The following is a 50,658-nucleotide window of genomic DNA, read 5'->3' as shown; positions in this document are numbered from 1 at the left end:
CGAACGATAGAAATCGCCAAGAAGTTCAAGCTGATAAGGACTAAAGGTCATGTCACTCTTTTTCATCTTTTATTCATTTTAGTTGATACTTATAGTAGTCAACCAAATCCAGGGTAAGACATTCCTTATAGGAAAAAGCAAGTATATAAGGAGCTGAAGAGAACATTAGCACTATCTTACGACTCATTACACCGCAGACAACAAACAAAAAGAAGAGTCATATCTACAAAAGAAGAGACTCCCTCTTTGGTATGCCAAAGAGAGAGTCTCCTCAATATATATACAGCTAAAGCAGTTTATTTATATTCCTGCCAGCTCTTAATCTGAATATCACTCAGTTTCAGTTCACAGAATGCTTCGATGAAAGCACTTGCCAGACGGGCATTGGTGATCAACGGAATGTTATGGTCGATAGCACCACGACGGATACGGTAACCATTCGTCAACTCACGTTTGCTGTGGTTCTTCGGAATGTTGACGATCAAGTCGAACTTATGGTCAGCGATCATCTTCATCACGTTGTTTTCAGCACCCGGTTTTTCATCCGGCCAGTAAACCGGAGTCGTTTCTACACCGTGAGCGTTCAGGAATGCAGCCGTTCCGGCAGTAGCATAAATCTGATATCCCTTGGCAAACAACATACGGCTCGCATCCAGCAAATCTACTTTAGACTTCATAGCACCGGAAGAGAACATCACCGCCTTTTCCGGAATCTTGAATCCTGTAGCGATCATTGCGTTCAGCAATGCTTCAGAGAAATCGTCGCCGATACAACCTACTTCACCGGTAGAAGACATATCCACGCCCAAAACAGGGTCAGCCTTGTGAAGACGGGAGAAAGAGAACTGAGAAGCTTTCACACCGATCCAATCGATGTCGAACGCAGTCTTGTCCGGCTGGCTGTACGGAGCATCCAGCATGATGCGGGTAGCTGTTTCGATAAAGTTGCGTTTCAGCACCTTAGATACGAACGGGAAGCTACGGGAAGCACGCAGGTTACATTCAATTACCTTCACCTCGTTGTTGCGGGCAAGGAACTGGATGTTGAACGGACCGGAGATATTCAGTTCTTTAGCAATCTGACGGCTGATCTTCTTGATGCGGCGGGCAGTTGCAAAGTAAATCTTCTGTGCTGGGAATACCAGTGTAGCGTCACCGGAGTGTACACCGGCAAATTCTACGTGCTCGGAAATAGCGTATTCAACCACTTCACCGTTCTGAGCTACCGCGTCGAACTCAATTTCCTTTGTATTTTCGAGGAACTGAGAAACAACTACCGGATATTCTTTAGATACTTCGGCAGCCATCTTCAGGAAGTTTTCCAGTTCTTCGTCATCGTAGCAAACGTTCATAGCCGCACCCGAGAGTACGTAAGAAGGACGAACCAATACCGGATAACCTACTTTTTCTACAAATCCCTTCACTTCTTCAAGGCTGGTCAGTTCCATCCAAGCCGGCTGGTCGATGCCAAGCTGGTCGAGCATTGCCGAGAACTTGTTACGGTTTTCGGCACGGTCGATGGAAACCGGAGAAGTACCCAGTACAGGAACTGACTGGCGATACAACTTCATAGCCAGATTGTTCGGAATCTGTCCGCCTACGGATACGATCACACCGCGCGGTTGTTCAAGGTCGATCACGTCAAGTACACGTTCGAAAGAGAGTTCGTCGAAGTACAGACGGTCGCACATATCGTAGTCAGTAGAAACCGTTTCGGGGTTGTAGTTGATCATGATAGACTTGTAACCCAGTTTGCGGGCAGTCTGAACGGCGTTCACCGAGCACCAGTCAAATTCAACCGAGCTACCGATACGGTAAGCGCCCGAACCCAGTACGACTACTGATTTCTCATTCTTATAATAGTTTACATCATAACCTTCTACTGCATAAGTCATATACAGGTAGTTAGTCAGTTCCGGATGTTCGGAAGCAACCGTATTGATACGTTTTACTGCCGGAAGGATGCCCAGGGCTTTACGGTGAGCGCGTACTGCCAGATTTTCCTTTTCCATGTTGCCGGTCGGGTTCAGTACGAAGCGGGCAATCTGGAAGTCAGAGAAACCAAGGATTTTAGCTTCGCGCATCACGTCAGCCGGAATATCTTCCACCTTATTATATGTAGACAGTTTTGCCTTGTAGTCAACAATGTTCTTCAGCTTGCCGAGGAACCAAGGATCGATCTTAGTCAGTTCGTGGATGCGGTCGATGGAATATCCTTCTTCCATAGCTTGTGCAATGGAGAAGATACGCAAGTCTGTCGGACGTGAAAGTTCTTTGTCAAGGTCGTCGAAGTGTACATCATCATTACCGACAAAACCGTGCATGCCTTGTCCGATCATACGAAGACCTTTCTGGATGATTTCTTCGAAAGAGCGGCCGATAGACATGATTTCACCTACCGACTTCATGCTTGAACCGATTTCGCGGGATACACCGGCGAATTTCGTCAAGTCCCAACGAGGGATTTTACAAATATAGTAGTCCAGTTGCGGAGCAAGGTATGCAGAGTTCGGAGTGCCCATTTCACCGATCTGGTCAAGTGAGTAACCCAATGCGATCTTGGCGGCAACGAATGCCAGCGGATAACCGGTAGCCTTGGATGCCAGCGCGGAAGAACGGCTCAGACGAGCATTTACTTCGATCACACGGTAGTCGTCCGTATCTGAGTTGAACGCATACTGGATGTTACATTCACCTACGATGCCGAGGTGACGGATACATTTTGTAGACAGTTCCTGCAACAGTTTCAGTTCTTTGTCGTCCAGTGAGCAAGTCGGAGCTACTACGATAGACTCACCGGTGTGGATACCCAGCGGGTCGAAGTTTTCCATGCTGGCTACAGTGAAGCAATGGTCGTTCGCGTCGCGGATCACTTCGAACTCGATTTCTTTCCAGCCTTTCAGAGATTCTTCTACCAGGATCTGCTTGGAGAAGGCGAAAGAGCTTTCGGCCAGTTTCAGGAATTCTTCTTCGTTAGCGCAGATACCGCTACCCAGACCTCCCAACGCGTAAGCCGAACGTACCATCACCGGATAACCGATCTTGCGGGCAGCAGCGATGGCATCCTCCATGCTTTCTACCGCCTGACTTACCGGAGTCTTCATATTGATTTCATCCAGTTTCTTCACGAACAGGTCACGGTCTTCCGTGTACATGATAGCTTCTACCGATGTACCGAGTACTTTCACTCCATATTTATCAAGAATACCTTGTGTGTACAGTTCGGCGCCGCAGTTCAATGCAGTCTGTCCGCCAAATGCCAGCAGGATGCCGTCGGGACGTTCTTTCTTGATAATCTCTTCTACGAAATAAGTAGTTACGGGAAGGAAATACACTTTATCGGCAATTCCTTCAGAAGTCTGAATGGTTGCGATGTTCGGGTTTACCAATACTGAGCTGATACCTTCTTCTTTCAAAGCTTTCAGTGCTTGTGAGCCTGAGTAGTCAAATTCTCCGGCTTGTCCGATTTTGAGTGCTCCAGAACCCAAAACGAGAACTTTCTTGATTTCCTTTTCCATTTCTTTTGTTGTTATAGTAAGTTGTTATTTCTAAGTTTTGCCAATAAAAAAAATGCGTTACCCTCGTAAAAGGATTAACGCATTACCAAAGAACTAAAATATCGTTTTTGGAGAAAAAAGAAGAAGGTTGTTGATTCCGGGTGGAAAACATCCGAATGTAGATAATACTTACTTCTTATTTCTTGTTGATTCATTGTCGATTTCAAAATTTGTGCAAAGTAACGACATATTTCTAAAACTACAAAGAATTTGAAGAAGAATATTCTCTTTTATTTGCTTTGTTGCTGTGAAAGCGGACACAGTCCCCCTGCCATCTGATACCAAAAGCCAGCAATAGTAAGCATTAGTAACGAAGTAGCTCCATTTTGACGCATCTTTCATTTTTTATCCTTATCTTTGTCGCTAAATCTATTATAATAAGGTAACAACAATGGGAAAAGAAAAAATCATACTCACCGGTGACCGCCCTACCGGGAGACTTCATATCGGACACTATGTAGGTTCATTGAAGCGTAGAGTTGACCTGCAGGATGCAGGTGATTATAGTAAGATGTTTATCTTTATTGCCGATTCACAAGCGTTGACGGACAATATAGATAATCCGGAGAAGGTACGTCAAAATGTAATTGAGGTTGCTCTTGACTATCTGGCATGTGGAATAGACCCGTCCAAGGCTACCATCTTCATCCAGTCACAGATTCCGGAACTTTGCGAACTCAGTTTCTACTATATGGACCTCGTAAGCGTATCCCGTTTACAACGTAACCCGACTGTGAAATCAGAAATACAGATGCGTAACTTTGAGGCAAGCATCCCTGTAGGATTCTTCACTTATCCTATCAGTCAGGCTGCGGACATTACTGCCTTCCGGGCAACCACCGTCCCCGTCGGTGAAGACCAGGAACCGATGCTCGAACAGGCTCGTGAAATCGTCCGCCGTTTCAACTATATCTATGGCGAAACGCTGGTAGAACCGGAAATCCTGTTACCGGACAACGCTGCCTGCCTGCGTCTGCCGGGAACGGACGGCAAAGCCAAGATGAGTAAATCACTCGGCAACTGTATCTACCTGTCGGAAGAACCGGAAGAAATTCAGAAGAAAATCATGAGTATGTATACCGATCCGGGACACCTCCGTGTTCAGGACCCGGGCAAGATTGAAGGTAATACCGTATTTACATACCTGGATGCTTTCTGCCGTCCGGAACACTTCGAACGCTATCTGCCGGATTATCCGAATCTGGATGAACTGAAAGCGCATTATCAACGCGGTGGACTGGGTGATGTGAAGGTAAAACGCTTCCTGAACGCTATCATGCAGGAAACACTGGAACCGATCCGCAATCGTCGTAAAGAGTTCAGCAAGGATATTCCTGCCGTTTACGAGATGCTACAAAAAGGATGCGAAGTAGCCAGAGCTGCCGCTGCCGAAACATTGGCGGATGTGAAGAAGGCTATGAAGATCAACTATTTCGATGACAAAGAACTGATTGAAGAGCAGGTGAAACGCTTCGCAGCTTCACAGGAATAAAGATAATAAAGACGAATATAATAAATAAAGGCTGCCGTTCACTTTCGAACAGGCAGCCTTTACTTTATTATATAGTCTGCTCAATCAGTTTCATCTTCATCATTTTTAAAGAGTACGTCTTTCAGTTTCTGATAAAGGAATGAGAGGATCAGCAGGATCAATCCTAAAATGATAAATACAATGATCTTACCGATTGTTGGCATTGCCCATAAGTCTTTCAGAATCAGCTTCAACAGGACGATTCCAAAAGTTGAAAGACTGATGATTCGCAGTACTTTCTGATGCAGACGCATACCCAGTGCCATTTGAATAAATCCTGCGATACTCAGTGAAACGGAGAAGCCGGCATCGAAATCCTCTACTCCTGCTTGCAGGAGGAAAGAACGTGCCATCGTCAGCCAAAGGAAGAGCGCCAGGACATTCAGATAAACGGTGAAAGGAGTTTTCAATCCTATTAATGTATAGTATTGACGGGCAACGTAGTACAGATTAGCTATAACAAACGCTGCCGCAAGCCATCGGAGCAAAGCAGGAGTCAGGCTCGTGTATACCCACTGGTCTCCCCATATATTGATCGCATAGATCAGCACGTTCATTCCCATAGCTGTCAGATAAGGGATTGCGTATTGTTTTATCGGGAAGCGCTTTTTGAAAGCATAGCTGAGAATAAAGATGGCAGCAGAAGTAAACGCCAGCATCATTCCGCTTCTTGTAGCTCCTGCCAAGTGCAAGGCAAACTCTGCCATAAATGTATAATAGAGGATGGCGGCAGCAGCAAGAAGCATGATCGAATTCCAGGGAGTGTATCTCAGATAACGGGCTTCGGTAAAGAGAGAACGGTAACGCCCCATCAGTAAAGCGAATGCTCCGGTGGCCAGACCGACAAACAGGGAAGTAGCAAAAGAACTGTTCAGGAAAATGGTTTCGGAGGAGGAAGAGGTCATCAGTACATTATATATATCCATCAGATATGAAACAAGGGTCAGTCCCATCAATACCTGTGTTGCACGTTCGTATACTCCAATCTTCGATTTTACGTAAAGCCATAACAGCAACACCATTTCCGCTGCCCAAAACAGCGTGATATAATTTCCATCCAGCTGAATAGGTATAGTGATGGAGACAAATGTCAGTACCAGTCCCAACATCGCATAAATGAGGAACTTATAATCTTTCTTGCTCATCCGTAGCCAGATGACTAAAACTAAATTGATGATAGCGATCAATAAACTCAGTAATCCTTCCGATTTAAACGGCAGTCCCATATTACGCAGGAACAGGATTCCTAATAACAGATAAATGAAATTGTTGGTTATGATGACCAGCAGCAATCCCCTGTTCTTTTTCACGGCTTCTACCCGGAGTATCGATAATATCGGCAAGAGGAAGATGAAATAAAACAGCGTCGCAAAGATGAAGAGATGGACGGAAATATGTGTCGATCCTGTAGTAAAGCCTGTCAACAGGAAGATTCCTATTACCACATAAGTAAAAACAAATGCGATCACCGGAAGTTCTCCCCATTTCTGATAGATGGACAGTCCGAACATTCCAAGATTCAAGATACTCATATAAGTGAACAGTACCAGGTAGTTACCATTCCCGGTGCTAACAAGGAAAGGTGCCAGAAATCCCCCGACAAGTGAGATGATAGCCAGTTCGCGCCTGTCATACAGAATGGACAGGATAGACATGAACAGCGTTATAGCTATCAGAATAGTAAAAGCAACCGTCTGAGGAAAAAGGTGATAAAAATGAAAGGCAATGGCGACTGTGAGATAGAAAACGGCAAAGGCGCCACCCGCAAGCAAGGAACTGAATGTGCGGTACTTCTTTTGCAGGCGTTCGGCAACCACCAGCAATGCGGAGCCGGTCAGGAAACCAAGTACGGTACGCAATGTTTCGTTAATCCAGTCTTTATCAATGGCATATTTTACAAAGAAGCCGACTCCGATGACGAATACAAGAATACCAATCTTACCAAAAAGATTTTCACCGATAAACTTTTCATAATTAACCTGCTTCCGTTTGGAAGCAGACAGTATTTCGAAAGGAGCTTCCGGAGAAGTTTCCTGCAAAGTGACCTCAGCAGATTCTTTTTCAAGGGAAGCGTTTAATTTCTGCGGCGTAGTTTCCGCCATAATGGGCTGTATGCCTTCAACAGTTTTTTCTTCGACAGCTTTCTCTTCCTTCAAGGCTGTCACTGTCGAATCGGGCAATTCTTCTGTTGCATAAGGCAGTATATCCGTATTGTCCAAAGTCTCTGCCGTTACATCCTCTTTGGCCCTTACAGGGCCGGAAGCCATTTTCTCCTGAGCTTTGAGCAGGTCGTCCATTCGTTTCTTTATCTCGCCAAGCTCTTTGTCTACCTTGCCGAACCGGCTTTCAAACTTTTGCAGCAGAACAAAAAACAACACTGCAGCAAGCAATGCACATGTGCCATAAAGTTCACCCATAATGTTCTATATTTGAGTTATGTATCACAAATATAGAACATTTTAATTACAAATGGGTAAAACCGACAAGATATAGCATATTATTGAACATCTTCCGAAGCAGATCTTGCTTTCCGGAATTCATCTACCCAATAGGCAGTTCTTATCAAATAGTAATCATCAGCCAATGGTTTATAATCCAAATATTCAAAAGCATCGCACTTCTTTGAGACAGCCGGCTCTATCTGAGTTCCTTCATGCCATTCATTGAAAGACGTAATCGAAATATAAGAAGCACCGCTTTCTATGGCAGCTTTATACATATCATCGTAATATTTTCCATTCTCACGGTCGCGGGTGGTACTTCCATTCCAAGGACGAATCCGGGTATCAATATATCCCGGACCGACACTCGGAATAAACAATTTATTATGTGCCTTTGCCCATTGCTGCATGGATTTCCAGTTGGCCGGAGTAGAAGCATTTGTGAAACCTGTTGCGGCAAAGTAAGTGTAAAAGCCATCCATGCACGCTGTCTCAATGTCGGGCAACTCGCTTTCCTTCAATGTCAGACCAATAAAAAGACCGTCGTACTTGGTATTACGCACACTTATCTCTCCCCCGGCAGCAAACAACTTCGCCCACTCGGCAGGTTTGATCAGATAAGAATCATAGATAAAGAAAAGAGGTTTGCCGTGCGTACGGTAAAAAGCCGGGTGATCACCATAAGTATCCACTATATATTGAATATTCTCCCTTACCGTTTGCGGGCTGCGTCCATTAAAAGGCTCTATATGAAAGCACACCTTTGCCCCTACTTTTGCAGCCTCATCCAGCAGGAGAGACACACTTTGGTTGCCATAATCGCTTTCTCCCCACCAAGTGACAGACAGTACGCCGACATTCGCTTTTATATGCATCCGGATATGTTTCCGGATGATTTCAGGATCATTGCTGCTGTACGTTCCGAGTTCCGGATAAAAATTACAGGCGATGTCATCATTAAGTCCGGATATGGCACCGACATCTCCCGAATGTCCCGGAGCAAGGGCTATCGGGTGCATCCAGTGCTTCATTTCTCCATCCACTGACGGATTTCCATACCAATTATAATAAAAACTGATCGTATGGTCATCCAACGTAATGTTTGCCGCATCCAAATCGTGTTCACCGTTCATTTTCTTTTTGTTGCCGTTACAGCCGGCACACAGAAATAATGCCAATAAAACAAAAACAAGTTCTTTCCTCATGTTCGTTTGTTTAAGAAAGTAGTCCCAAAGCCAGCTATCCGACGGCCTTGGGAACTACCCGGTTCGTAAAACAATTATCTATTCTCTACCCATTGAAAATCTCCGATCAGCCTGGCTGAGAATTTGCCCGTCAGATCTTTGATGTTATTGTTATCCGAAACAGTCTTATTCAATGTCCATCCGCATACCAGATCCGATTCGCTTCCAGTCACGGATTCCGGAGTATCCATCAGATGTTGTATTTCGGCCTGTGTCTTCGCCGATTTCCAGATATGCAGATGACGCATACATCCATTGGTGCTCTTTTCTCCGATACGGTTGGCAGTTGCGCTAAGCCCGGTAAAGGCAACCATAGCCACTTCCTTATCATTCGGAGTATATGGCAAACGGTCATCCCGGCCTCTTTCCGACAACATCAACTGACCGTTGACATAAATCTTAGTCATCACCGGAATTCCGTCTCTGACTTCTCCGTCCACTCCGTTCTCGTTAGTGACAACTGCCACATGAACCCACTGATTTAGTGTGCTGAATGAGAAGCCCGGTTCAAACAAGTCACTATAGCCTATACCATACGTCATACGTAATCTGCCGAAGTGACTGTTTACCGCCCATCCTTTACGCTCGTGATCTTTCGTATCATCATCCGTGAAGGTGGAAAGCAAGAATACAAAGCTATTGAGATATTCGTCCACATCTGTCAGCTTCACCCAGAACTCGACTGTGAATGCTTGTTGCCCCTGCTCGCCGAAAGCTGAATACTCCGGATGAACACCAAAATCAATGTATCCGCCATTCTTTCCGTTGACCAACAGTTCAGCGGCAACCGGTAAAAAGTCTTCGGTACGTCTGGTCGCTCTGAAGTTCTTCTCTATCTGGTTAGCTTCACGGATAATACGGTCGGCTTCACTGTCAGCCAACTTTTTGTTTCCTTCTTTCAGTTTAGCGATCGTTTCCTCCAGATAAACAATTTCATCATCCAGCATGGCTTTACTGGATACCGGATAGTTATCTTTCAGTTCGCCATATGTAGCTCCATCCCGCAGCGCAGTCAGGTTAGTCACCAATGTACTGAAGCGCTCTATGAAGATTTCGGTCTTGTCCGTTTCCGTCGGCCAGCCGCTATTGTCATCATCATCAGAACAAGAAGTAAATGCCAGCATCTGAAGCATCATAAACACTATCACTACCCAATTATATAAATAGTTATTTTTCATATCTATCCTGTATTTTCTGTTTCGTATCATTCTAATTCAATCCACCTATAGTCTCCGACCAGCTTTGCCGTATACTTTCCGGTCAAGTCTTTAATTTCCTGGTCGTCAAGCGCCATCTTCGCGAAAGTCCATCCGCAAACCAAATCGTCCTCTTCGCCCGTCACATTCTCCGGATGCTCCATCAACCGGCGGATTTCATCCTGAGTCTTGGCGGCACGCCAGATATGCAGATGTTTCATACTTCCGTTAGCACCTTTATCACCGATACGGTTGCCTGTAGCACTCATGCCGCCAAATGCCACCATCGGGACATTGCTGTCGTTAGAAGCATACGGTTTGGAAGCATCCTGATGAGAGGTGGTCGAAAGTTTCAGTTCACCGTTCATATACATTTTGGTCATGACAGGTCTGCCTCCATTCATCTCGCCGTCTACTCCGGTTTCATCCGTCACCACAGCCAAGTGTACCCACTCATTAACGGTGGCAAATCCGAAGGCAGGTTCCATCAGGTCATTAAAGCCCATTCCGTATGTCATACGCATGTTGTTGCCACCATAGTTGTAGCTATTCACGCACCAGCCTTTGCGTTCGTGATTGTTCGTATCATCATCCGTAAAGGTAGAGATCAGATAGAAGAAGCCTTCTACATCCTTCAGCTTTACCCAAAACTCAACAGTAAATGCCTGCTTGCCAACTTCACCGAATGTGGAATACTCCGGATGAGCGCCAAAGTCAATATATCCGCCATTCTTTCCGCTTACTTCCAGCTCTGCCGGAACCAGTAAGTCTTCCGTCCGGACAGTCGCCTTAAACTCGGCTATCTTTTCGTCCGATTCTTTCAGCAGTCTGGCTGTCTCTTCGGGAATCCGAGCTTCCGCCACTCCCGCTTCTTTTATCGTCTGAAGGAAATCTTTCAGCTTGGCTATCGCATCTTCCAGAATCGCCCGGCTTGTTTCAGGATACATTCCTTCCCGAAGCCCGAACTGGGATTCAGCCTGCAGGTCGGTCAACACTTTTATCTTCTTGCCTATCTGTTCACGATACTCATATACCTTCACTCCTTCTCCGTCATCATCCGAACATGAGTAGCAGATACCCATAGCGAAAGCCGAAAGAAAGACTATAACCAGTAACCGGATACTATATCTATTTTTCATATCTCATTTGTTTTAGATTCGTTTATAATTCCTTTAATAAATACCGCCTTCTTCTATGTACTTCCTGATAGAAGCGGCCAAATCCATCGGGAGCATAAATTCATACGTATCCGGACAATCCTGTTCAACCCGTTCGAGTTCCTTGATCAGTCTCTCGTACACTACCACTTTATTTCCTTCAAATCCGTAATAGTTGGTCAACAGATAGACATGCCGGAATAAAGGACGCCGCGGGCTGGGAGATACAGACATCAGATCACGGTATACGTCTCCATTATTGCGGCACATAGTCCCCTGATCAATACGCACCACGCCATCTACCAATTTGTAAGATGAGCCTGTGGTATGTGTCCGGTTAGATCCGTCCATAATCGCATCGACAGCCTTGCTCTTCATGTATTGTTCGAAATACATCTGCTCGTCTGTATTCCAGAGATGCGCCGTGTGGAAACCGGCAGTGGATAACCACTTCTTGTTCATTTCCAGCCATTCCGCATATTTACCGCTCTGCGCATAATAATCACCATAGATAAACTGGAAACCGGAAGGCCCTGCCGTCAATTCATCGTTCGGAGTCATATTCTTATAGTAAAATTCAAGTAGCTTCGGATTCAATTCCTGTAAGCCTGCCGCCAAAGTCACTCCTACGGGAACTTCGCCTCTGCGCTTTCCTTCCTTGAATATCTGATAAAGAGAATTTGCATCAAACTGAATATTGTCTCCGTCACTCAGACTGATAGCGACATATATCTTACCCGGCTTCACTTCTCCGGCTATCCCTTTACGCTGCTGGAAGGCTTTGCTCGGGAAACTGCACCAGTAGCTGCCATTCGCATAATAGTCACTCACCACAAATCCCGCATTATGGATGTTGGTAATCTTGTTCAGTTCGTCGCCATTGGCATTCATTCCATAACCAAATACCGAAGAACCCACCGGATAAGATCCGCTATTGAAGATATTATCCATGATCTGTTTGTCATCTCCATTAGAGTCGTCCAACCAGAAAACAAAACCTTTAGAAGCAGCTACGTAATCGTACATTCTCCACGGATTATCTTTATAGTCACTCCGCAATCCACCGGAGAAGGTTAGCTTCGGATGGTATTTGCCGGCATAGTGCGCTATCGCCCAGCCATAAGCTTCTGCCTTTGACGACCATTGGTTACGTATATCCCTAACTTCCAGATTTCCTGTTCCCAGCTCGTCCTCTATAAACTTTCTCATGGATTCCGTAACCGGAATGCCTTTCTCCTGTGACGAAATCATCTGTGCCATGCTCCATGACCAAGGCTGATTCTCATCCCAGACTATCAGGCAGTTGAAGCGGTCCTTGTACATATTATATAATGCCGCAAAGCCTCTGTTGCGGGAAGTATTCGCCAAAGGCTGCATTTCATACTGCACTTCGGCATCATCCAGCTGTGTCAAATCCTGCTGTAACCAAATCAGATAAGTCAGTGCCTGTTCCTGGTTAATCACTCCCTGCATGACAGCGGTAGTCAGCTTCGATATATTTTCGTCATCACGAATATCGAACACATTCACTTTCGCCACCGGCTGATTCTTAAAGAACATACCACTTTGAGGAGTCGCATCACTATGATAATCCATCAAAGGATGCAGCTTTTGCGCCCAGTTCTTCACCAGACGGGCAGTCACTCCGGCAGACACCTCTCCGGTCGTTCTGACAACTTTCATTTCATATCGGTAAGACAACAGGCTATTGTCCGTAATCGCAAATTCCGCGCTCTGCACTCCTTTGGCAACCGTCTGCTGCTCATTAGTCTGTAAATCTTTTACCTGCACCTCCTTGATGTCTGTAATATAAGGATCAATCCAGGTGACCACTGCTTTTCCATTGATCTCCTCCACACGGGGAGTACGGACTTCATTTCCTCTTTCGGCCGTTGTGCCAAATTCATCGTCATCCTCGCTGCAACCGAACATCGAAAAGGAAAAGATAAATAAAAACGACCATAGACTGGTGAGTACAATCATCTTTTTCATTGTGTTATATTTTAGATTTTAATATTATTATTCTGACTTTATTCCGGCAAACTCTCTGAAGAAGGCGGCACGGCGTCCGAAGCTGTCCCCCACTTCCTATTGGGCTTATCTCCCATCTGCAAAACCAGACGTCCGCCATTTTGAATATCCGACTGGCTGAACCACGGCTTATTCCACGGCTTTCCATTCAAGGTAGCCGACTGGATGTACTTATGGTCCGGCGCATAATTCTCCGCTATGATCTCGAAAGAATGTCCGTCACCTACCTCCATCTTTGCGGATTGGAATACCGGACTGCCGATATTATAGGTTGGAGAACCGGGAGTTACCGGATAAAAGCCCATCATGGAGAATACCACAAATGCAGTCATTCCCCCTCCGTCTTCATCACCGGGGACACCCATCAAGTCATTACGGAACCACTGGTTCAGCAAAACGCGAATCCTTTTCTGTGTCATCCACGGCTGACCGGCATAGTTATACAAATAAGGAATATGCAGACAAGGCTCGTTCGCCATAGAGAACTGGCCGACATTACCGGTATGGTCCGGCAACTGATGATAGAAATCAAACTTGCTCCGTCCCAACGGTTCATTGAATGTCTGATTCAATCTCTCGATAAATGAAGCCTGTCCACCCATCAAGGCAATCAAATCCGCCGGATTGTGCTGCACATCCCAACGATAGATCCAACCGTTGTTTTCACCATAATAGCCACGTGCCCCCTGTCCTCCCGAATATCGATAGTCAAACGGTTCGATAAACTTTCCGTCCTTGTTCTTGGGATGAAAGAAACCCGTTTCCGCATTATAAACATTCCGGTACGTATAAGACATCCGCATAAACTTCTTATAGTCATCGGTCTTGTTTAATGTTCTGGCTATCTGTGCCAGACACCAATTATCGTAACAGTTACCCAACATAACCGCAACCGCTTGTCGTCTCTCGAACGAATGAACAGCCTTGCAAGTTTCTTCTTCGCCAGGATTCAGTGCAGGGAAAAATCCTTTTTCCTGATAGAACTTATCGAGCTCCGTCAACGGACATCTCAGCCAGGGCAACAACGTTTTCTCTGTAATCGCTCCTTTGCAGGCTTCATAAGCAGCCTCCAGATCAAAGTCTTTCAATCCTTTGCAATAAGCATCCCAGATAACTGCCACTGCATGATTGCCATTCATCCGGTGACTGTCTCCGGTCACCTCGGGGAAGGTAGGCATCCATCTTCTGTCCGACTGTTCTGCCATCCGTATATATGAACGAATCATATCGAGTTCCTTCTGCGGTTCTATCAAGATACGCAACGGATGTGTAGCCCGGTAAGTATCCCATATCCAGTCATCTGTATAAAAAGGTACTCCGCCATCTTCATGAATCTTGCCATCGAAAGCACTGTAATATTTCCCGTCCTCCGAAAGATTGATCATGCGTTCGTAGGTACGATAAAGGGAAGTGTAGAAGATTTCTTTTTCGTCTTCCGAACCGCCTTCTATCACAATCTTGCCCAATGTCTTGTTCCATATCCTGCGTCCGGCATCCGCCACCGCCTTTACATCATAGGTGGTGATGTCACGTTGCAGATTCTTCTTTGCCTGCTCGGCACTGATAAAGGAAATTCCGTAACGTAGATTCAGGTTCTTCTCGCTTCCATAATACAAAGCGATGGCACTGCCTTCCTTACTTTCCATATCAACTTTTCCATCTGCCAGTACCCCTTTGCGTAAAGGTAGTTGACTGGTTTCGAGATACAGATAGATTTTGGTAGGAGTGTTGTCAATAACCTGATAGCCACTGACTCCTTTTTCTTCAGCGACCAGCTTTCCGTTCTTCGTATTCACCACCAGAGCATTATCACCTTCCGTCCCAAAACTGATATGATAAATACCAGCCTGATGTGAAGGGGCATACTCAACCTGTATATCAGCCTCATCCAGGTATACGGAATAACTATAGGGGGTAATATTCTCCAAATCATAGGAGTAAGATACAATCGGTCGGGATACCTCTCCCTGCACCGGACTCAGGTTAAAAGCCGAGCTGCCTCTATGACTGGTCACCACGACCGGAAGGCCGTTTACCCTGTCCGATGTATAGTCTCCCCTTTCCGGATAGACCCTGAGCATCGAGTTCGGCAGATGTACGGTTGGGTAAGTAGGCACCAGCAGATGGCTGATATTGCCGATATATGGATTTACATAATCGACAAAGTCTTTCGTGGGCGTCTGATCCGTATGGGTACACGAAAAAAACGCCATCGCCATCAAACAGGAGCCGACTGTTCTTTTTATATTCAATCTGTTCATCATCATTCTATATGAATATGTCTGTTCATTAATCAGGTTAGTTCATCGTTATCTTTCCGGCAGCAGCATCCGGATGCTGCTTCAGATAGATACGATAGAGTTCAAAAAATGTCGGTGCATCCAGCAATTCAATATTCGTATGCCGCTGTTTCAACTCATCACAAATCCCTTTATACCAGGAAGGTGACTTCAATATGGCTCTGAACCAATGGAAAGGAACCGGACGTTTCTCCACTCTTTCCACAATCACATCCGTTGCCCTGCGGTAATCATGATCTACAATATCATAATCTGCCCGGATCACCGGCATATCATTGTGCAGCAATGTCAAAGGCATCTTCTGCGGAACTATTCCATTCGGACTGAACGATGCGTAACAGTCCAATCCGTCTGAATCCAGTCCGGGGGCTTCGCCGTCAATCACAAATCCTGTAATGGTCAATCCCCACTTCTGATAATATTTGCTGCAATGCTTTGCCCATGCACTCAATCCGCTTTTCAATCCGGACACCGAGCGAGGCTCTTGCAACATACCCGGCATTAAATATCCGGCACCATTGTCAGCAGCGGCAAAATAATCATTCGGAGTAGCCGTCACCCGATAATTATGCATCACCATCGGAACGCGTTCTGCAAGTACAGGACTGACAGACCACATCAAAGGCACTTCTCCCCGGCTAGGTTCGTCCCACAGGAAAGGGGTAGTCTGAGCAATCCAGGAGGAGGAATCATAATCGCCTACATAGAAGAGGATAAAGTTCCGTCCCTGAAAGTTGATTGTTCCGTCACGGTTCAGATAGCCTCTGTCCATCAGTTCCTGATGTGTCACCCACTTTTGGGGATACTTTTCCTGAAGAGGAAAATGTTGCCAGAAGGAGGAGTTAGCCAATGCTCCCAGTCCGATGGCATCGGCATCCTTAAAGGCATTATAAGCACTGATAATACGGGAAAATTCCCACTCGGTAGCTACATCTTCATGCTTTCCTCCAGCATGCTGCGTATATTTATAAATCCAGCTCGGGAAACCTCCGATATAGCAGAATTTCTCTCCTTTATTTTGCTTATAGGCTTCTTGCAGAAAAGTTTTCAGTATCTGCAAGTCCAGTCCTTCTTCTTGTGTCGGATCATCCGTTGCCGGCTCGTCTCCCCAAGGAGAAAGGTCAAAGAAAAAAGCTTTCTTGCTGACAAAAAAGTCATGATTGGTCAATTGGTGATGGTTCGTTACCGTCCGGGTAGGATCGGTACGCCAGAACTGGTCGATGTAATAAGCGGCGTACTCCGTATTGCATAACCCTTTCTTCAGGTATTTCTCTATAAACCATACATAGGGATCGATTTTCAGAGATCCTGTCGAAGGTTGACCGGTTCCGGCAATCCTTCCTTTGCCCGTGAAAAGAGAAGAACCATCTTTGTTCACCAGCCAGCATTTCACAGCCAGCTTCGGTCCTTGCAGTACCAAACGGGTATAGAGACTATTGGGAGATATGTCATAGCGCACAGCTATCAGATTCTCGATTCCTGCCACAGATGAAGCAATATTACTGGTAGATGCTACTTTTGAGTCATAAACAACCACTCCGCGTATTTCTTTTCTGAAAACGGTCACGACATCCGACAGTTCCGTGTAAGCTATCGTATCACGTCCCGCCAGCCACTGTCCTGCCTGACGGTATTTATTCCACCAATAATCATCGACATTCTCTCCCTGCCCGTTCTTGACATAGCGAATGTACAATCTCGGACTATTCCGATTCACAATGCCTTGCAAGGTAGCTGTCGTATGCATAATGTCCCATAGTTGCTCCGCCTTCTCCTGTTCTTTCAGATCAAGTTCATTGAGCGTTCTCAAATCCAGTATCCGGACCGGATCACGAGATTCTGCCAACAATATCTCTGAACAAAAGACAGAGACCGCAAGGAATACCAACTGTAAATACTTTCTCATGGCTTTTCCGTTTTTATGCTAAATATCCAACTGTACAGATGCCGAATAATTGTACTTTGTCTCACTTCCGTGAGACTGTGCACCGATCCGGAAATAATAACTCTTGCCCGGAACCAGCGTGGAAGTGTAGTCTTCCAGATTGATAGACAATTCGAAAGCCTCACCATCAGTAATGGAACGGTTTAGTTCTTCTGTCCGGTTGACAATATTCAGTTTGTTGGATACATCGATGTGAGAGTGTGCAAACAACGAAATACGATAGACCTCGTTACTGGTCACCTGCTCCAGTTTGAATTTCGCCACTACCTTTCTTCCGATCACAGATATTTCCGGTTCAATGATCCGCAGATAAGGATTCACTTCGAAGACCTGATAATTCTTTCCCGGCTTTATTTTCATATCCAGAGTATCCAAAGGAACGTAGTTCCCACGATTCAGGATGATTTTATAGTCACCGGAGAAAATCATACCGTTATAAAACGTTCCGTCTTTTTTAACGACCATATTCTGAACAGGAGGATTATCTCCCCACCCCTGTTCGATGAAATAAACGCGGGAACCGTCCGATATCTCCTGTTGAATGAGTTCTCCGGTCTTCCGGTCTCTCAGTTCGCCGGCAAAGATTGCATCCGGCCCTTCGAGATTATCTTTTTCACAAGAGTAAAACATACTGCCTGCTACTACAACGCATAATAAAAATAGAAGCTTTTTCATATCTAATCTATATTTTAGAATATACTAATTAAGGATTCTGTACCAGACCATTAGCCCCCGTACCCGGAATACTCTTATAATACCAGCTATAATCAAAGGTCTTTGATTCAATGCCCAACGGATTGACACGTACAAATACATAATGCGCAGGATTTGTCCGCAGGTCAAGGAAAGGTACAAGTCCCTTTCTCACCCGGTTTTCAAATTCCTTATGGAAAGTTCTCCAGCGCGACAAATCCCATCTGCGTTTGTTTTCAAATGCCAGCTCGACAAAACGTTCTTTGCGAACATTCGCCTGAGTCAATGCAATGTCATCTTTGTGAGCCGCTCTTTTGCGGACCGCATTCAAAGCGTCTTGTGCAGCCTGTTTTTCAGCAGAAGTAGAGGTTGTCTTTTCGATAACAGCTTCTGCATAGTTGAGAAGAATTTCCCCATAACGGAAATCGATCCAAGGCTGTGTACCTTTACTCCATGCCTGCTCAACCGGACTTTCTATCTGCAAGAACTTCTTAAACAGGAATCCGCTGCGGGTATAATGTCCCAAAGTCGGATCGAATCCTGAATATTCCGTGCTTTTCTCCGCTCCGTAAGTATAATAGATCAGACCATCCTGTCCCTTCTCCGAAGCCTGAGTCCTATAATGATAACCGGAACCGTCAGCTTTCACCAGACCACCCTGGATAATGATCTTCGTACTTCCGAAGTTCTGTCCCGGGAATAACACCATGGCACTCAAACGGGCATCACGACCGGCAAATGCCTGGTAAGGTTTATCTATCGGGAAAGACAGGTATCGGGTGGATAAGTTAAATCCATTATAATCACTTTCATTTCCATCCACACGAGTGCTGATCGGCTTGGGTGTTCCGGTTCCGTCATCCGTATAATCTTCGAAAGAGTCGACAAAATCCAGTGTCGGATTCATACGACCGGGATAGAGATTCGGGTCGAGGATCATCTGACGGGGGCTGAACCAGACATCATAGTTATGTGCCAGAATGGTATTTGCAGCATAGGCCTTCATGAAGATAGGCTCTTTCAATCCGTCCAGACATTGGAAAGGTTGTTCAAATAACTTTTGATAGTTGGTTGTCGCTTCTTCCGGAGTAGCGGGGGAAGGTTTGTAAAGACCGAACTTACCACTATTCATGATTTCCTGTGAAGCTGATATACATTCATCATAATAATGATCAGCCGATATAACTTCTATACCTACCAGCTTCTGGTCAACAGCCGGACCAGAGAAAGAGACATAAGGCTGATGAGTAAACTTGGCAACGGAAGCTGCATACAGAGCTGCTCTTGACTTCAGTGCCAATGCTACCCATTTGTTCGCTCTCAGCACATCATTTTCATTCGCATCTCCAAAAAGCGATACTGCCTGGTCACATTCTTCCAAGACAAAGTCCCAAGTATCTTTCTCCGTATTTCTGGGGACACGCAGTTCTTCGATATTACCGTTATACTCCTGCGGTTCTTTAATGATAGGTACCCCACCGTATCTTTTGGCTAAGGCAAAATAGGTATAAGCTCTCAGGAAATGAGTTTCCGCATTGATCTCATTCTTTTGCTGTTCGGTAATACTGGTCAATGTAGGAATAGTAACCAACAGACTGTTTAAATCACGAATGAGTTTATAACCGTCTTCCCAATAATCGAACCACTCTTCTCCAAAGTCATTGTACTCCGGATGGATAGCCTCATCACAGAAATGAGCAGCCATAAAACCGGCATTATTCACATCCGTACCGACTCCCACATTGAAGCCGCGATTCGGTGAATAGGTAAAATCTTCGATAGGCAAACGACCGTACAGATTGGCCATATGTGCCTGTACTCCTTCCGGAGTAGAGAACAATTCATCCGCCGGAATTTTATTCTTCGGATCGATATCAAGCAAATCGCTACATCCGCCCAGCAGGAACATAGCTCCCAATAATAAATAACTATATATTTTCATAATCATCTTCTTTAAAAGTTCAAGGTCAATCCAAAGTTAAAGCTCTTATTCAGAGGATAATTCAAGCCGGCACTATAGTCTCCTTCAATCTTTTCCGGATCGAATGCCTTTACAAACGGGTCACAGACAGTAAACAGGTTATTTCCGTTCGCATAGATTCTTAAACTACCGATACCCAGTTTATGCATCAGTCGGGGACTGAAGGTGTAGCCGATCTCAATTGTTTTCAGTCTCAGATAAGAAGCGTTCTTACGCCATATCTGCGAATCCCTCGTATAGAACGATCCCATGTCCTGCTCCAGACGGATGGCCGGCCATTCTCCCGGTATCCATTCACTGTTCGCATCATACGGGTCGGACAGATGCCAACGGTCGTAGAAGTATTCGGGGGTATTGCCACCCTTGAAACAGAGCATCTTTGCGTATACCTCGTCAAACTGCACCGTGTACAGGGCAGAACCTTGAAAAAGAGCATAGAAGTCGAAGTTCTTCCAGGATGCTTCCACATTGAAACCATAGTGAATCAACGGGCTGCCGGACCAGAATAAAGGGGTCTTGTCCAGATCATTCACCACTCCGTCACCGTTTACGTCTTTCAGGATGTAGTCACCGGGAAGTTCCTTGGAATTTCCGTTATCCCCATTCTGAATCGGATATGTATTAATCTCGTCAAAGTTCTGGAAACGTCCGTCCGTCTGATACCCCCAGATAAAATCTCCCCAGCGGTTGGATGACTGGTTTCTCCATCTTTCCATACTGCTCTTGTAAGGACCGCTCTCTATATAACGGCGTTGGGTACGCGCCAAGTTAAAGTTACCGGATACACTGTAGTGGAAATCACCGATTTTGTTGGTATGAGTCAATGTAAATTCAATACCCCTCGTACGGTCGCCGTTCAGGTTTTCCTGTGGCAACTTGGAACCGAACGTATTGGGAAGAGAACCGTAACGGTCGGCCAACAGGCCGCTGCGGTCACGCTGATAAATATCAAACTCTACTGTGATCAGCCGGTTAAAGATTGAAAAGTCAATACCAATATTATACATATTCACTTTAATCCAGGTCAGATTCTTATTGATCATCACAGGAGAAGCTACTCCATTGGTATAATTTCCCTGGCTGAATACATATCCGCCACTGTTCAACGTGTAACCGGAGAAGTATTGGAACGGATCACCGGCATCTTGCCCCGAACGACCGGCAGAGAAACGAAGTTTCAGATTATCGACAAACTTGAAGTTGTCTTTGATAAAGCTCTCTTCCGAAATCCTCCATCCTACGGAAGCGGACGGAAAGAATGCCCATCTGCTGCCCGGAGCATATCGATAAGAACCGTCGTATCTGCAAGCAAGCTCTGCCAGATATTTGCCTTTATAATCATAGGTCAGACGCCCGATATGAGAAAGATAAGCCTGGTGTTCCGAGGAACCGGATACTTTCTGGTCAGATTCGCGTGCATTGTCCAGTTCACCGATTGTGAAAAAGTCAAACTTGCGCTCACCATTCATCCAGTTTGCTTTCTCTTCGCGTCTTTCGAAGACATAAGTAGCTCCGATGGTATGGTTGCCGAACGTTCTGTTATAGTTTGTCTGGAACTGCATATCCACCCGTTCCGATTCTCTGCGATTATCCTGGAGTAAAGCCGGATAGTTGGCATCTGCCGCCGTATACTCGCCCGTATATTCGCCATAGGTATATGTCTTAAAACCTTTCCGCGTTGCCTTATATCCGTAGTTATTGTAATCGTAGATAAAAGTACCTTTCACCTTCAGCCCCTTTACATAAGGAATATTATACTCTAATGCAAACTGTGTCTGCAAGTTCTTATTCCGCTCTTTAGCGCTTCCGGTATAATCGGCATCGATCATAGCCGCCGGATTAGGGACATAAGAGAAGTTATTATAATAATCCGGATTGTCATTGGCATAGATAGAAGTAGTAGGCGGATTTACACGCGTACTCTTAAATATATCATAGAAAGGAAACCAGGGACGGTTGGTGGTATCATAACGTCCGCCAAGATTGATACTGGCTGTCAGGTCTTTGGTAATCTTCAGACTGACATTGGAACGGAATGTATATTTATCATAAGTCAATGCGTTATTCTTCAACAAGCTGTTATCGGTGGCATAACCGAAACTACCGTAATAACTTACTTTGTCGGTACCACCTTCCAGGGACAGAGTCGTCTGGAACTGTGTGGCGTGCTTATTGAAAACGGCATCATACAAGTCTACACTCTCATAACCGGGAGCACCTTGCTGCCATTTGGTCAATTCGTCCTTTGTGATATAAGCCGGTCTGCCTGCATTGATTTCCGCCTCATTTCGCATGGTCATATATTGTCCGGCGTTGGCCATCTCCGGCACATTGGTAGGAGAAGTAATGCCGACATTGGCGTTCAACGTAATACGCGGTTTGCCTGTAGCCCCTTTCTTGGTGGTAACAATCACGGCACCATTCGCCGAATTCATACCATAGATAGAGGCAGTAGCATCTTTCAGAAAAGATATGCTTTCAATATCTTCCGGATTCAACCGTTGAAATTCGCTGGAACCGTCTCTCACCACTCCGTCAATCACAAACAAAGGAGTTCCGAAGCCACGGACATTGATATTGGAACTGAACTTACCCGGCTCTCCATTCTCCTGTCTGATCCGCAGACCGGCTACCTTTCCTTGAATAGCCTGTGCCAAACTAGGTGCCTTGGTCTTTACGATATCATCTACTTTCAGGTTTCCGATAGCTCCTGTCAGACTTTCCTTTTTCTGAATGCCATATCCGACAACAACTACATCGCCCAATGCTACCACATTCTCCTCAAGGACTACCGTTACGAAGTTTTTATTCACCACTTTCACTCTCTTCGGATTATAGCCGACATATCCTATCTCCAGTTCAGCTCCCACAGGAACCTGAATAGTAAACTTACCATCCATATCCGAAATAGTCCCCGTACCCGTTTTCAGAACTTTCACTGAGGCTCCGATAATGGCTTCTCCTTTATTGTCTGTCACCTGCCCGGAAATTTTCAGGTTTTCCTGCGCCATAACAGAATCCAAAGAAAGGATGCTCCCCATTATCAAATAAAGGAACCTTAAAAAAACTCTTTGCAAATGATCTTTGCTCTTTCCTGTTTTCATAATTTATAGATTAACATTAATTGATTCAAACCGTTTTCATCTCAAGAAAACTTTCTCTGACAAGTAAGTCCAAGCAGTAGTTAAGAAGTGTCGTTTTTCATATTTCCATCATTTTATAAGGTTATAGTTCGATCCGCTCAAGTCATCAGAAACATAGTGGAGGATATCCCGTCCGTTTCTGAAGCAAATATAGAATTCCAGTCCTTAATGCCATATTAATTTTAGATTAATAGCGATAAAGAATTTCATTCTTTTCGCATAAGTATCTAGTTATCAATAATGTTTTCATGATAAAAAAAAACAATTATTATTTGATGGTATAATGAGTGCCTTACTCCGCAAGGATTTATTTCGGGTACCGATGAGACCTATTTCCGGCACCGATGAGGACAGGCTCCGCCACCGATGAGGAACTATCTCTCCACCGACCAACAGGAAGCACCGGAAAATTATTAATAGAGGATTAATTTAGAGTGAATTTATAATATCATCGTAAGAGAAATCAGGCTTGGCATTCAGCAAACGTTCATATTCAATACAGAACTTATCGAAACTTTGCTTGGACAAACCTTTCTGCCCCATCTGATACAAGACTCTGCATTTAGTGCGGATAGCGTCTTCGTCTATATTATCAACAAGCAGAATTACATCTGATATTTTCAGCAAAAGCCTGGAATCTTCTTTTATATCGGGACGGTTGACCACAGAAAGCAGTATTTCCGTCAACAGAACGTAGTAGGCTGACTTATATTCGTCAATCCATTCGGCACTGACGTTAGGGAGCAATGCGCCGGCACTCGCCAGGGATATGATTTTATTGATTATCTTTTTATCCGTAATGGTATCTTTATCTTTTATCTGATCCAGCAATCTCATCACTTCCTGATAATCGCAGGTCACGTCTTTCCCCAGATTCAGATACCAATAGCCGTTCTTATTGGCAATATTGATATCTCCGATTTTCTCAATGATCAGCCTTAGCTTTCTGATATTCACGTTTCTGTTATTCGATGCACTGGACTTACTCATATCGAACCAGAAAGTTTCATCCAGGCATTGAGAAGTCGTTCCCTTTCCGTTCTTGATGGTATTCAGCAGTAAAAACAAGAATAATTGCTTAAGAGTAGGCGTAAAATCTCCCGTGATGTTATCACCTTGCTTATCAAATATCTGGAATCCGCCCAGTAATAAAACCAAAGATACTTTTTGTTCAGTCGGTTCTTCTTCGACCAATCTGTCTTTTACTTCTTCCGTAGCAACCGGACCGACTGACACATTCACTTTTCTCTTTCTCTTACTATGCAATAACCATATACTTCCTCCTATCAGGCACAGTAGTCCTGCCAAAATACCGGATATCAATATCACCGGCTTCATTCCGCCAGTCTGATGAGGCAAAATACCTTCCTTGGACAAAGGTGGAAATGCCAGTTTATAAAATTCGACTTTAGATATTCCAGGCTCCTTTTCCTGCAACACCACAGCATAAATAGAAGATGTCTCTCTATGCAAAAACATATCACAATAAGAATGAATATCGAGGAAGTTATAAACAATGGAATCACTCATCACTTCCTGAACCGGTTGTCTGGTCTGTATATCAAACCGGCTCAAATAAACAAAAGTATTATATCGGTCATTATTATATGTCAAAGCATATACACTATTCGACGGTGTATCGACAATCATTGAATTACCGAAAGTAAAGTGCTGCCTGTCATTCACAAACTCCCATAACTTAGCGCATTTACCTGTTTTCAAATTCAACCGGTAAAGATCATAAAAGTTTCCTGGAGATTCTTCCTGCTTACCCGACTGATTGCCATAACCACCCATGATCAATAAGTAGTCCTCATTCTCCGCCCCCATCGCACTTAAATAGCGGGGAAACAGACAGGAATCAAGGGAACTGATCGACCACCCCTGCGGATCAGACAGGTTTATTCTGCTCAACTGTGAATTATAGCGGTGATTACCATAGCCACCAAAAACAATCAGTTCATCTCTTTTCTGATTGATAATACGATTATGATGCTGGCGGGTATCAATCATTACCGGAGTTTCTAATGTCCAGCATTTCCGGTCAAACTCATAGACATTCAAATCGTTGAAATCCGGTGTATAAGACAAGAGCCTGTTTCGTTTGGCATCAAAAATAATCTGGCTGGAAGCTCCTATATAAGGATGTCCTTTATAAGCAATCGAATCAATACGATTCGCCTTCACATCGTAAACAAATAACTGACCGCCTCCTGCTATGAAAAAACGTCCCGACACATCGTCATAAGCCACCTGCGGATTAATATGGTGCACATTCAACGAAGCTAATGCCGCCCATTTAGTATGTTTATCTATCTCCCAGACGCCATTACGTACAAAAGCCTGTTTATTTCTGACACTATCGTAAGTCACATCTTTATCATGAGCAGCCAATTCCCATTTATAAAGCAGTTTACCTTGAATATCAGCAAGTTCTATATTACGAATGGTCATAGGAGGTACATCTGTAGAGAAGAAACGGGTATGCTTGCTGCCTCCGAAATAGATCTTGATATCCTTAAAGTTGCTCAGGGAATGATTGATTTCCGCCTGGATACCGTCTGCAGCAATATGAATCCGGTCTTTGGTAAATTGCAGATCGACGTGTATCCATCTGTCTGCTACAATCTTTGCCGAATCTGCAATCTCCGTATTCTTGATCACCCGGTCTTTGTCAGTCAATACAATATTAAATCGGGAATAAAGCAGGTAGGAGATAAAATCAAAGCAGGAAGAATCATCTGCTATGACCCGTACAACATAACCATAAGTATACAGTTCATTTCTCAACTTTATATCGAATCCCACCGAGAAACCGTCCTCGGGAAAAGACAAAGAAGCCGCAGGAGTAAGATCCAGATTGGTCCGCTGATCCTGATTGGTAGAATGAGCCAGAAACGTAAGACCATAATCATAGACACTATTATCTATAACATTACTCTTGCATACCCATATATGCAATAAAAAGACTAAAGATAGAAGGTATCTACATTTCATAGTAACAATCATAAAAACCGGAATCCTTGTTCAAAAGTAAGAAACTTATGTCTAAGACCAATGCATTTGATTGCAATATTCGCAAAAAATTATAGGATATGCAAATCATTGGAAACAAAAAGACTCGCCCATGTAAAGTATCCGAGGGATATCTTTACCTGAGCAAGTCTTTCCTTTCATAAATACGGCCCACTTAACAGCCGTATCTATATTACAATATCAAATGTATTATTGAGCTGATTCTACCAATACCACACGATTCAGAATCGGTTGACCGAACTTGTCGACACCACCACCTGCTGCAACAGACAGTCTGTCTGCAGAGATGCCATATTTCTTAACCAACAGGTCCTTTACAGCTTGTGCACGTTCCAGACTTAACTTCTGGTTGATAGAAGGAGTACCGGTTGCAGAGTCTGCATATCCGTTGATTGTATAGGTCATGTTCGGGAATTCTTTCATCTTGCTGGCAAGATATGACAAGTTCATTTCTTCTTGTGGAGACAATTTGTCTGAACCGATCTTGAAGAATACAGTACGCGGTGCAATGTTGGCATCTGTTACAACGACTTCTTCAGCTTCTTCCACTACAGGCTGCTGTGCATTGGCTAACTGTTGCTGCAACTGCATATTTGCGGCTGCCATAGCATTCATCTGATCACGCATCTGTCTCAATTCCAGTTCGGAGATAATCTGTGGAACAGGACGTTGGAATCCACGGGTCGGGAAGTAATAAGTCACACCGAGAGTAGCACCTAAGATACCATCATAATCGGGTTTGCCACCGTGTTCACCATCAAATTTACCTTCCAGCCCTGTTGCACTCAGTTCAAGGTTCAAATCTACAGCGTTTGACAAACGGAAACGGTTGATAATACCTGCATTGAAGGTAGCAGCGTTTGTATGAGGCTTAGAATAAGAATGAGCCCAACCGGCACCGATATACGGAATAATCTCATATACGCGATCCGGATTGTAACCACCGAAAAGTGCATTCAGATTAATCAGCAAGTCGCCATGAAGATTCATATAGTCCCATCTCTGTTTGTAGGAGCCATCTTCTCTCGGGCCACCGACTACATAATTTGCAGATTCATTGGTGGTGAATCCTTTGGATTGCAGTCCGCTATATTGCATACGTAACCCGAAACCGGGTGTTACCCATTTACCAACTGACACATTCAATGTCGGAGCAATACGATCTCTGAATTTTCCGATATGGTCGTTATTACCAAATAATACCTGTGCACCGCCTCCTACAGAGAAGAACCAGTTGCTCCAGAATGGGTTAGTTATTACTTGATGTTTATCTTGTACCTGAATAACCTCGTATTCAGTTACAGTCACGGTTTGCTGCGCAGAAGCGACAGACGCAACGCCGGCAAAAGCCAGCAACATTAGAATCTTTTTCATATACCTAATAGTTAAGTGGTTATTATAATCTTTTCTTTGTTGAACTATTTAAATAACACGAACTGAACTAAAAGGTTTTAAGAAATGATGATTTTATTTGTTTTATTTGAATAATTTCTCGATGTCCTCTTCCTTGATTGTTGTCAAGACTGTTTTGCCATCCGGAGTGTAATTTGGTGAAGGACAGGCAAAAAGACTGTCTACAAGACTTACCATTTCCTCATTACTCAATACCTGACCATATACAATAGCCGCCGCACGTGCGAGTGTTAAAGCTAAGATATTCTGGATTTCCTCCTTCACATCATTCCCTTTTTCCATAGCTGTATGTAGCATATTCCGTACCAACTCAACCGGATTCAATCCTTCTATCCCCGAAGGAATGCCATTGATAGCATAACTACCGCCACCCAAATCACTCAGATCGAAACCTACCGCCGACAAATCATCCATGATTCCTTGCAGGACAGCCGCTTCTGAAGCAGGCAGCTGTAATATCTCGGGGAAAAGCACTCCCTGCGAAACACCTTGTTTTTGTTTTATCTGCACCATATACCGATCAAAAAGTACGCGGATATGCGCACGATGCTGGTCGATCAACATCAATCCGGATTTCACCGAAGTCAGAATAAAACGACCTTTGAACTGCAAATGCAGATTCCCTTTCTCAATCACCGATTCATTGGCATATAAAGTAGAGGAGGCCGATGAGAAAGTGGAGGAAGCGGCAGATACCGCCGAAATAGTTTTCTCTTCAGCAACCATCGGTTCTTCCTCGAAAGGAGAATTTTCCCAATCCATTTCCGGTTCCTGCTGAGGCTCATTCATCTTACTTGCCTTGGTCAATCCACCATACAGTCCTTCCCATTCCACCTTCGGACGGCTATATGATCCGCCGCCACTTCCACCGGAAGATACTTTGAACGGATTGAAATCCGAATTATAATGAATCTTCGGAGGTGCAGGAGGCAGATTCTGCTCAAATGCAGGAATATCCGGCATATCTTCCGTATCGAAATCAATGGAAGGAATGGCGCTGAACTTGCCCAACGACTCCTTTACTGATGCCGAAAGTATTTGCCAGATAGCCTGTTCATTCTCAAACTTGATTTCTGTCTTAGTGGGATGAATATTCACATCGATATTAGCCGGATCCACTTCAAAATAAATAAAGTAAGAAACTTGCTCGCCAACGGGAATCAACTGTTCATAAGCCTCCATCACTGCCTTATGAAAATAAGGATGGCGCATATAACGCCCGTTGACAAAGAAATATTGGTGAGCACCTTTCTTACGGGCAGTTTCCGGCTTCGCTATGTAGCCTGAGATTTTCACCATCGTAGTATTCACCTCTATATTCAGCAACTGTTGATTCAGCTTCTTGCCGAAGATAGCAAGAATACGTTGCCGCAAAGGAGATACAGGCAGATTAAACAGTTCGGAATCATTGCTGTAAAGCGAAAAGGCTACTTCGGGATGAACCAAAGCAATACGTTCAAACTCTGCCAGAATATTACTTAGTTCTGTTGAATTAGCTTTCAGGAACTTGCGACGGGCGGGCACGTTGAAGAACAGATTCTTCACAGAGAAGTTACTTCCCTTGGAACAGGAAACAGCTTCCTGACTTTCGACTTTGGAGCCTGCAATCACCAGTTTTGTTCCCAGTTCTTCCGATTCCAACCGTGTTTTCAGTTCAACCTGCGCCACAGCTGCAATGGAAGCCAGTGCTTCTCCACGAAACCCCATCGTACGCAAAGCAAACAAATCCGCTGCTTCCCGAATCTTAGAAGTCGCATGGCGTTCAAAGGAAAGTCGCGCGTCCGTTTCGGACATTCCCTTTCCATCGTCTATAATCTGGATGCAGGTCTTACCGGCATCCGTAACTAACACATGTATATTTTGAGCATCTGCATCGATCGCATTCTCCACTAGCTCTTTAATAACAGATGCCGGACGTTGTATCACTTCACCGGCAGCAATCTGATTAGCTACCGAATCAGGCAACAAATGAATTATATCGCTCATAGTTTATTTAGTAGTTAAAATGACCAGCTTCCCGTCGCTAAATAATGCCACAAATATAAAAGGAAAGCTATGATAATCAATATGGTTCCAAAAGATACAGGCTTACGGCCACTTGCCTTTCTGCGCTTCAGGTGCGTCGTACCTTCGACAAACTTACCACGGATATCTTCGGGACTGAATTCTTTATCCGGAAGCATTCCCAACTCGCGTTTCGCCTTCTCCTCCATCTTCTCAAGCTTTTCTTTCCGCTCGTTTACGTAAATGTATTGATGATTAAAGCCTCGAGGTTTTCTCATCGAATTGAAAAACATTCCCATATTACTTCATATTAATTAAACTTCGCTTATCTGTCTTTGGCTTCCGGTCGGTGGTTGGTTTCAGTGTCTCTCCTTCCTTCTTGCCTCTCCAGTTGAATATATCTTCTTTATTTAAAGGGCGGACATAGTCAAACCAGGCAAATGTAGATAGCCGCAACTTGTCGGGAGGGATCTGATCCATCGGATATAATGTTCCGTTGGACTTACCTACGAACATCCCTTTTTCCATCTTCTTCTCTTTCATATAAAGATGGAGCACACTCCCCTCCATATTATTAAATCCGGTCATCGTACTGTCTTTTTCTTCCGGGTAGAAAGCGGTCATCACATTACCTATCACTTCAATATGACGCATATCACCATTTTCGAAATAGGCTTTCATCTCTTTACCGGACACTTGGTTATAATGAACAGAATCTTTCATCTCCACCGTCAGTGCCTGATTGATAATGTGGGCCCAGTTAATGGTACTGTCATTCATATAAATCTTGATCTCCTCACCAAGCAGTTGCTGACCTTCATTCCAAAGAATCGGATCGGTATACATGGTCAGACAAGAGTCTTTTGAATTATAAACCAGTGAGTCACAAACTCCCTGTACATCCGTCCGGTACATACGTACCTTATGATAAGCTTTCATCAGGCGGAAAACAGAGTCCGTATTCAGATTATAGGAAATAAGCTGCAACGTATCTCCATGCATAAAGAGACTGTCTCCTTGTGAATAGTCAATAGCAACTGCACGTTTGGTAGCAAAAGCAGAGTCGGTCAATTCGTTATAGAAACAATAATCGCCGGTCAACATATTCTTGTTAATGGTATCCGTCATTCGTATATTATCGAACGCTTCACCGTATCCCACTTTCCGGTCATAAAACAAACTGTCACCAATCAACTTCTTTCCCTCATTCGTCAGGATAGAACGGTCCAACAATTCAGCCTGTTCGCTGAGTGTATTATAGAAGCCTCGTTCCGAATAGATGTGATTATTGTCACTTACGATATTCGAAGGACCGAGAATGGTAGCAATCTTGGAAAAAGTATTATATTTCAGTGTATCCGACGTCAGGACAAACTTGGGATTCACCAATTTCACATCATGATTGAATACCGACTGTTTGGTAGCCGGACTGTATTCTCCCCAATCCGAGGTCAACACATTCTCTTCATCCATCAAAGTACCGCCCTCGAAATAATAACCGAGATCATAAAGACGGTCATAATTCAGACTATCGGTCAGAAGCGTCGTGTTCCGGTTGATCATCTTTACGTTCTCACGAATCTGCGCAATCTGTGTCATCCCGTCGTAGTAAAGATAATCACCGTAAATAAACAAGGTATCCCCCTGCTCCATACGTACATTGCTGAATGCTTCTACCGAATTGGTTTTCTCGTAAATCAAAGCACTGTCACAAAACATATACATACTGTCGTGACGCAGCTTTACATTCCCAATCAGTACCTGAACATCCGGTCGGGCAAGCTTGTCGGCCTGTCCCTGATTGGCATGAAGCAAATATACTTTCGTCTTCTTATTTTCGGGCTCTTTCTTGATATCTTTATCAGTTTGCTTCGTTCCATTTGGAGTTTTCGCAGCCGGAGTCTCAGCCTTTTTAGTCTGTCCGGTAGGCTTCACCTGCGCCACAAGGCATACGGCAAACAGGCATAGAAAGCCTATAAGAAGCCATCTATGCCCGTCTTGCTGTTTATCTTTTTTGTTTTGTTTCAGCATATAAAGTCAAGCTGTTTAAACATCAATCGTTCCTTACCCAACCCGGATACTTGAAGTCACACTTCTGCCAATTCGGGTCAATACGTACATACGTATGTTTTTGTTTGTTCAGAATCCACTTCTGCAACATTTCTTCCCGGCGCTTATCCATCACGATTTCTTTCAGGTCCTGATAGTCTTCTGCAATGGTAGCTTTATGACCGTTGATCTTTGCTTTCAGTTTTACAATGGCACAAACTTCTTTTCCATCCTTCTCGTTAATCATCGTAAAGGCTCTGGAAATTTCGCCTACATTCATCTTATCCACCACTTTCGCAACATCCTGAGGCAAATCCTGCATCTGGAACTTAGAAGTAGTGATACCTGTACGCTCATTCGTATTCACCATAAGACCGTGATTATTACGAGTATCCTTATCCTGTGAAATCACAGAGGCAGCCTCATCAAATGTAAACTTATTCTGACGGATATCATCGCCAATAGAATCCAGACGGGCACAAGCCTCAGTCAACTCCTTTTCAGATACTCTCGGACGCAACAGAATGTGACGGGTATTCACACGGTCGCCACGTTTCTCGATAAGCTGGATAATATGATAACCAAATTCAGATTCTACAATCTTGGATACTTTCTTCGGGTCCTGAAGACTGAATGCTACATTGGCATAAGCCGGATCCAGCATACCACGTCCCATAAAATCAAGTTCACCACCTTTGATAGCAGAAGCCTTATCTTCGGAATACAGACGTGCCAGTGTAGAAAAATCAATTTCACCCTTTGTCACACGGTCTGTATAATCGCGCAGACGTCTCTTTACATCTTCAATTTCCGCAATAGGAATTTTAGGTTGCAGTGTAATAATCTGCACCTCTACCTGAGTCGGAATATAAGGGATACTGTCCTGAGGAAGATCCTTGAAATATCGGCGTACTTCTGCCGGAGTTACCTTGATATCTCCTACCAGTTTCTGCTGCATCTTCTGTACTGTCAGTCCATCACGTGCATTTTCGCGCAACGTTTCACGAATTTGAGTAGCAGTCTTATTGAAGTATTCCTCCATTTTCTCCTTAGAACCAATCTGCTGGATATACATATTGGTCATCATATCTACACGCTGAATGATTTCCGCTTCGGAAACTTCGATACTATCCAACTTTGCCTGGTGCAGGAATAACTTCTGCACAGCGATTTCTTCGGGTATTACACAATAAGGATCGCCTTCAAATCTGCGTCCATTGTACAAGGCATCCATACGGGCCTCTTCTACATCTGATTTCAAAATAGCTTCGTCACCTACTACCCAAACTACCTCATCAATTACATTGTCCTGTGCATAAGTTACCACGTTGGCAAATACTGCCAGGACAAGGGTAACAATAAATCTAAAGTTCACAAACTTCTTCATTCTTTGTATTTAATAATTGTATATAATCTTCTTCTTGTTTACAGCCTGCTGATACAGATCATTCTTCACTTGTTCCATAAAGTTCACCCGTTTCTGATTGACCAGTAAATCCTTCACTTCCGACCGGGCAAACTCATACGGTTTCTCTTCACCTGCCCCGCGATAATCGCTCACATTGAGGAAATAGTAAAATGCCGTATCTTTCAGTTCCACATGTCGGTGCTTGTCTACATATTGCTCCGGTGACGCCTCTTTCAATGGAATCAGGTCCAGAACATCCGTAACCGGAACCCATTTATTGTAAAAGTATTCATACTTCACCGCATTCTGCAAACTATATTTTTCCAGACTTTCCACAGCATCCTGTTTTTCCGTCTTGTACCATCTGCGAACATTGTTCAGCTGAGGTGCCGTCAACGGTACTTTAATAAACAATCCCTTGATCAGCGGAGATTCCAGTTTAAACAATTCCTTGTTTTTCTCATAATAATCCGCTATTTCCTGTTCCGAAATATCATTCGTCAGTTTTTGGTTTATCAATTCCTGCTGATAGGTATGCATAATCAAAGCTTTCCGGTAATTCTCCACCAGCTTATCTACATCCACATTATCCGGAATATTATTCGCAGCTTTTTCATACAACAAAATCTCCTCCGCCCAGCTACGAATGTAATGCTCGGCGAAAAGAATGCTATCATCTTTTGACAATCCGACCGGTAGTACAGACATCAAATCTTCTTTATACAAAAAGTTACCATCTACCTCCACCAATGCAGTCTTGCCTTTGTGGTCGTACTGCTCTTTGCACGCTCCACAACAGAGAAGGGTAATTAGTAAGAGGACTAATATTCGCATTGTCAATTCAAATCTACTTATTTAAGGTACGAAGATAGTGAATAATCGGTTACATCAGTTATTATTAACTGTTTTTAAAACCTCTTGGTTTATTTCAACCTTACCAGACTCCCTCAATTCTTGCTCCCAATATGCGTTAAGATAGCTTCTATAATCTTTTCTCACCTGATCAATTACCTCTCTGTAATCCTCCGGTCCCTTCTGTTTTTTGCCTACAGCAATAGTAAAAGGATAAGACACTACAGGGTCAAAAGTGCCCTTCTTAAAGACCAATTTATCTATATATTTATTATCTCCATCGGCAAAAACACCCTGTTCAATTTTAATTGTTTCAGCACCGGATGTATTAAATGTTTTGCGAAGCATATCCTCCCATTCATTCTCCGGAACTTTTTTCAGTAGCTTTTTAGCCTGTTTAGCAGTCTTTTTATCTGCACAATGCAACACTACTCCTTTGTATCGGGGATGCTCCCATCGGTAATCCGATGAATGAAACTTAAAATAAGTAGCCAATCCCGCCCAGTCGTTAACAGCCGGTAAATCTACTTTCTGATGCACGATTTCCTCAGCCAGACATTTCTCAGCATATTCCTGCAAAGTATAACGAAGTTCCGGATGTTTTCTTTCCATATGCTGACTCTCATAATCCAGCAGAGATTTTGCTATAAAGCCATTCAACTGCCGTTTTACAGCCTGAGGATGGGATGAAGCAAACCGCTTAAACATTTCTCCTGTATATGCCTGCCCGTTGATGGTAAACAAAGCCCGTTCCGTTCCACCTTTCTGCAATACTTCTTCCAAAGACTCCATATTGGGAATATACTGGTATTCCTTTTTCAATTGCTCTACGATGGCTTCCGTTCCTTTATCCAACGGCTGACGCCTTAAACGATTCAGAAGACTGTCACTAACGACTTCATATGCAGGCACTTCCTTTCGATCTATGACTTTCAGAATATGAATCCCCTCCGGAGTAAAAAAAGGTTTGGATATTTCACCTTTTGCTAAAGAGAAAGCAGCCTCCTCAAACTCCGATGTTGTCTGTAAACTTTCTATCCACCGGCAACGTTTATCATCCGAAAACCGATCTACCAAACGGGCAAAATTCACACTCGGCTGATTTTGTATCACCTGATAAATAGAGTCCATGCGAGCCTGTTCCTCCTGTAAATGCCGGGATGTAATGGTCTGAGGCAGATATTTGTAAATTTGCCGTATCTGCACTTGTCCGCCACGTACATTTTCCTTCATCTTCTGATATAGAATACGGGCATTGCCATCCATTTCCTGATCATCCAGAAGGTATGACCTCAGCAAATTTGTCCGATAAGCCTGCTGTTGCTTGCGAAAAGCCGAAGTAGTGTCGAGTCCGGCCGCTCTGGCCGCTTCCACTTTCAACTTAGACAGAATGAAAAGCTCCGCATATTCTCTAGGAGACAATTTCGTACCATTACCGTCCGTATGCCGGCGATAGGAGTATTCAAACTCCGAACGAGGTATTTCTTTCCCATTAATCCGCATCACTACGGGATCTTCCTGAGCGAAAGCTAATACTCCGAAGAGACTTATCCATCCTAAAAGCAGATTTCTTTTCATCATTGATTTTTATTTAAAAACGACAAACGGTGAACAACGAACATATGCCATACAGCCTGTTCACCGTTCACCGTTAATCGTTTACCGTTTATATAAATTATTCCGGACGGCTATAGTTAGGTGATTCACTGGTAATCGTCACATCATGCGGGTGACTTTCCATCACTCCGGCATTTGTAATACGAGTAAACTTCGCATCATGAAGTTTTTCAATATTAGCAGCACCGCAATATCCCATACCTGCACGAAGACCACCAGACAACTGATAAACTACTTCATAAAGTGTACCTTTATAAGGAACACGAGCAGCAATACCTTCCGGAACCAATTTCTTCACGTCGGCAGTTCCACTCTGGAAATAACGGTCTTTAGAGCCATTCTCCATTGCTTCCAATGAACCCATACCGCGATATGATTTGAATTTACGTCCATTAAAGATGATAGTATCACCCGGAGACTCTTCTGTTCCGGCAACCAATGATCCGATCATCACACAATATCCGCCGGCAGCCAATGCTTTTACCACATCACCGGAATAGCGCAAACCACCATCAGCAATCAGAGGAACACCTGTACCTTTTAGTGCCTTGGCTACATCATATACAGCCGACAACTGAGGAACACCTACACCTGCAACAACACGAGTCGTACAGATAGAACCCGGACCGATACCTACTTTCACAGCATCAGCACCAGCTTCTGCCAAAGCCTTCGCAGCTTCTCCGGTAGCAATGTTACCTACCACGATATCAATATTCGGGAAGCGTTTCTTTGCTTCTTTCAGTTTCTCAATAACGTACATAGAATGTCCGTGAGCCGTATCGATTACGATAGCATCTGCACCGGCATCCACCAATGCCTGCATACGATCCAGCGTATCAGCAGTAACGCCGACACCTGCAGCTACCCGCAGACGACCTTTGGCATCTTTACAAGCCATCGGTTTATCTTTTGCCTTTGTAATATCTTTATATGTAACAAGACCGATCAGTTTGCCATCCATTCCTACAATCGGCAACTTTTCAATCTTATGTTTTTGAAGAATCTGTGCAGCAGATTCCAGATCGGTAGACTGATTGGTAGTAACCAATCTTTCTTTAGGAGTCATAACAAGATCAATATGCTTTGTCATGTCTCTTTCGAAACGCAAATCTCTGTTAGTAACGATACCTACCAGATAACCTTCATCATCCACTACAGGAATACCACCGATTTTATATTCAGCCATAATTCCCAAAGCGTCACTGACAGTAGAACCTCTCTTGATAGTAACAGGATCGTAAATCATACCATTTTCAGCACGCTTTACAATGGCAACTTGTCTTGCCTGCTCCTCAATAGACATATTTTTGTGAATCACACCGATACCACCTTCACGGGCAATGGCAATAGCCATTTTCGCTTCGGTAACCGTATCCATGGCAGCCGTCACAAAAGGTATTTTTAACTCAATGTTTCTTGAAAACTTTGTCGAGAGATCGACAGTGCGCGGTAAAACTTCAGAATAAGCGGGGATCAACAATACGTCATCGTAAGTTAACCCATCCATTACAATCTTATCAGCAATAAATGACATAGGGCTGTGCGTTTAAAAATTTATTGCGTGCAAATATACGGTTTTTATTCAAAACAGCATACCTGCACGCCTATTTTTTTCGCTTTTTTAATTAGCCATTTCAGAGATGAACTTGATTCTCACCAGTCGGACTTCCTCTTCGGTAAATTCATCGCCCAGTTCGTCAAGAGCATCATCAATCTTGTCTGTCGTAGATTCCTTGAAGTAATCATAGATATCGAGCATATGATCTTCATCCATAATTTCTTCCAGGAAGTAGTCAATATTCAGTTTAGTTCCGGAGTAAACGATTGCTTCCACTTCATCCAGCAGTTCACCAAACTCGATTCCTTTGGAAAGAGCGATATCGTCCAGCGCCACTTTACGGTCGATAGCCTGAATGATAGCCACCTTCATCTTTGACTTATTGGCAACTGTACGTACACGTAAATCTTCCGGACGTTCGATTTCATTCTCTTCGCAATGACGTTTGATCAGTTTACAAAACTCTTCACCATAGCGTTTCGCCTTTCCGGCACCTACGCCCGGAATATTCTGCAGTTCATCCAATGTCACCGGGTAGATGGTAGCCATTGCTTCCAAAGACGGATCCTGGAAAATGACATAAGGAGGAACTTCCAGTTTCTTGGACAGCTTCTTCCGTAGGTCCTTCAGCATTGAATAAAGAGCCGGGTCTACCGCACAAGAGCCACCGCCACGTGCAGGTACTTCTTCTTCCGTTTCTTCAAAATCATTATCTTCAGTAATCTTGAATGATTTTGGCTTCTTCAGGAACTTATGCCCCTCTTCCGTCACTTTCAAGAGACCATAATTCTCCACATCTTTGCTCAAGTAACCGCCAATCAAAGCTTGCCGGATCACTGCATTCCATGTTTTGTCTTCTTCGCCCATACCCGAACCGAACACTTCGAGGTCTTCGTGTAGGTGAGCCTGTACTTCCGACGTTTCTCTACCTTGTAGTATGTCTATGATATAATCTGCCTTAAAATTTTCTTTCACCGCGATAATCGCTTCAATCACGGCACATAATAACTCTTGAGCCTCCACTTGTTTTTTAGGGTTTAAACAGTTGTCACAATTTCCACAATTTTCTTCCGTATATTCTTCACCGAAATAATGCAGCAATGTCTTGCGCCGGCACACGGAAGATTCGGCATAAGCAGCGGTTTCCAACAGAAGCTGCTTGCCAATTTCCTGTTCTGCCACAGGTTTTCCTTGCATGAACTTTTCCAGTTTCTGCAAGTCTTTGTTTGTATAAAAGGTCAGGCACTGGCCTTCGCCACCGTCTCTACCGGCACGTCCAGTCTCCTGATAATACCCTTCCAGACTCTTCGGGATATCATAATGGATCACAAACCGTACATCCGGCTTGTCGATTCCCATACCAAAAGCGATGGTAGCCACAATCACTTCCACCTTTTCCATCAGGAAATCATCCTGGTTTTTCGTTCTCGTCATTGAGTCCATACCTGCATGATAAGGACGCGCGTTTATTCCGTTTGCCTGAAGAATTTCAGCAAGTTCCTCTACTTTCTTCCGACTCAGGCAATAGATAATGCCCGACTTTTCCGAGTTGTTCTTGATGAACTTGATGATATCTTTATCAATATTGTTAGTCTTTGCGCGTACCTCATAATAAAGGTTCGGACGGTTGAACGAAGATTTGAAAACCTGTGCATCCACCATCCCCAGATTTTTCTGGATATCGTGCTGTACCTTCGGTGTTGCTGTTGCAGTAAGCGCAATCAAGGGAGCTTTCCCTATTTCGTTAATGATCGGACGAATTCGCCGATACTCCGGACGGAAGTCATGCCCCCATTCGGAAATACAATGAGCTTCGTCTACCGCATAGAACGATATTTTCACCGAACGCAAAAAATCTACGTTTTCTTCCTTTGTCAATGACTCAGGAGCCACATATAGCAATTTTGTTTTTCCGGCAAGGATGTCAGACCTTACTTGGTCTATTGCGCCTTTATTTAATGAAGAATTTATAAAATGGGCGATGCCATCCTCTTCACTGAAATTGCGCATTGCATCCACCTGATTCTTCATCAACGCAATGAGCGGAGAAATAACAATTGCCGTACCTTCCATCAAGAGCGAAGGTAACTGATAGCATAAAGATTTTCCGCCACCGGTAGGCATTAGCACAAAGGTATCTTTACCATCAAGCAAGTTCTGAATGATTGCTTCCTGGTTTCCCTTGAACTTATTAAATCCGAAATACTTTTTCAGTTCATCTGTTAAATTAATCTTCCCTGCCATCTTAACTTAGGTTGTTTTATTCAGTTCATGGTTTAACTTTAAGTAAAGCCCTCCATTGCAAGAGAGCCAAACAAAGTTATAAACAACTTCGTAATTACCAAGCAAAATACGACTAATATTTTCAAGAAAAAACAGAAACAATCATTTTTAATAGCCTTACTATTTGATATTAAGCAGTTTGCAGCCTTGCCATATTCGCTTTTTCCAGCTGTTGTTTTGCATAATCCAGCGTTACCTTATACTCTTTTTTGCTCTCTGAAGGGATTTCAAACATGACATCCATCATGATTGTTTCCACAATAGAACGCAACCCGCGGGCACCTAACTTATATTCTACAGCCTTGTCAACGATATATTCGAAAACAGAATCTTCAAATGTCAGCTTGATACCATCCATTTCAAACAACTTGATATATTGCTTGATGATAGAGTTTTTCGGTTCGGTAAGAATAGCACGGAGTGCATTGCGGTCCAGCGGGTTCAGATAAGTCAGCACCGGAAGACGACCGATAATTTCGGGAATCAGTCCGAATGACTTCAAATCCTGAGGAGCAATGTACTGCATCATATTATTCTTATCGATCACTGCCGTTTTTTGCGATGCGGTATATCCTACCACATGCGTATTCAGCCGTTGGGCGATTTTCTTTTCAATACCATCGAAAGCACCACCACAGATAAAGAGAATGTTCTTGGTATTCACCGGAATCATTTTCTGGTCGGGATGCTTACGGCCTCCCTGGGGAGGAACGTTCACCACCGATCCCTCAAGCAATTTCAGCAAACCTTGCTGCACCCCTTCTCCACTTACGTCGCGAGTGATAGAAGGATTGTCTCCTTTGCGGGCAATCTTGTCTATCTCATCGATAAACACAATTCCTTGCTCAGCCTCCGGCACATTATAGTCTGCCACCTGAAGCAAACGGGTCAGAATGCTTTCAATATCTTCACCGACATAACCGGCTTCCGTCAATACCGTAGCGTCTACAATCGTAAACGGAACATGAAGCAACTTGGCAATAGTACGTGCCAGCAATGTTTTCCCGGTTCCGGTACTACCCACCATGATAATGTTTGATTTTTCAATCTCTACATCATCACCGCTGTCTTTCTGCAAAAGACGCTTATAATGGTTGTAAACCGATACGGAAAGAAAGCGCTTCGCATCATCCTGTCCGATTACGTACTGATCGAGGAATTTCTTTATTTCTACCGGTTTGGGCAGTTCTTTTAAGTTGAGTTTGGTAGCTCCGGCCCTTTTTCTGCCTTCGCCCAGTGCTTCCTGAGTAATCTCATAAGCCTGGGTAGCGCAGCTGTCGCAGATATAGCCGTTCATTCCTGTGATCAGGAATCCGACTTCATTCTCCGACCGACCACAGAAGCTACACTTTTTCTTTGTCTTTGAATCAGCCATTTTTATTTTTTAATCAATACTTCATCAATCATTCCGTATTCTTTCGCTTCCTGAGCTGTCATCCAGTAATCACGGTCCGAATCAGCCCATACCTTATCAAAGTCAGTGTGCGAATGATCGGCGATGATCGTATAAAGTTCTTTCTTCAATTTCTGAATTTCACGGGCTGTGATTTCAATATCTGAAGCCTGTCCCTGCGCACCGCCCATCGGCTGGTGAATCATCACACGTGAATGCGGCAATGCAGAACGTTTGCCTTCGGCACCGGCTACCAGTAATACAGCAGCCATCGAAGCAGCCATACCTGTACAGATAGTAGCAACATCACTTGAAATAAACTGCATGGTATCGTAAATACCCAATCCGGCATATACACTACCACCCGGAGAATTGATATAGATAGAGATATCCTTACCCGGGTCTACAGAGTCCAAATAGAGCAATTGCGCCTGAAGCGTGTTTGCCGTATAGTCATCTACTTGTGTACCCAGAAAAATAATGCGATCCATCATCAGTCGGGAGAATACATCGAGCTGAGTTACATTCAGCTGTCTCTCTTCGAGAATATAGGGATTCAAATACCCGGCTTGCGATTTAATCACATCGTCCAGCACCATGCCATTCATTCCTAAATGCTTGGTTGCGTATTTTCTAAAATCATCCATGTTATTGTTCCTTTCTAATTAAATTTATTATAAACGTAAGTGCAAAGAAACGAAAAAGAACACATAGACACAAAAAAACACAGAGTTATAATTTTATAAAAACTCTGTGTTTCTGTGACTTTATATTCTATTCAACCGAACGATTATTCAAACATTTTATTGAATTCTTCCATAGAAACGTTCTTGTTCTCCAAAGTGACCTGAGCTTTCAAAGCTGCAGCCAGCTTCACTTCCACTACGCGGCTTACCAGGTTGTTAATAGTATCTTTCTTCTTCAACATTTCCTGTGCATAGTTATCAAGTACATCTTCGGGGACAGACAACATTCCGTATTGAGCGAACTGTGCTTTGGTAGTTTCTTTCGCCATCTTCAGCACATCTTCCTGCTCTACTTTGATATCGTTTGCCTCTACCAGCTGTTCCTTGATCAGGTGCCAAGTCAGTTCTTCGATACTCTTATCGTAGTTTTCAGCTACATATTCTTCGCCTTTTTCTTCGTTGTTCAGCAACATGATACGTTTCAGCAATGCATCAGAGAATTCCAGCTTACCTACTTTGTCCATCATCACTTTACGAATGTCGATCAGGAATTTATAATCGCTGTCAGCAACAAATCTTGCTGCGATTTCTTCTTTGATCTTAGCGCGGAATTCTTCTTCAGTCTTCACTACACCTTCACCAAATGCTTGGTCAAATACTTCCTGAGTCAGTTCACCCGGTACGAAACGAGTGATTTCTTCTACCTGGAAGCTGAAGTCAGACTTCACATCCTTAGCGATTTCCTTGTCGATCTTCAACAGAGAACCAAGTTCAGCAGCGTGTCCGTCGTAAGCAACATTCGGGTTGAATACCAGTACATCATTTACTTTTGCATTAGCAAAGATAGCTTTCTGATCGTCGTTCTTCATATAAGAAGGCATTAATACTGCACCTTCTACCTGAATACCGCCTTCTTTCGTATTACCTTCTTCGTCCAGCTGAGCCAACAGACCTTTCAGCATGTCGTTATCTTCGTAAACGTCCACTTTGTCGTATTTACCAGTGCGCTGAGTATACATCTTCACCTGGTTTTCGATCATTTCATCCGATACTTCGATCGTATAGTAATCCACTTTATCTTTAGCGCTTACTTCAGCTTTGAATTCAGGTGCCAGAGCGATATCGAACACAAACTCGAATTCTTCCATTGTATCGAAGTCGATAACCTGCTGTTTTTCTTCGTTAGGCAACGGTTCGCCCAGCATGTTCACCTTATTTTCTTTAATATAGTTGTAAACAGCTTCTTGCAGTACCTTATTCACTTCTTCTGCAATCACTGATTTACCATACATCTTCTTAACCAGGCTCATCGGAACCATTCCTTTACGGAATCCCGGCATTTGTGCCTTCTGACGGAATGATTTCAACGATTTGTCTACTTTTTCCTGATAGTCGGCTTTCTCAAGCTTCACAGTAAGCTGTGCGCTTACTTTGTCAATGTTTTGTAATGAAACGTTCATTCTGACAATTATTTATTTGATTTATACTTTGTTCTAACTCAAACGAGGGTGCAAAATTAGTGCTAATCTTTCAATTTTCAAAAGACATTGCAGATTTATTTCGCATCTATTTTGGAATATCCAAGTGACAATTGCATGACAGGCAGCGGTTCACTAGCCACGCATCCTTCTTTTTTTCTCGTTACCTGCAAATTAAAGTAAGAAAAAGATGGTCAATCCAAAAATTATTCTTTTCTTTGCTGCGGATTGATGGACCATTAGTTTCTCGATTTGATTACAAGGTTTTTACTTCTGTTTCGAAAACGCATTTGTAAACTCTCTGTCGTTTTAATCTTTTTATTAGTAACCATCTATCCAGAGAGTTTTATTCATTTATTTATTTTTTTATCATTTTCATTATGAACATTTATGTTGGAAACCTTAACTACCGTGTTAAGGAAGGAGATCTGCAACAAGTGATGGAAGATTACGGAGCAGTATCATCAGTTAAAGTAGTTATGGATCGTGAAACCGGTAAATCCAAAGGATTTGCTTTCATCGAAATGGAAGACGATGCAGCAGCTGCTAAAGCAATCGCAGAATTGAACGGTGCAGAGTACATGGGCCGTACAATGGTAGTTAAAGAAGCTAGACCCAGAGCTTAATTGCCGACGCTAATATAGCTAAGAAAAAAAAGAAACTTCTGCCACATGATGACAGAAGTTTTTTTATGTCCTTCTATTTACTTTTCCGTCAGCCTTCCATATTCTGCACTTCCATATCCTTCACTTTACGAAGCAGGTCCGAAGCAAAGATAAAGTTATTCAGCCGTTCATTGGTAGAAGTGAAGATATCATCTTTCGTCCCTTCCCATTCTTTATGTCCTTCATAAATATAAATCACTTTCTCACCGATTCCCAGCACAGAATTCATGTCATGGGTATTGATGATAGTCGTCATGTTATACTCCTGAGTGATGTCATGAATCAAGTCGTCAATAACTAATGACGTTTTGGGGTCCAGCCCGGAGTTCGGTTCGTCACAGAACAGGTACTGCGGATTCAATGCGATAGCACGGGCAATGGCCACACGCTTCTGCATCCCACCACTGATTTCACCCGGAAATTTATCTTTCGCCTCGGTCAGATTCACACGTTCCAGACAAAACATGGCACGCTTGGTACGGTCACGCAGTGTATCGTTGCTAAACATATTCAGCGGGAACATTACATTATCCAGCACCGACATGGAGTCAAAAAGCGCCGCACTCTGGAAAATCATCCCCATCTCCTTACGAAGCATCTTTTTCTCCTTCTTCCCCATCAGGACAAGGTTACGTCCGTCATACAGCACTTCTCCTTTTTCAGGAGTAAGCAAGCCTACGATACATTTCATTAAGACCGTTTTACCGGAGCCGCTCTGACCGATAATCAGGTTTGTCTTTCCATTCTCAAAAGACGCATTGATATCACTCAATACCGTTTTATCCTCAAATGATTTATAAAGTCCTCTAATATCAATCATCCCATCAAAAGTTTAGTTAATACCAAATCTGCAAACAGAATCAACACACTACTGCTTACCACAGCATCCGTAGAAGCCTTTCCTACAGCAATGGAACCACCATCTACCGTATAACCGAAAAAGGCAGAAACACTTGCAATAATAAAGGCAAAGAAAAGGGATTTTATGATACCCGCCCAGATAAACCATTCGACAAACATATACTGCAATCCATATTCCAGATCGACCGCATTCATCACACCGGCAAACCAACAGGTACAAAAAGCACCGATGATACCGGCAAAAATACTAAACGTCACCAATACAGGAATCACAGTTACCATGGCCGTTATTTTGGGTAGTATCAGATAATTGGCGGAATTTATACCCATTATTTCAAGTGCGTCAATCTGCTGCGTCACCCGCATCGTTCCCAGTTCTGAAGCAATGTTCGAGCCTACCTTTCCCGCCAGAATCAAACACATAATAGAAGAGGAGAACTCCAGCAACATAATTTCACGAGTCACATATCCCACTGTCCAGCGAGGCATCCATGGACTTTCAATATTCAATTTTATCTGAATAGTAATCACCGCGCCGATGAAAAACGAAATCAACAACACGATGCCGATGGAGTTCACACCCAGTTGCTCCATCTCGTTAAGGTATTGCCGGAAAAACATACGCATACGCTCGGGACGGGAAAAAGTACGTCCCATCAGCATGATATATCGTCCGACAGTTCTCAATGCTTTTATCATAACTCACACTATTTGTCTGCAAATGTACATTATTTCAGCTTATTTTTACTACATTTGCCGCAAAATAACTAGAATATGGAAGAAAGCAAGATGGTGCTTCGCACGGAAGACCTGGTTAAGAAGTACGGTAAACGAACCGTTGTAAGCCATGTATCCATCGACGTGAAGCAAGGTGAAATTGTGGGTTTGCTGGGACCGAACGGTGCCGGTAAGACGACTTCATTCTATATGACCGTAGGACTGATCACTCCTAATGAAGGACGAATCTTCCTCGACGACCTTGAGATAACCAAGTTTCCAGTATACAAACGGGCGCAGACAGGTATCGGATACCTTGCACAGGAAGCCTCCGTATTCCGTCAGATGAGTGTAGAAGACAATATCGCTTCTGTACTCGAAATGACCAATAAGCCCAAAGATTATCAAAAAGACAAGCTCGAAAGTCTGATCGCTGAGTTCCGCCTTCAGAAGGTACGCAAGAACAAGGGTAACCAGTTGTCCGGAGGTGAACGCCGTCGTACGGAAATCGCCCGTTGTCTTGCCATCGACCCGAAGTTCATTATGCTCGATGAACCGTTTGCCGGAGTAGACCCTATCGCAGTAGAAGATATTCAGCAGATTGTGTGGAAGCTGAAGGATAAAAACATCGGTATCCTGATTACCGACCACAATGTGCAGGAAACATTAAGTATCACTGACCGCGCTTATCTGCTGTTCGAAGGCAAGATCCTGTTTCAGGGAACACCGGAAGAATTGGCAGAAAACAAGATCGTACGTGAAAAATACTTGAGTAACAGTTTCGTTTTGCGCCGTAAGGACTTCCAGTTAAATAAAGACGAATAATCCTCATAAATAAAAAGAAATTGCCCGGCAATGAAATATTGCCGGGCAATTTCTTTTTATTCATACGAATATACCTTTTACTTCTGTCGGATATAAATATTGATCGGTGTACCGGTCAGATTCCACTTCTCACGCATTTTATTTTCCAGGAAACGTTTGTACGGTTCCTTCACATACTGCGGCAAATTGGCGAAATATACAAATGAAGGCACTTGTGTATTCGGCAACTGCGTGATATATTTGATCTTGATATATTTACCTTTATTGGAGGGGGGTGGATATGCCTCAATCAACGGAAGCATCTCTTCGTTCAGACGGGCAGTCGGTATCTTCGTCGTACGGTTTTCATACACGTTACGAGCTTCTTCAAGCACTTTCAGGATACGCTGTTTGGTCAATGCAGAAGCAAATATAATCGGGAAATCCACAAAGGGAGCAAAACGTGAACGGATAGTCGCTTCAAACTCCTTCATCATTTTCGCCGTTTTATCCTCTATCAGGTCCCACTTATTAATCACGACTACCAGCCCCTTCTGATTTTTCTGAATCAAAGAAAGAATATTCAAATCCTGGCTTTCAACACCTCTTGTAGCATCAAGCATCAAAATACAGACATCCGCGTTTTCAATCGAACGAATCGAACGGACTACCGAATAGTATTCCAAATCCTCGTTCACCTTATTCTTTTTACGGATACCGGCTGTATCTACCAGATAAAAATCAAATCCGAATTTATTGTAACGAGTATAAATAGAGTCACGGGTTGTTCCGGCGATCTCCGTTACAATGTTACGGTCTTCTCCGATAAACGCGTTTACAATAGAGGATTTTCCTGCATTCGGGCGTCCTACTACAGCAAAGCGGGGAATATCATCATCCAGAATTTCCGAAGTCTCTTTATTGAATTTGCTGACGATCAAGTCCATCAAATCACCTGTACCACTTCCGGTGATAGCAGAGATACAATACGGATCGCCCAATCCTAATTTATAAAACTCAGGAGCGTTATATTGTAATTCATTATTATCCGTCTTGTTGGCAACCATAATCACCGGGCTGTTAGCACGTCGCAAGATAGTCGCAACCTGCATATCCAGGTCAGTCACTCCGTTCATCACATCCACTACAAACAGAATAACGTCTGCTTCCTCCACAGCCAGCAATACTTGCTTCCGGATTTCCTCTTCAAAGATATCGTCAGAGTTCACTACCCATCCGCCGGTATCTACCACGGAGAACTCACGGCCCAGCCATTCGGACTTGCCATACTGTCTGTCACGGGTTGTACCCGCTTCTTCATTCACAATTGCCTGACGAGTTTTCGTCAGACGGTTAAATAAGGTAGACTTGCCCACATTAGGACGTCCTACAATTGCAACTAAATTATTCATAGCTCAATACCTTGTTTTTCACGACTATCCCAGTCGCATGAATACTCTTAATCTAACTGATAACCAAAGTTCCGCAGTTCCTTATCCGAACTACGCCAATCTTTATCAACCTTCACATAAGTTTCCAGGAAAATCGTCTTTCCAAAGAAACGTTCCAATTCCCGGCGTGCTTCGGTAGCTACTTTTTTCAATGCTTTTCCCTGCTTGCCGATAATGATTCCTTTTTGTGAATCACGTTCCACATAAATCACTGCCCGGATATGTATTTTTTTCGCTTCCTCTTTAAATTCTTCCACTACTACTTCCACCGAATAAGGGATTTCCTTATCATAATATAGCAGAATCTTTTCACGGATAATCTCATTCACAAAGAAACGGGCAGGCTTATCCGTCCACTGATCTTTGCCGAAATAAGGAGGAGAATCAGGCAACAGTTCCTGAATACGCTTCATCACATAGTCTACATTAAACTTGGATGCGGCGGAAATAGGGATAATCTCAGCCTGCGGAAGCAACTCCTTCCACTCTTCGACCAGTTTGATCAGCTTCTCCTGATCCGTAAGGTCTATTTTGTTGATAAGCAACAGGACAGGAACCGTCATCTGACGCACCTTTCCCATAAACTCATTATTCTTATCGGGCGTCTCCACCACGTCAGTCACATAAAGCAGTACATCCGCATCTGTCAATGCAGAGGTTGAGAAGTTCAGCATCGACTCCTGCAACTTATAGTTAGGTTTCAATACTCCCGGAGTATCAGAAAAAACAATCTGCATATCATCCGTATTATAAATTCCCATAATTCGGTGACGGGTAGTCTGCGCTTTGAAGGTAGCAATTGATATACGTTCTCCCACCAAAGCATTCATCAATGTCGACTTTCCGACATTCGGATTCCCTACGATGTTTACAAAACCTGCTTTATGCATTTCTCTTTATTTTATTGGTTGAGACAAAAAAACGCATCGAATCGAAATAGGATGCGTTTTTTGTGTTATAATTCAGTAACTTACGTTACGATTCCTTTTTTCCGTCATAACCCCATTTTACATAAACCGCACCCCATGTAAATCCGGCGCCGAATGCTGTAAATATAATGTTATCACCTTTCTTTAGTTTATCCTCAAAATCCCAGATACACAGAGGAAGCGTAGCGGCACTTGTGTTACCATAATGCTCAATGTTCACCAACACTTTATCCATCGGGAGTTCCATGCGATGAGCCACAGCTTCAATGATACGTACATTCGCCTGGTGGGGAACCACCCAGTTAATAGTATCTTTAGTCAGACCATTCTTTTCTGCAATTGCAGCCGATACATCCGACATACTTGAAACCGCATATTTGAACACTGTTCTTCCTTCCTGGTGCAGATAGTGCATTTTATTGTCTACAGTGAAATAAGACGGAGGACAAACCGAACCACCAGCTTTCATGTGGAGGAAAGGCAGGCCTTTACCATCAGTTCTCAATATCGAATCCATAACACCTAAATCTTCCGTAGTGGGCTCCATCATAAAAGCAGCGGCACCGTCACCAAAGATAGGGCATGTAGCACGATCTGTATAGTTAACCATTGACGACATCTTATCGGCACCGACAATGATAATTTTCTTATATCTTCCCGAACGAATGAAGTTAGCAGCTGTTTCCATCAAATACAGGAAACCGCAACAAGCGGCCTGCAAATCGAAAGCAAATGCGTTTTTCAGTCCGAGTTTATCGCAAAGAATAGAAGCTGTAGAAGGGAAGTGATAGTCAGGAGTAGTAGTAGCAACAATAACCAAATCAATATCGTCAGGATTGGCTCCGGTCTTCTTCATCAACTGCTTGGCAGCTTTGCGTGCCATGTATGAGCTACCTAATCCTTCCTCATTCAGAATATGTCTTTCCTTTACTCCAATACGAGTCATAATCCATTCATCGTTGGTATCTACCATTTTTGATATCTCTTCATTAGTCAAGATATAATCGGGTACATATCCTCCAACTCCTGTGATTACTGCATTTATTTTTTCCATCAAACCTATTTTAAATTAGCGATACTATAATACTTAAAGCAGCCGGAGAGTTTTCCCCCTCGGCTGTCTTGAGTATACTGTACTAATTATACAGCTGCTTCTTTTTCGATAGCGAGCTTACCTCTGTAGTAACCACATGCGCCACATACAGTGTGATAAACATGCCATTCTCCGCAATTCGGACAAATAGCCAATGTAGGAGCTACTGCCTTATCATGAGTTCTTCTCTTTGCTGTTCTTGTTTTTGATTGTCTTCTCTTAGGATGTGCCATTTTCTTAAAACTTTAATTATTATCTAATATTTTTTTTAATTCATTCCAACGGGGATCAATTTGTTCCTCCATTTCCTCCTCAACTACGATATCATCTCCACCTGTTTCGAAGACTTCATCGCTATCTTCATTGGCATCTGTTTTGAGATGCTTGCTCAACTTGCTAGTAACAGCTTTGTTGCACTTACCCGGAGCATGCACATGCTTCATTGGGATAGAGAGTGCAACGAATTCATACATGAACCATGCAACGTTGATTTCTCCCTCTTCTTCAGGGATCACAATCAGGTTGTCGCCTTCCTCTGCATATTCATGTCCAAACTTCACCATCAGTTTGTCAGACGAAGTGATCTGTAGCTCCATTTCGTCCAGGCAACGGTCGCATGGTACCCATACTATACCGTCTGTCTGAAAGCTCAGTTCGAAAGCACGAGAGGTTCTTTTCACAGTCAAAGTAACATTTACTTTTCCTTTCTGAACTTCAGGACCATCAATGTGGGCGAAGTAAAGGTTATCCAAAACAAACTCATACTTAGCAGAGTCTGTTTGCATGCCTTTCAAATCAATTTTGTATTTATCAAACTTTCCCAAAGCTTCTCTCTTTTTTAAATCGTTAGATTACAATTCGGGCGACAAAGATACAAATAAATATCCTCATAACATACAAATTACCAGTAAATATTCACTTTTTTAATAGGTATTATGAGGATTATTGCTGTTAAAAATGATGTCACAAATTTCAGAAGGACAAAAAACAATAAAGCCCTTCTGGTATTTCTACCGGAAGGGCTTCTCTAAAAATGGCGGCTACCTACTCTCCCACTGTTACGCAGTACCATCGGCGTGACGAGGCTTAACTTCTCTGTTCGGAATGGGAAGAGGTGGAACCCTCGTGCTATAACCACC

Annotated in this window: 34 protein-coding genes and 1 rRNA gene; 3 read left to right on the top strand and 32 right to left on the bottom strand. The window is 43.5% G+C overall.

Going from position 1 to position 50,658, the window contains the following annotated elements; translation table 11 throughout:
* Window positions 1–296: 296 nt before the first annotated feature.
* Window positions 297–3,518 carry a carbamoyl-phosphate synthase (glutamine-hydrolyzing) large subunit gene (carB, locus tag NBH01_RS22295; RefSeq protein WP_008760792.1) on the bottom strand — a complete coding sequence of 1,074 codons (3,222 nt, stop codon included), beginning with the start codon at window positions 3,516–3,518 and terminating at the stop codon, window positions 297–299.
* Window positions 3,519–3,948: 430 nt separating this feature from the next.
* On the opposite strand from carB, the gene trpS reads away from it, so the two are divergent.
* The gene (trpS, locus tag NBH01_RS22290) at window positions 3,949–5,049 is read left to right on the top strand and encodes a tryptophan--tRNA ligase (RefSeq protein ID WP_008760790.1); all 1,101 of its coding nucleotides are present in this window, start codon (window positions 3,949–3,951) and stop codon (window positions 5,047–5,049) included.
* Between the two features lie 80 nt (window positions 5,050–5,129).
* Here trpS and NBH01_RS22285 read toward each other — a convergent pair whose 3' ends face one another.
* The 23 genes from NBH01_RS22285 to tig all read right to left on the bottom strand — a co-directional run bounded on the left by NBH01_RS22285 (window position 5,130) and on the right by tig (window position 42,981).
* On the bottom strand, window positions 5,130–7,505 hold the full coding sequence (locus tag NBH01_RS22285) for a DUF2339 domain-containing protein (RefSeq protein ID WP_225679454.1): 2,376 nt from the start codon (window positions 7,503–7,505) through the stop codon (window positions 5,130–5,132).
* A gap of 80 nt (window positions 7,506–7,585) precedes the next feature.
* Window positions 7,586–8,734: a glycoside hydrolase family 99 protein gene (locus NBH01_RS22280; protein WP_011108998.1), complete on the bottom strand. Its 1,149-nt coding sequence runs from the start codon at window positions 8,732–8,734 to the stop codon at window positions 7,586–7,588.
* 74 nt (window positions 8,735–8,808) lie between these two features.
* Window positions 8,809–9,951, bottom strand: coding sequence for a DUF4972 domain-containing protein (locus NBH01_RS22275; protein ID WP_008764133.1), 1,143 nt, complete (start codon window positions 9,949–9,951; stop codon window positions 8,809–8,811).
* A 26-nt stretch (window positions 9,952–9,977) separates the two neighbouring features.
* The gene (locus NBH01_RS22270; protein WP_022470427.1) at window positions 9,978–11,108 is read right to left on the bottom strand and encodes a DUF4972 domain-containing protein; all 1,131 of its coding nucleotides are present in this window, start codon (window positions 11,106–11,108) and stop codon (window positions 9,978–9,980) included.
* Between the two features lie 33 nt (window positions 11,109–11,141).
* Complete coding sequence (locus NBH01_RS22265; RefSeq protein ID WP_225679456.1) at window positions 11,142–13,118, bottom strand: GxGYxYP domain-containing protein; 1,977 nt, start codon at window positions 13,116–13,118, stop codon at window positions 11,142–11,144.
* Window positions 13,119–13,156: 38 nt separating this feature from the next.
* On the bottom strand, window positions 13,157–15,424 hold the full coding sequence (locus tag NBH01_RS22260) for a GH92 family glycosyl hydrolase (RefSeq protein WP_225679458.1): 2,268 nt from the start codon (window positions 15,422–15,424) through the stop codon (window positions 13,157–13,159).
* Between the two features lie 31 nt (window positions 15,425–15,455).
* Complete coding sequence (locus NBH01_RS22255) at window positions 15,456–17,363, bottom strand: GxGYxYP domain-containing protein (protein WP_008764130.1); 1,908 nt, start codon at window positions 17,361–17,363, stop codon at window positions 15,456–15,458.
* Between the two features lie 18 nt (window positions 17,364–17,381).
* Complete coding sequence (locus NBH01_RS22250; protein WP_008764129.1) at window positions 17,382–18,077, bottom strand: DUF3823 domain-containing protein; 696 nt, start codon at window positions 18,075–18,077, stop codon at window positions 17,382–17,384.
* Between the two features lie 28 nt (window positions 18,078–18,105).
* Window positions 18,106–20,037 carry a RagB/SusD family nutrient uptake outer membrane protein gene (locus tag NBH01_RS22245; RefSeq protein WP_008764128.1) on the bottom strand — a complete coding sequence of 644 codons (1,932 nt, stop codon included), beginning with the start codon at window positions 20,035–20,037 and terminating at the stop codon, window positions 18,106–18,108.
* A gap of 11 nt (window positions 20,038–20,048) precedes the next feature.
* A complete protein-coding gene (locus tag NBH01_RS22240) occupies window positions 20,049–23,180 on the bottom strand; it encodes a SusC/RagA family TonB-linked outer membrane protein (RefSeq protein WP_250700311.1) in 3,132 nt (1,043 codons plus the stop codon).
* A 468-nt stretch (window positions 23,181–23,648) separates the two neighbouring features.
* Window positions 23,649–26,216, bottom strand: a complete 2,568-nt coding sequence (locus NBH01_RS22235; RefSeq protein ID WP_225679461.1) for a hypothetical protein — start codon at window positions 26,214–26,216, stop codon at window positions 23,649–23,651.
* Window positions 26,217–26,444: 228 nt separating this feature from the next.
* Window positions 26,445–27,629: an OmpA family protein gene (locus tag NBH01_RS22230; protein WP_008760779.1), complete on the bottom strand. Its 1,185-nt coding sequence runs from the start codon at window positions 27,627–27,629 to the stop codon at window positions 26,445–26,447.
* 102 nt (window positions 27,630–27,731) lie between these two features.
* A complete protein-coding gene (gene mutL, locus NBH01_RS22225) occupies window positions 27,732–29,654 on the bottom strand; it encodes a DNA mismatch repair endonuclease MutL (protein WP_008760778.1) in 1,923 nt (640 codons plus the stop codon).
* A gap of 14 nt (window positions 29,655–29,668) precedes the next feature.
* Window positions 29,669–29,971, bottom strand: coding sequence for a hypothetical protein (locus NBH01_RS22220; RefSeq protein WP_055298846.1), 303 nt, complete (start codon window positions 29,969–29,971; stop codon window positions 29,669–29,671).
* A 1-nt stretch (window position 29,972) separates the two neighbouring features.
* Entirely contained in the window at window positions 29,973–31,703 is a 1,731-nt protein-coding gene (locus NBH01_RS22215; protein ID WP_008760776.1) for an OstA-like protein, read from the bottom strand.
* Between the two features lie 22 nt (window positions 31,704–31,725).
* Window positions 31,726–33,108, bottom strand: a complete 1,383-nt coding sequence (locus tag NBH01_RS22210; protein WP_074856027.1) for a peptidylprolyl isomerase — start codon at window positions 33,106–33,108, stop codon at window positions 31,726–31,728.
* 9 nt (window positions 33,109–33,117) lie between these two features.
* Window positions 33,118–33,963 (bottom strand): peptidylprolyl isomerase, encoded by an 846-nt coding sequence (locus NBH01_RS22205; protein WP_008760774.1) that lies wholly within the window; start codon window positions 33,961–33,963, stop codon window positions 33,118–33,120.
* 54 nt (window positions 33,964–34,017) lie between these two features.
* Window positions 34,018–35,562 (bottom strand): peptidylprolyl isomerase, encoded by a 1,545-nt coding sequence (locus NBH01_RS22200; RefSeq protein WP_250700310.1) that lies wholly within the window; start codon window positions 35,560–35,562, stop codon window positions 34,018–34,020.
* 94 nt (window positions 35,563–35,656) lie between these two features.
* Complete coding sequence (gene guaB / locus NBH01_RS22195) at window positions 35,657–37,135, bottom strand: IMP dehydrogenase (RefSeq protein ID WP_008760772.1); 1,479 nt, start codon at window positions 37,133–37,135, stop codon at window positions 35,657–35,659.
* A gap of 87 nt (window positions 37,136–37,222) precedes the next feature.
* Entirely contained in the window at window positions 37,223–39,403 is a 2,181-nt protein-coding gene (gene recQ / locus NBH01_RS22190) for a DNA helicase RecQ (protein WP_008764112.1), read from the bottom strand.
* 169 nt (window positions 39,404–39,572) lie between these two features.
* On the bottom strand, window positions 39,573–40,817 hold the full coding sequence (gene clpX, locus NBH01_RS22185; protein WP_008760771.1) for an ATP-dependent Clp protease ATP-binding subunit ClpX: 1,245 nt from the start codon (window positions 40,815–40,817) through the stop codon (window positions 39,573–39,575).
* A gap of 2 nt (window positions 40,818–40,819) precedes the next feature.
* On the bottom strand, window positions 40,820–41,482 hold the full coding sequence (gene clpP, locus NBH01_RS22180) for an ATP-dependent Clp endopeptidase proteolytic subunit ClpP (protein ID WP_004297164.1): 663 nt from the start codon (window positions 41,480–41,482) through the stop codon (window positions 40,820–40,822).
* A 143-nt stretch (window positions 41,483–41,625) separates the two neighbouring features.
* Window positions 41,626–42,981 carry a trigger factor gene (gene tig, locus NBH01_RS22175; RefSeq protein ID WP_008764110.1) on the bottom strand — a complete coding sequence of 452 codons (1,356 nt, stop codon included), beginning with the start codon at window positions 42,979–42,981 and terminating at the stop codon, window positions 41,626–41,628.
* A gap of 398 nt (window positions 42,982–43,379) precedes the next feature.
* Between tig and rbpC the strand changes: the two genes are divergently transcribed.
* Window positions 43,380–43,625: an RNA-binding protein RbpC gene (gene rbpC / locus NBH01_RS22170; RefSeq protein ID WP_004297160.1), complete on the top strand. Its 246-nt coding sequence runs from the start codon at window positions 43,380–43,382 to the stop codon at window positions 43,623–43,625.
* An 88-nt stretch (window positions 43,626–43,713) separates the two neighbouring features.
* On the opposite strand, the gene NBH01_RS22165 is transcribed toward rbpC, so the two are convergent.
* Both NBH01_RS22165 and NBH01_RS22160 read right to left on the bottom strand, forming a co-directional pair.
* Complete coding sequence (locus tag NBH01_RS22165) at window positions 43,714–44,484, bottom strand: ABC transporter ATP-binding protein (RefSeq protein ID WP_008760769.1); 771 nt, start codon at window positions 44,482–44,484, stop codon at window positions 43,714–43,716.
* Entirely contained in the window at window positions 44,481–45,224 is a 744-nt protein-coding gene (locus NBH01_RS22160; RefSeq protein WP_008760768.1) for an MlaE family ABC transporter permease, read from the bottom strand. The genes NBH01_RS22165 and NBH01_RS22160 overlap by 4 nt, the downstream gene beginning before the upstream one ends.
* Before the next feature lie 75 nt (window positions 45,225–45,299).
* On the opposite strand from NBH01_RS22160, the gene lptB reads away from it, so the two are divergent.
* A complete protein-coding gene (gene lptB / locus NBH01_RS22155; RefSeq protein WP_008760767.1) occupies window positions 45,300–46,067 on the top strand; it encodes an LPS export ABC transporter ATP-binding protein in 768 nt (255 codons plus the stop codon).
* A gap of 77 nt (window positions 46,068–46,144) precedes the next feature.
* Here lptB and der read toward each other — a convergent pair whose 3' ends face one another.
* The 6 genes from der to rrf form a co-directional block, all read right to left on the bottom strand.
* On the bottom strand, window positions 46,145–47,458 hold the full coding sequence (der, locus tag NBH01_RS22150; protein ID WP_008760766.1) for a ribosome biogenesis GTPase Der: 1,314 nt from the start codon (window positions 47,456–47,458) through the stop codon (window positions 46,145–46,147).
* Between the two features lie 47 nt (window positions 47,459–47,505).
* Window positions 47,506–48,387 carry a GTPase Era gene (era, locus tag NBH01_RS22145; protein ID WP_008760765.1) on the bottom strand — a complete coding sequence of 294 codons (882 nt, stop codon included), beginning with the start codon at window positions 48,385–48,387 and terminating at the stop codon, window positions 47,506–47,508.
* Window positions 48,388–48,472: 85 nt separating this feature from the next.
* On the bottom strand, window positions 48,473–49,480 hold the full coding sequence (locus NBH01_RS22140; RefSeq protein WP_008760764.1) for a beta-ketoacyl-ACP synthase III: 1,008 nt from the start codon (window positions 49,478–49,480) through the stop codon (window positions 48,473–48,475).
* A gap of 86 nt (window positions 49,481–49,566) precedes the next feature.
* Entirely contained in the window at window positions 49,567–49,752 is a 186-nt protein-coding gene (rpmF, locus tag NBH01_RS22135; protein WP_002562387.1) for a 50S ribosomal protein L32, read from the bottom strand.
* Between the two features lie 12 nt (window positions 49,753–49,764).
* On the bottom strand, window positions 49,765–50,343 hold the full coding sequence (locus NBH01_RS22130; protein ID WP_055298847.1) for a YceD family protein: 579 nt from the start codon (window positions 50,341–50,343) through the stop codon (window positions 49,765–49,767).
* A 207-nt stretch (window positions 50,344–50,550) separates the two neighbouring features.
* Window positions 50,551–50,658 (bottom strand): 5S ribosomal RNA (rrf, locus tag NBH01_RS22125); the annotation flags it as partial.

The sequence above is a fragment of the Bacteroides sp. B1-V-101 genome (genome assembly GCF_023656585.1).
GTDB lineage: Bacteria > Bacteroidota > Bacteroidia > Bacteroidales > Bacteroidaceae > Bacteroides > Bacteroides thetaiotaomicron.
Note: the sequence above shows the minus strand (reverse complement) of the source record. Positions and strands in the feature narration are given on the sequence as shown.

Excerpts from the sequence above, each read along its gene's own strand:
- tig (WP_008764110.1), bottom strand. The coding sequence starts at position 42,981 with ATGAACGTTTCATTACAAAACATTGACAAAGTAAGCGCACAGCTTACT.
- era (WP_008760765.1), bottom strand. The coding sequence starts at position 48,387 with ATGCATAAAGCAGGTTTTGTAAACATCGTAGGGAATCCGAATGTCGGA.
- NBH01_RS22200 (WP_250700310.1), bottom strand. The coding sequence starts at position 35,562 with ATGATGAAAAGAAATCTGCTTTTAGGATGGATAAGTCTCTTCGGAGTA.
- rpmF (WP_002562387.1), bottom strand. The coding sequence starts at position 49,752 with ATGGCACATCCTAAGAGAAGACAATCAAAAACAAGAACAGCAAAGAGA.
- trpS (WP_008760790.1), top strand. The coding sequence starts at position 3,949 with ATGGGAAAAGAAAAAATCATACTCACCGGTGACCGCCCTACCGGGAGA.
- NBH01_RS22285 (WP_225679454.1), bottom strand. The coding sequence starts at position 7,505 with ATGGGTGAACTTTATGGCACATGTGCATTGCTTGCTGCAGTGTTGTTT.
- NBH01_RS22220 (WP_055298846.1), bottom strand. The coding sequence starts at position 29,971 with ATGGGAATGTTTTTCAATTCGATGAGAAAACCTCGAGGCTTTAATCAT.
- NBH01_RS22280 (WP_011108998.1), bottom strand. The coding sequence starts at position 8,734 with ATGAGGAAAGAACTTGTTTTTGTTTTATTGGCATTATTTCTGTGTGCC.
- clpP (WP_004297164.1), bottom strand. The coding sequence starts at position 41,482 with ATGGATGATTTTAGAAAATACGCAACCAAGCATTTAGGAATGAATGGC.
- NBH01_RS22205 (WP_008760774.1), bottom strand. The coding sequence starts at position 33,963 with ATGCGAATATTAGTCCTCTTACTAATTACCCTTCTCTGTTGTGGAGCG.
- NBH01_RS22260 (WP_225679458.1), bottom strand. The coding sequence starts at position 15,424 with ATGATGATGAACAGATTGAATATAAAAAGAACAGTCGGCTCCTGTTTG.
- NBH01_RS22275 (WP_008764133.1), bottom strand. The coding sequence starts at position 9,951 with ATGAAAAATAACTATTTATATAATTGGGTAGTGATAGTGTTTATGATG.
- mutL (WP_008760778.1), bottom strand. The coding sequence starts at position 29,654 with ATGAGCGATATAATTCATTTGTTGCCTGATTCGGTAGCTAATCAGATT.
- lptB (WP_008760767.1), top strand. The coding sequence starts at position 45,300 with ATGGAAGAAAGCAAGATGGTGCTTCGCACGGAAGACCTGGTTAAGAAG.
- NBH01_RS22235 (WP_225679461.1), bottom strand. The coding sequence starts at position 26,216 with ATGAAATGTAGATACCTTCTATCTTTAGTCTTTTTATTGCATATATGG.
- NBH01_RS22240 (WP_250700311.1), bottom strand. The coding sequence starts at position 23,180 with ATGAAAACAGGAAAGAGCAAAGATCATTTGCAAAGAGTTTTTTTAAGG.
- clpX (WP_008760771.1), bottom strand. The coding sequence starts at position 40,817 with ATGGCTGATTCAAAGACAAAGAAAAAGTGTAGCTTCTGTGGTCGGTCG.
- NBH01_RS22255 (WP_008764130.1), bottom strand. The coding sequence starts at position 17,363 with ATGAGAAAGTATTTACAGTTGGTATTCCTTGCGGTCTCTGTCTTTTGT.
- NBH01_RS22215 (WP_008760776.1), bottom strand. The coding sequence starts at position 31,703 with ATGCTGAAACAAAACAAAAAAGATAAACAGCAAGACGGGCATAGATGG.
- NBH01_RS22140 (WP_008760764.1), bottom strand. The coding sequence starts at position 49,480 with ATGGAAAAAATAAATGCAGTAATCACAGGAGTTGGAGGATATGTACCC.
- NBH01_RS22210 (WP_074856027.1), bottom strand. The coding sequence starts at position 33,108 with ATGAAGAAGTTTGTGAACTTTAGATTTATTGTTACCCTTGTCCTGGCA.
- NBH01_RS22230 (WP_008760779.1), bottom strand. The coding sequence starts at position 27,629 with ATGAAAAAGATTCTAATGTTGCTGGCTTTTGCCGGCGTTGCGTCTGTC.
- NBH01_RS22270 (WP_022470427.1), bottom strand. The coding sequence starts at position 11,108 with ATGAAAAATAGATATAGTATCCGGTTACTGGTTATAGTCTTTCTTTCG.
- rbpC (WP_004297160.1), top strand. The coding sequence starts at position 43,380 with ATGAACATTTATGTTGGAAACCTTAACTACCGTGTTAAGGAAGGAGAT.
- guaB (WP_008760772.1), bottom strand. The coding sequence starts at position 37,135 with ATGTCATTTATTGCTGATAAGATTGTAATGGATGGGTTAACTTACGAT.
- NBH01_RS22250 (WP_008764129.1), bottom strand. The coding sequence starts at position 18,077 with ATGAAAAAGCTTCTATTTTTATTATGCGTTGTAGTAGCAGGCAGTATG.
- der (WP_008760766.1), bottom strand. The coding sequence starts at position 47,458 with ATGAATAATTTAGTTGCAATTGTAGGACGTCCTAATGTGGGCAAGTCT.
- NBH01_RS22160 (WP_008760768.1), bottom strand. The coding sequence starts at position 45,224 with ATGATAAAAGCATTGAGAACTGTCGGACGATATATCATGCTGATGGGA.
- carB (WP_008760792.1), bottom strand. The coding sequence starts at position 3,518 with ATGGAAAAGGAAATCAAGAAAGTTCTCGTTTTGGGTTCTGGAGCACTC.
- NBH01_RS22265 (WP_225679456.1), bottom strand. The coding sequence starts at position 13,118 with ATGAAAAAGATGATTGTACTCACCAGTCTATGGTCGTTTTTATTTATC.
- NBH01_RS22165 (WP_008760769.1), bottom strand. The coding sequence starts at position 44,484 with ATGATTGATATTAGAGGACTTTATAAATCATTTGAGGATAAAACGGTA.
- NBH01_RS22245 (WP_008764128.1), bottom strand. The coding sequence starts at position 20,037 with ATGAAAATATATAGTTATTTATTATTGGGAGCTATGTTCCTGCTGGGC.
- recQ (WP_008764112.1), bottom strand. The coding sequence starts at position 39,403 with ATGGCAGGGAAGATTAATTTAACAGATGAACTGAAAAAGTATTTCGGA.